This is a genomic window from Porphyrobacter sp. CACIAM 03H1 (assembly GCF_002215495.1).
Lineage (GTDB): Bacteria > Pseudomonadota > Alphaproteobacteria > Sphingomonadales > Sphingomonadaceae > Erythrobacter.
In genome coordinates this window covers 388012-440818 of sequence record NZ_CP021378.1, presented here as the reverse complement: position 1 = coordinate 440818, position 52807 = coordinate 388012, and the positions used below count along the sequence as shown (strand labels likewise).

63 protein-coding genes (2 of these 63 running past the window's edge) are annotated in these 52807 nt (G+C 68.2%); 30 read left to right on the top strand and 33 right to left on the bottom strand.

Going from position 1 to position 52807, the window contains the following annotated elements; translation table 11 throughout:
- Positions 1 to 223 carry the 3' end of a 30S ribosomal protein S9 gene (gene rpsI, locus CBR61_RS02180; protein ID WP_088912896.1) on the top strand. The gene continues 293 nt to the left of window position 1, outside the view, so only the last 223 of its 516 coding nucleotides appear in the window; its start codon lies off the left edge, out of view; the stop codon is at positions 221 to 223.
- An 84-nt stretch (positions 224 to 307) separates the two neighbouring features.
- Here rpsI and CBR61_RS02175 read toward each other — a convergent pair whose 3' ends face one another.
- From CBR61_RS02175 to CBR61_RS02165, 3 genes are all read right to left on the bottom strand, one after another.
- On the bottom strand, positions 308 to 505 hold the full coding sequence (locus CBR61_RS02175; protein WP_233996813.1) for a hypothetical protein: 198 nt from the start codon (positions 503 to 505) through the stop codon (positions 308 to 310).
- A 163-nt stretch (positions 506 to 668) separates the two neighbouring features.
- On the bottom strand, positions 669 to 1436 hold the full coding sequence (locus CBR61_RS02170) for a metallophosphoesterase family protein (RefSeq protein WP_088912895.1): 768 nt from the start codon (positions 1434 to 1436) through the stop codon (positions 669 to 671).
- Positions 1437 to 1443: 7 nt separating this feature from the next.
- Positions 1444 to 1758 carry a hypothetical protein gene (locus CBR61_RS02165; protein ID WP_233996812.1) on the bottom strand — a complete coding sequence of 105 codons (315 nt, stop codon included), beginning with the start codon at positions 1756 to 1758 and terminating at the stop codon, positions 1444 to 1446.
- A 186-nt stretch (positions 1759 to 1944) separates the two neighbouring features.
- Here CBR61_RS02165 and CBR61_RS02160 point away from each other — a divergent pair, with 186 nt between their 5' ends.
- Entirely contained in the window at positions 1945 to 2268 is a 324-nt protein-coding gene (locus tag CBR61_RS02160) for a UrcA family protein (RefSeq protein WP_157696469.1), read from the top strand.
- A 151-nt stretch (positions 2269 to 2419) separates the two neighbouring features.
- On the opposite strand, the gene CBR61_RS02155 is transcribed toward CBR61_RS02160, so the two are convergent.
- The 3 genes from CBR61_RS02155 to fumC form a co-directional block, all read right to left on the bottom strand.
- A complete protein-coding gene (locus CBR61_RS02155) occupies positions 2420 to 3175 on the bottom strand; it encodes a LytR/AlgR family response regulator transcription factor (RefSeq protein ID WP_088912892.1) in 756 nt (251 codons plus the stop codon).
- The gene (locus CBR61_RS02150) at positions 3168 to 4454 is read right to left on the bottom strand and encodes a sensor histidine kinase (RefSeq protein WP_088912891.1); all 1287 of its coding nucleotides are present in this window, start codon (positions 4452 to 4454) and stop codon (positions 3168 to 3170) included. The genes CBR61_RS02155 and CBR61_RS02150 overlap by 8 nt, the downstream gene beginning before the upstream one ends.
- A gap of 119 nt (positions 4455 to 4573) precedes the next feature.
- Positions 4574 to 5980 carry a class II fumarate hydratase gene (gene fumC / locus CBR61_RS02145; RefSeq protein WP_088912890.1) on the bottom strand — a complete coding sequence of 469 codons (1407 nt, stop codon included), beginning with the start codon at positions 5978 to 5980 and terminating at the stop codon, positions 4574 to 4576.
- 223 nt (positions 5981 to 6203) lie between these two features.
- Between fumC and CBR61_RS02140 the strand changes: the two genes are divergently transcribed.
- From CBR61_RS02140 to CBR61_RS02120, 5 genes are read left to right on the top strand one after another with little or no spacing between them, the layout of a single operon-like run.
- Complete coding sequence (locus tag CBR61_RS02140) at positions 6204 to 6797, top strand: protein-L-isoaspartate O-methyltransferase (protein WP_324616824.1); 594 nt, start codon at positions 6204 to 6206, stop codon at positions 6795 to 6797.
- Positions 6794 to 8269, top strand: coding sequence for a TolC family outer membrane protein (locus CBR61_RS02135; protein WP_088912889.1), 1476 nt, complete (start codon positions 6794 to 6796; stop codon positions 8267 to 8269). Before CBR61_RS02140 ends, CBR61_RS02135 begins: the two co-directional genes overlap by 4 nt.
- A gap of 50 nt (positions 8270 to 8319) precedes the next feature.
- Positions 8320 to 8808 (top strand): DUF2497 domain-containing protein, encoded by a 489-nt coding sequence (locus CBR61_RS02130; protein WP_088912888.1) that lies wholly within the window; start codon positions 8320 to 8322, stop codon positions 8806 to 8808.
- 40 nt (positions 8809 to 8848) lie between these two features.
- Positions 8849 to 11005 carry an alpha/beta hydrolase family protein gene (locus CBR61_RS02125; protein WP_088912887.1) on the top strand — a complete coding sequence of 719 codons (2157 nt, stop codon included), beginning with the start codon at positions 8849 to 8851 and terminating at the stop codon, positions 11003 to 11005.
- On the top strand, positions 11002 to 11415 hold the full coding sequence (locus CBR61_RS02120; RefSeq protein ID WP_088912886.1) for a (2Fe-2S) ferredoxin domain-containing protein: 414 nt from the start codon (positions 11002 to 11004) through the stop codon (positions 11413 to 11415). Before CBR61_RS02125 ends, CBR61_RS02120 begins: the two co-directional genes overlap by 4 nt.
- Here the strand turns inward: CBR61_RS02120 and CBR61_RS02115 are convergent.
- Positions 11412 to 11723 carry a hypothetical protein gene (locus tag CBR61_RS02115; protein ID WP_088912885.1) on the bottom strand — a complete coding sequence of 104 codons (312 nt, stop codon included), beginning with the start codon at positions 11721 to 11723 and terminating at the stop codon, positions 11412 to 11414. The genes CBR61_RS02120 and CBR61_RS02115 overlap by 4 nt on opposite strands.
- Positions 11724 to 11885: 162 nt before the next feature.
- On the opposite strand from CBR61_RS02115, the gene CBR61_RS02110 reads away from it, so the two are divergent.
- From CBR61_RS02110 to xth, 3 genes are read left to right on the top strand one after another with little or no spacing between them, the layout of a single operon-like run.
- Positions 11886 to 12317, top strand: a complete 432-nt coding sequence (locus CBR61_RS02110) for a CBS domain-containing protein (protein WP_088912884.1) — start codon at positions 11886 to 11888, stop codon at positions 12315 to 12317.
- 38 nt (positions 12318 to 12355) lie between these two features.
- Entirely contained in the window at positions 12356 to 12688 is a 333-nt protein-coding gene (locus CBR61_RS02105; protein ID WP_088912883.1) for a HesB/IscA family protein, read from the top strand.
- Positions 12689 to 12726: 38 nt separating this feature from the next.
- Complete coding sequence (gene xth / locus CBR61_RS02100) at positions 12727 to 13521, top strand: exodeoxyribonuclease III (protein ID WP_088912882.1); 795 nt, start codon at positions 12727 to 12729, stop codon at positions 13519 to 13521.
- Positions 13522 to 13676: 155 nt separating this feature from the next.
- Here the strand turns inward: xth and CBR61_RS02095 are convergent, their stop codons facing one another.
- The 10 genes from CBR61_RS02095 to CBR61_RS02050 all read right to left on the bottom strand — a co-directional run bounded on the left by CBR61_RS02095 (position 13677) and on the right by CBR61_RS02050 (position 20274).
- Positions 13677 to 14324, bottom strand: a complete 648-nt coding sequence (locus CBR61_RS02095; RefSeq protein ID WP_088912881.1) for a cell wall hydrolase — start codon at positions 14322 to 14324, stop codon at positions 13677 to 13679.
- Between the two features lie 193 nt (positions 14325 to 14517).
- Complete coding sequence (locus CBR61_RS02090; protein WP_088912880.1) at positions 14518 to 14859, bottom strand: DUF1491 family protein; 342 nt, start codon at positions 14857 to 14859, stop codon at positions 14518 to 14520.
- A 2-nt stretch (positions 14860 to 14861) separates the two neighbouring features.
- A complete protein-coding gene (locus CBR61_RS02085) occupies positions 14862 to 15350 on the bottom strand; it encodes a PaaI family thioesterase (RefSeq protein WP_088912879.1) in 489 nt (162 codons plus the stop codon).
- An 18-nt stretch (positions 15351 to 15368) separates the two neighbouring features.
- A complete protein-coding gene (locus CBR61_RS02080) occupies positions 15369 to 15830 on the bottom strand; it encodes a PTS sugar transporter subunit IIA (protein WP_088912878.1) in 462 nt (153 codons plus the stop codon).
- A gap of 172 nt (positions 15831 to 16002) precedes the next feature.
- The gene (hpf, locus tag CBR61_RS02075) at positions 16003 to 16569 is read right to left on the bottom strand and encodes a ribosome hibernation-promoting factor, HPF/YfiA family (protein ID WP_088912877.1); all 567 of its coding nucleotides are present in this window, start codon (positions 16567 to 16569) and stop codon (positions 16003 to 16005) included.
- A 77-nt stretch (positions 16570 to 16646) separates the two neighbouring features.
- Positions 16647 to 17351 (bottom strand): DNA polymerase III subunit epsilon, encoded by a 705-nt coding sequence (gene dnaQ / locus CBR61_RS02070; RefSeq protein WP_088912876.1) that lies wholly within the window; start codon positions 17349 to 17351, stop codon positions 16647 to 16649.
- A 49-nt stretch (positions 17352 to 17400) separates the two neighbouring features.
- On the bottom strand, positions 17401 to 17985 hold the full coding sequence (gene coaE, locus CBR61_RS02065; protein WP_088912875.1) for a dephospho-CoA kinase: 585 nt from the start codon (positions 17983 to 17985) through the stop codon (positions 17401 to 17403).
- The gene (locus tag CBR61_RS02060; protein WP_088912874.1) at positions 17982 to 18842 is read right to left on the bottom strand and encodes a shikimate dehydrogenase family protein; all 861 of its coding nucleotides are present in this window, start codon (positions 18840 to 18842) and stop codon (positions 17982 to 17984) included. The genes coaE and CBR61_RS02060 overlap by 4 nt, the downstream gene beginning before the upstream one ends.
- Positions 18839 to 19432, bottom strand: a complete 594-nt coding sequence (locus CBR61_RS02055) for a Maf family nucleotide pyrophosphatase (RefSeq protein WP_088912873.1) — start codon at positions 19430 to 19432, stop codon at positions 18839 to 18841. Before CBR61_RS02055 ends, CBR61_RS02060 begins: the two co-directional genes overlap by 4 nt.
- Positions 19429 to 20274 carry a pyruvate, water dikinase regulatory protein gene (locus CBR61_RS02050; RefSeq protein WP_088912872.1) on the bottom strand — a complete coding sequence of 282 codons (846 nt, stop codon included), beginning with the start codon at positions 20272 to 20274 and terminating at the stop codon, positions 19429 to 19431. The genes CBR61_RS02055 and CBR61_RS02050 overlap by 4 nt, the downstream gene beginning before the upstream one ends.
- A 336-nt stretch (positions 20275 to 20610) precedes the next feature.
- On the opposite strand from CBR61_RS02050, the gene hemE reads away from it, so the two are divergent.
- From hemE to CBR61_RS02025, 5 genes are all read left to right on the top strand, one after another.
- Positions 20611 to 21627, top strand: coding sequence for a uroporphyrinogen decarboxylase (hemE, locus tag CBR61_RS02045; RefSeq protein ID WP_088912871.1), 1017 nt, complete (start codon positions 20611 to 20613; stop codon positions 21625 to 21627).
- A gap of 4 nt (positions 21628 to 21631) precedes the next feature.
- Positions 21632 to 22075, top strand: coding sequence for a CopD family protein (locus CBR61_RS02040; protein WP_088912870.1), 444 nt, complete (start codon positions 21632 to 21634; stop codon positions 22073 to 22075).
- A 202-nt stretch (positions 22076 to 22277) separates the two neighbouring features.
- Positions 22278 to 23543, top strand: coding sequence for a transcription termination factor Rho (gene rho, locus CBR61_RS02035; RefSeq protein WP_088912869.1), 1266 nt, complete (start codon positions 22278 to 22280; stop codon positions 23541 to 23543).
- A 67-nt stretch (positions 23544 to 23610) separates the two neighbouring features.
- On the top strand, positions 23611 to 24003 hold the full coding sequence (locus CBR61_RS02030) for a BLUF domain-containing protein (protein WP_157696468.1): 393 nt from the start codon (positions 23611 to 23613) through the stop codon (positions 24001 to 24003).
- 90 nt (positions 24004 to 24093) lie between these two features.
- On the top strand, positions 24094 to 24555 hold the full coding sequence (locus CBR61_RS02025; protein ID WP_088912867.1) for a BLUF domain-containing protein: 462 nt from the start codon (positions 24094 to 24096) through the stop codon (positions 24553 to 24555).
- Here CBR61_RS02025 and CBR61_RS02020 read toward each other — a convergent pair.
- On the bottom strand, positions 24503 to 24862 hold the full coding sequence (locus tag CBR61_RS02020; protein ID WP_088915402.1) for a nuclear transport factor 2 family protein: 360 nt from the start codon (positions 24860 to 24862) through the stop codon (positions 24503 to 24505). The genes CBR61_RS02025 and CBR61_RS02020 overlap by 53 nt on opposite strands.
- 44 nt (positions 24863 to 24906) lie before the next feature.
- Positions 24907 to 25605: a dienelactone hydrolase family protein gene (locus CBR61_RS02015; RefSeq protein ID WP_088912866.1), complete on the bottom strand. Its 699-nt coding sequence runs from the start codon at positions 25603 to 25605 to the stop codon at positions 24907 to 24909.
- A 100-nt stretch (positions 25606 to 25705) separates the two neighbouring features.
- Here CBR61_RS02015 and CBR61_RS02010 point away from each other — a divergent pair, with 100 nt between their 5' ends.
- The 6 genes from CBR61_RS02010 to CBR61_RS01985 all read left to right on the top strand — a co-directional run bounded on the left by CBR61_RS02010 (position 25706) and on the right by CBR61_RS01985 (position 31620).
- Positions 25706 to 25969, top strand: a complete 264-nt coding sequence (locus tag CBR61_RS02010; protein ID WP_088912865.1) for a DUF6489 family protein — start codon at positions 25706 to 25708, stop codon at positions 25967 to 25969.
- A gap of 4 nt (positions 25970 to 25973) precedes the next feature.
- Positions 25974 to 27260 (top strand): tRNA uridine-5-carboxymethylaminomethyl(34) synthesis GTPase MnmE, encoded by a 1287-nt coding sequence (gene mnmE / locus CBR61_RS02005; RefSeq protein ID WP_088912864.1) that lies wholly within the window; start codon positions 25974 to 25976, stop codon positions 27258 to 27260.
- Positions 27261 to 27352: 92 nt separating this feature from the next.
- Positions 27353 to 29203 (top strand): tRNA uridine-5-carboxymethylaminomethyl(34) synthesis enzyme MnmG, encoded by a 1851-nt coding sequence (gene mnmG / locus CBR61_RS02000; RefSeq protein ID WP_088912863.1) that lies wholly within the window; start codon positions 27353 to 27355, stop codon positions 29201 to 29203.
- Positions 29200 to 29826, top strand: a complete 627-nt coding sequence (gene rsmG, locus CBR61_RS01995) for a 16S rRNA (guanine(527)-N(7))-methyltransferase RsmG (RefSeq protein ID WP_088912862.1) — start codon at positions 29200 to 29202, stop codon at positions 29824 to 29826. Before mnmG ends, rsmG begins: the two co-directional genes overlap by 4 nt.
- 58 nt (positions 29827 to 29884) lie before the next feature.
- Positions 29885 to 30661: a ParA family protein gene (locus CBR61_RS01990; RefSeq protein ID WP_088912861.1), complete on the top strand. Its 777-nt coding sequence runs from the start codon at positions 29885 to 29887 to the stop codon at positions 30659 to 30661.
- The gene (locus CBR61_RS01985; RefSeq protein WP_088912860.1) at positions 30658 to 31620 is read left to right on the top strand and encodes a ParB/RepB/Spo0J family partition protein; all 963 of its coding nucleotides are present in this window, start codon (positions 30658 to 30660) and stop codon (positions 31618 to 31620) included. Before CBR61_RS01990 ends, CBR61_RS01985 begins: the two co-directional genes overlap by 4 nt.
- A gap of 93 nt (positions 31621 to 31713) precedes the next feature.
- Here the strand turns inward: CBR61_RS01985 and CBR61_RS01980 are convergent, their stop codons facing one another.
- Both CBR61_RS01980 and CBR61_RS01975 read right to left on the bottom strand, forming a co-directional pair.
- A complete protein-coding gene (locus CBR61_RS01980; RefSeq protein WP_157696467.1) occupies positions 31714 to 32574 on the bottom strand; it encodes a hypothetical protein in 861 nt (286 codons plus the stop codon).
- Between the two features lie 110 nt (positions 32575 to 32684).
- Positions 32685 to 33185, bottom strand: coding sequence for a GAF domain-containing protein (locus tag CBR61_RS01975; RefSeq protein ID WP_088912858.1), 501 nt, complete (start codon positions 33183 to 33185; stop codon positions 32685 to 32687).
- Positions 33186 to 33250: 65 nt separating this feature from the next.
- On the opposite strand from CBR61_RS01975, the gene CBR61_RS01970 reads away from it, so the two are divergent.
- Positions 33251 to 34726: a PQQ-dependent sugar dehydrogenase gene (locus tag CBR61_RS01970; RefSeq protein WP_088912857.1), complete on the top strand. Its 1476-nt coding sequence runs from the start codon at positions 33251 to 33253 to the stop codon at positions 34724 to 34726.
- On the opposite strand, the gene CBR61_RS01965 is transcribed toward CBR61_RS01970, so the two are convergent.
- Together CBR61_RS01965 and CBR61_RS01960 are read right to left on the bottom strand one after the other, a co-directional pair.
- The gene (locus CBR61_RS01965; RefSeq protein ID WP_088912856.1) at positions 34723 to 35544 is read right to left on the bottom strand and encodes a DUF815 domain-containing protein; all 822 of its coding nucleotides are present in this window, start codon (positions 35542 to 35544) and stop codon (positions 34723 to 34725) included. The two genes, CBR61_RS01970 and CBR61_RS01965, sit on opposite strands and share 4 nt — an antisense overlap.
- A 1-nt stretch (position 35545) precedes the next feature.
- Positions 35546 to 37288 (bottom strand): acyl-CoA dehydrogenase, encoded by a 1743-nt coding sequence (locus tag CBR61_RS01960; protein WP_088912855.1) that lies wholly within the window; start codon positions 37286 to 37288, stop codon positions 35546 to 35548.
- 73 nt (positions 37289 to 37361) lie between these two features.
- Here CBR61_RS01960 and CBR61_RS01955 point away from each other — a divergent pair, with 73 nt between their 5' ends.
- Positions 37362 to 38279, top strand: coding sequence for an L-threonylcarbamoyladenylate synthase (locus tag CBR61_RS01955; RefSeq protein ID WP_088912854.1), 918 nt, complete (start codon positions 37362 to 37364; stop codon positions 38277 to 38279).
- Here CBR61_RS01955 and CBR61_RS01950 read toward each other — a convergent pair.
- The 6 genes from CBR61_RS01950 to CBR61_RS01925 all read right to left on the bottom strand — a co-directional run bounded on the left by CBR61_RS01950 (position 38276) and on the right by CBR61_RS01925 (position 43803).
- Positions 38276 to 38611, bottom strand: coding sequence for a hypothetical protein (locus CBR61_RS01950; protein WP_324616823.1), 336 nt, complete (start codon positions 38609 to 38611; stop codon positions 38276 to 38278). The two genes, CBR61_RS01955 and CBR61_RS01950, sit on opposite strands and share 4 nt — an antisense overlap.
- A gap of 38 nt (positions 38612 to 38649) precedes the next feature.
- Complete coding sequence (locus CBR61_RS01945; protein WP_088912853.1) at positions 38650 to 39432, bottom strand: GIN domain-containing protein; 783 nt, start codon at positions 39430 to 39432, stop codon at positions 38650 to 38652.
- Positions 39433 to 39571: 139 nt separating this feature from the next.
- Positions 39572 to 40105 carry a CarD family transcriptional regulator gene (locus CBR61_RS01940; RefSeq protein WP_088912852.1) on the bottom strand — a complete coding sequence of 178 codons (534 nt, stop codon included), beginning with the start codon at positions 40103 to 40105 and terminating at the stop codon, positions 39572 to 39574.
- A 260-nt stretch (positions 40106 to 40365) separates the two neighbouring features.
- A complete protein-coding gene (fdxA, locus tag CBR61_RS01935) occupies positions 40366 to 40704 on the bottom strand; it encodes a ferredoxin FdxA (protein WP_088912851.1) in 339 nt (112 codons plus the stop codon).
- Between the two features lie 10 nt (positions 40705 to 40714).
- Positions 40715 to 41080 (bottom strand): S4 domain-containing protein, encoded by a 366-nt coding sequence (locus CBR61_RS01930; protein ID WP_088912850.1) that lies wholly within the window; start codon positions 41078 to 41080, stop codon positions 40715 to 40717.
- On the bottom strand, positions 41077 to 43803 hold the full coding sequence (locus CBR61_RS01925) for a helicase-related protein (protein ID WP_088912849.1): 2727 nt from the start codon (positions 43801 to 43803) through the stop codon (positions 41077 to 41079). The genes CBR61_RS01930 and CBR61_RS01925 overlap by 4 nt, the downstream gene beginning before the upstream one ends.
- 163 nt (positions 43804 to 43966) lie before the next feature.
- Between CBR61_RS01925 and CBR61_RS01920 the strand changes: the two genes are divergently transcribed.
- Genes CBR61_RS01920 through CBR61_RS01895 form a run of 6 tightly spaced genes read left to right on the top strand, consistent with a single transcriptional unit; the run spans position 43967 to position 49027 of the window.
- Entirely contained in the window at positions 43967 to 45781 is a 1815-nt protein-coding gene (locus tag CBR61_RS01920; protein ID WP_233996810.1) for a peptidoglycan DD-metalloendopeptidase family protein, read from the top strand.
- Between the two features lie 45 nt (positions 45782 to 45826).
- Positions 45827 to 46822, top strand: coding sequence for a porphobilinogen synthase (hemB, locus tag CBR61_RS01915; RefSeq protein WP_088912848.1), 996 nt, complete (start codon positions 45827 to 45829; stop codon positions 46820 to 46822).
- On the top strand, positions 46815 to 47366 hold the full coding sequence (locus tag CBR61_RS01910) for a GNAT family N-acetyltransferase (protein WP_088912847.1): 552 nt from the start codon (positions 46815 to 46817) through the stop codon (positions 47364 to 47366). Before hemB ends, CBR61_RS01910 begins: the two co-directional genes overlap by 8 nt.
- On the top strand, positions 47359 to 47910 hold the full coding sequence (locus tag CBR61_RS01905) for a GNAT family N-acetyltransferase (RefSeq protein WP_088915399.1): 552 nt from the start codon (positions 47359 to 47361) through the stop codon (positions 47908 to 47910). Before CBR61_RS01910 ends, CBR61_RS01905 begins: the two co-directional genes overlap by 8 nt.
- Positions 47907 to 48464: a GNAT family N-acetyltransferase gene (locus CBR61_RS01900; RefSeq protein WP_088915398.1), complete on the top strand. Its 558-nt coding sequence runs from the start codon at positions 47907 to 47909 to the stop codon at positions 48462 to 48464. Before CBR61_RS01905 ends, CBR61_RS01900 begins: the two co-directional genes overlap by 4 nt.
- Positions 48461 to 49027: a gamma carbonic anhydrase family protein gene (locus tag CBR61_RS01895; RefSeq protein ID WP_088912846.1), complete on the top strand. Its 567-nt coding sequence runs from the start codon at positions 48461 to 48463 to the stop codon at positions 49025 to 49027. Before CBR61_RS01900 ends, CBR61_RS01895 begins: the two co-directional genes overlap by 4 nt.
- On the opposite strand, the gene CBR61_RS01890 is transcribed toward CBR61_RS01895, so the two are convergent.
- On the bottom strand, positions 49024 to 49539 hold the full coding sequence (locus CBR61_RS01890) for a DUF1993 domain-containing protein (RefSeq protein ID WP_088912845.1): 516 nt from the start codon (positions 49537 to 49539) through the stop codon (positions 49024 to 49026). The genes CBR61_RS01895 and CBR61_RS01890 overlap by 4 nt on opposite strands.
- A 50-nt stretch (positions 49540 to 49589) precedes the next feature.
- Entirely contained in the window at positions 49590 to 51188 is a 1599-nt protein-coding gene (locus tag CBR61_RS01885; protein ID WP_088912844.1) for a cisplatin damage response ATP-dependent DNA ligase, read from the bottom strand.
- Positions 51189 to 51286: 98 nt separating this feature from the next.
- Here CBR61_RS01885 and CBR61_RS01880 point away from each other — a divergent pair, with 98 nt between their 5' ends.
- A complete protein-coding gene (locus tag CBR61_RS01880) occupies positions 51287 to 51604 on the top strand; it encodes a hypothetical protein (protein ID WP_088912843.1) in 318 nt (105 codons plus the stop codon).
- A 22-nt stretch (positions 51605 to 51626) separates the two neighbouring features.
- Here the strand turns inward: CBR61_RS01880 and CBR61_RS01875 are convergent, their stop codons facing one another.
- Together CBR61_RS01875 and clpA are read right to left on the bottom strand one after the other, a co-directional pair.
- Positions 51627 to 52634, bottom strand: coding sequence for a ligase-associated DNA damage response exonuclease (locus CBR61_RS01875; RefSeq protein WP_088912842.1), 1008 nt, complete (start codon positions 52632 to 52634; stop codon positions 51627 to 51629).
- 67 nt (positions 52635 to 52701) lie between these two features.
- A protein-coding gene (clpA, locus tag CBR61_RS01870) for an ATP-dependent Clp protease ATP-binding subunit ClpA (RefSeq protein ID WP_088912841.1) crosses the window boundary here: on the bottom strand, positions 52702 to 52807 show its final stretch. The gene runs 2252 nt beyond the window's last position; the window shows 106 of its 2358 coding nt (coding positions 2253-2358); its start codon lies off the right edge, out of view — the gene reads right to left on this strand; its stop codon occupies positions 52702 to 52704.

The following is a 52807-nucleotide window of genomic DNA, read 5'->3' as shown; positions in this document are numbered from 1 at the left end:
CACCGGTCAGTACGACGTCGTCTGCACCGTGCGCGGCGGCGGCCTGTCGGGTCAGGCGGGCGCCGTGAAGCACGGCATCGCCCAGGCGCTCAGCAAGTACGAGCCCGAGCTGCGCAGCGCGGTGAAGGCTGAGGGCTTCCTCACCCGCGACAGCCGCGTGGTCGAGCGCAAGAAGTACGGCAAGGCCAAGGCCCGCCGCAGCTTCCAGTTCTCGAAGCGCTAAGTTTCTCCGGTTCCGGTACCCGGAAACATCGAGGGCGGCCCCCGCAAGGGAGCCGCCCTTCTTGTTGGGCAACGCCGCAGGAGCTCAGCGTTGCAGGAGCAGCATCCCGAAGGAGAGACCGGTGCCCGAGAAGAACACAGGCCATGACCAGTAGAACCGGACATCGACCACATCGACGAGGCGGATTGCCAGCGGTCCCGCGCTGGTCCCCTGCGAGCCGATCACCAGCGCGACCGCGGCGGAAAGGATCGCGCCGAACGTCAGGGCCTTGATCAAGTCCATTGCCATGTCCCCACGATGATCGGCCGCCTGCGGGCGGCCGGCCGGTTGAACGGGGCGGGAGGAAAACCCCTGTCGGCACGCCTTCCCGGGTCCGCGCCCCGTGGCGATATCACCAACAAAACCTTAATCCCGGCGATAGAGAAAGGGTTAAGTCCCGCCCCCGTCAGGTTACCGGAAGCACCCCCGTCCCGGTCAGGCGTAGCGCGGTTTCGATCACCCCGCCGGGCGCACAGTCGATCACCCGCCAGCTCGCCGGAGCCTCGTGCCTGAGGCGGGTGGAGAGCGTCCCCGTGCCGATCATCCGCATCGCGTGCCCGCCGCTGGTGCGCAGCTGGTCGAAGGGGACATGCACATGGCCCGAGATCACCGCATCGGCCCCCGCCGCAGCGATCTGTGCGAAGGCGGCATCGCCGCCGATGGTGGGATTGCCGGGCTTGCCCTCGTCGCCGAGCAGCGGGTGGTGCGCGATGACGATGATCGTGCGCGGATCGCCGGCCGCCTTGAGCGCCGCGATCGCATCCACGGTCTGGCGCAGCGCGGCAGGCTTCACCACGCCGTCGGACCATGGAAAGCGCGTCTGCGCGCGCACCGTCGTGCGCAGCGGGACCAGCACGACATCGGGCGATTCGAACCCGCCGCTCACCGCCGCGCGCAGGGCCTCGAAGCGGCGGAACGGATCGGTGAAACGCTCCCACGGGTTGTAATAGGGCATGTCGTGATTGCCCGGTTCGAGCACCACCGGCACTCCGAGCGAGGCGAACCATTCGCGCGCGGCGGCATATTCGGAATGCTTGGCGCGCTGCGTCAGGTCGCCGGTGCAGACGATCGCATCGGGGCGCTCGGCCGCGATCGCCGCGACCACGCTGTCGAGCGCGGCGCGGTCCTCGACGCCGAAGTGGACATCGCTGATGTGGAACAGGCGGGTCGGCATGGGGCCCCTATACCCGCCCGGTCAGGATAAGCCACGCCGCGGCGCCGTTGACGGCGGTGTAGACCCCGTAGGCCCAGGCATAGCCCGGCCAGCCTTGGGTGGAGAGCAGCAGCGCGAAGAACAGCACCGCAAACTCGCTGATCAGCGCGGCGCGGCGGCCGAGCGTCTGGCTTGCGCTCGGCAGGCGGGCGAACATCGGGTGCCCGCGCTCGAACACCGCACGGTTGATGGCGAAGTTGGCGATTCCGAGCAGGAAGATGATCGCGGTGGCGAGCCCCATGGGCGCAGTATGGCGCTGCGCCGGTCGATTGGAAACCGCCATTTGTCGCCCCTTTCGCGCCATTGGTCCTGACGCCCCCCCACCGGTCGAAGCGCAGCCGCGGGTTGATCGAAGGCCGGATGCGGGGGCTGGGGCAGGGGCGTATCAGGGGTTTCAGCAGGGCGCTTGGCTCCCCCCCGGATCGGACCCCCGCCGATCCCAAGACCCTGCGAGATGGAGGATAACGTGATGAAAACCCTTGCGAAGAATGTCACCCTCGGGCTGGCCGCGCTCGGCCTGGCAGGCACCGCCGTCAGCCCCGCCTTTGCCGGCGAGGTCCAGCGCATGACGATTGCGGTCCCGACCGCGGACCTCGACCTCGGCACCGCCGCAGGCCAGCGCACGCTCGACAACCGCGTCGCCAAGGCGGTGCGCACGGTGTGCCGGACAACCAGCCTTGCCACTGGCTCGCGCGTCATGACTCAGGATGCGAAGGCGTGCCTCGCCAAGGCGCGCTCCGACGCCGCGCGGCAGGTCGCCACCCTGATCTCGAACGAGCAACGCGGCGGCTGAACCGCGCGCTTCTTCCCTGCGCCAACCTCGCGGCGCAGGCGTTACGGCCCGAACCCTTCCAGTCCCTGGGGTTCGGGCCGTTTTTTCGTGCGGTCAACCCGGGTGGCACAGACCGCCAGAGAACCGGGACTTCGCCGCGCGCGAGCGCGGATCAACGGCCCGCCATCGCCTTGACGCGGGCAAGGTAGGTGCGGCCGATGCGCAGAGCCTCGCCGTTCACCAGCTCCGCCGACCACACGCCGAGGCCGTCGTGGCGCAGGCCGCGGATGTGGTCGCGGCGCAGGATCGTCGAGCGGTGGATGCGGATGAACTGTTCGGGATCGAGCCGTTCTTCCAGCCCCGCGATGGTCTGGAGCAGCAGGTAGGAGCGCCCCGCTTCCGGCCCTCCGACATGAAGGCGCACATAGTCGCGCTCGGCGTCGATCTGGTGGACTTCGCTCACCGCGATGCGCAGCAGCTCCGAGCGATGCGGGACCCACAATTCGTCGAGATAGCGGCTTGCCTTGTTGCGACGCTGGCCACGGCGGGCAACGGCCCGCTCGATCGCGCGCTCGAGCCGGTCGGCCGAGACCGGCTTCAGCACGTAATCGACGGCTTCCAGATCGAAGGCCTCGACCGCGAAATGGTCATGCGCGGTGACGAAGATCACCACCGGGGACTGCGGCTGTTCGGCGAAGTGGCGCGCGACGCCGAGGCCGTCGAGTTCGGGCATGGTCATGTCGAGCAGCACCAGATCGGGCTGGAGCTTCTCGGCCAGCCGCAGCGCGGCGGCGCCGTCGCTGGCGGTGCCGACCACGCGCACGGCGGGGATCTCGGCACAGATCACCTGCACGCGCTCTACGGCCAGCGGCTCGTCGTCGACGATCAGGGTGCGCAGTTCGGAAGTTTCGGTGTGGGTGTCAGTCATGGCGGCTCGTCTGCTGGCTCAGGGGTCGCGACAAGGGGATGCGGATCTCGGTGCAATAGCCCCCCGGGACGGGGGCCGAGGAAAAGCCGATGTCGGGGCCGAAGCGCGCCTCCAGCCGGTCGCGGACATTGGCAAGGCCGATGCCGAAGCCGTGGGTGGTGCCCTGCGGCACGCCCGGACCATCGTCACCGACGGTGATCACCAGCCTATCGAATTCCTCGCGCGCCGCCAACGTGATCGTCACCGGGCGCGAGACGGGGGAGACGGCATATTTGACCGAGTTCTCCACCAGCGGTTGCAGGATCATGCCCGGCACGCGCGCCTCCTCGAGATCGGCCGGCAGGTCGAAGACGCAGACCAGCCGCGTGGGAAAGCGCACCGCCTCGATATCGAGATAAAGCTTCTGGAGGTCGAACTCGTCGCGCAAGGACACGTCGGCGGTCGGCTCGGTGGCGAGCGAGTGGCGGTAGAAACGGCTGATCGTCTGGATCATCTTCTCGGCCGTCGCGGCCTTGCCCGTCATCACCAGGGCCGAAAGCGAATTCAGGGTGTTGAACAGGAAATGGGGGTTCACCTGATAGCGCAGCGAGCGCAGCTCGGCGGCCTTGGCGGCGGAGCGGAACTGTTCCTCGCGCCGCTGCGCCGCGCGCGCCTGCACCCCGGCGAGCAGGGCGAAGTAGGTCGAGGCCCAGGCGAGCAGCAGGAAGTAGCGTCCGAGCGCGATGTCGAGCAGCTTGCGCCAGAAATCGGAATAGGTCTCGGCCTCCTCGATCAGCACGCTCTGCGAATCGACCACCTCGCCGTCGGCAGGCGCCGGCTGACCGGCACCCGGCTGGGCGGGTGCAGGGCGGCGCACCGGCACGTCGATCAGCAGGTTGCCGCTCTCGTCACGCCGGAGGTTGAGGTTGTAACGCTCGGCATAGGCTTGGCGCTGGGCGAACTCGGTCTCCTTGAAGACGAGGTAATTGACCTGCCCGATGGCGAGCGCGATCGGCACGGCGAGCGCGATCGCGGCGGAAATCTTGAGCCACAGCGGGCGGTTGTCGAACAGCCGCAGCAGCAGCCAGAGCACCAGTGTCAGCAGCACGCCGATCGCCGTCACCAGCAGGCGCCGCCAGCCGAGCTCGAACTGCATGCCCAGATCCATAACCAGGCTGCGCACCGTGGTGAGGACGTAATAGGTCGCCCACAGCACCACCATCGAGAACAGCACGGTGCGGAACGACACGGTGGCGGCGGGCTCGCCGTGGGCGTCTTCGCTTGTCAGGGTCGTCGTCATTATGCCGGACAGCGATAACGCCCCGCCGCAGCAATGGCTACCGGGCGGGGCGCACGTCGTCGGGCGGTAACGGGCCTTGGTCGAATGCTGAACGGATATTCAGGCTCGACGGGCGGCGCTTAATCCCGCGGGCGGATCATGTCCGAGGGCACGACCCAGGCCGCGAACTGCTCCTCGGTGAGCAGGCCCAGTTCAAGCGCGGCGGCCTTGAGCGTGGTGCCCTCGGCGTGTGCCTTCTTGGCGATCTTGGCGGCGTTGTCGTACCCGATGTGCGGGTTCAGCGCGGTCACCAGCATCAGGCTTTCGTTCAGAAGCTGGGTGATGCGGGTGGTGTTGGCCTCGATGCCCACGACGCAATTGTCGGTGAAGGCGTGGGAGGCATCGCCGATCAGCTTCATCGACTGCAGCACGTTGTAGATGATCACCGGCTTGAACACGTTGAGCTCGAGATGCCCGTGCGATCCGGCGACCGTCACCGCCACGTGGTTGCCCATCACCTGCGCGCAGACCATGGTCATCGCCTCGCACTGGGTCGGGTTGACCTTGCCGGGCATGATCGAGGAGCCCGGCTCGTTGGCGGGCAGCGACAGCTCGCCGAGGCCGCTCCGGGGGCCGGAGCCGAGCAGGCGGATGTCGTTGGCGATCTTCATCAGGCTGACGGCGAGCACGTTCAGCGCGCCCGAAATCTCCACCATCGCATCATGCGCGGCGAGCGCCTCGAACTTGTTGGGTGCGGTCACGAAGGCATGGCCCGTCTCGGCGGCGACTTCCGCCGCGAAGGCGACATCGAACCCGACCTTGGCGTTGATCCCCGTACCCACGGCGGTTCCGCCCTGTGCCAGTTCGAGCACGCGGGGCAGCGCGGCCTCGACGCGCTTGATCCCGTAGGCGACCTGCGCGGCATAGCCCGAGAACTCCTGCCCCAGCGTCATCGGGGTCGCATCCTGAAGGTGGGTGCGGCCGATCTTGACGATGTTGGCGAATTCCTTGGCCTTGGCATCCAGCGCGCCGTGGAGCTTCTTCAGGGCGGGCAGCAGGTTGTCGAGCGCCTCGACCGCCGCGGCGATGTGCATGGCGGTCGGGAAGGTGTCGTTCGACGACTGGCCCATGTTGCAGTGGTCGTTGGGGTGGACGGGGCTCTTGCCGCCCTTCTTGCCGGTGAGGATCTCGTTCGCGCGGCTCGCGATCACCTCGTTGGCGTTCATGTTCGACTGGGTGCCGCTACCGGTCTGCCACACCACCAGCGGGAACTGGTCGGCGAGCGTCCCGTCGATCACCTCGCGCGCGGCCTTGACGATCGCCTCGCCGATCCCGGCATCGAGCACGCCCAGCTTCATGTTGGCCTTTGCCGCCGCAAGCTTCTGCACGCCCAGCGCGCGGACCAGCGCCGGGGGCATCTTCTCGCCGCCGATCGGGAAGTTGACGATGCTGCGCTGCGTCTGCGCGCCCCAGTGCATATCGGCCGGAACCGCCACCTCGCCCAGCGAATCGGTCTCGATCCGCACGTCACCGCCATTCGTCGCCATGTCACTCATCGAAGCCATCCCTCTCTAAGTCGAATTCAGCCCCACAGGGTTTGGCGCTCCCCTAAGCACCGGCGCGCGGTTTGGTCAAAGGCGTAAAATCGCGGCGGCTCCGGTCGCGCGCGGTCCCCAAAGGCCTTGGAACCGGTGCCCCACGCGTTTAAGGAGAGGGTTGACGGACTGTATTGCGTTCCTAATACAGTATCACCAAGAGAACATGACCACCATGACGACGACCCTTCCCGACACCCATGTCGCCCGCCGCGCGATGATCGACAGCCAGCTGCGCACCAGCGGCGTCAACGAGGAATACGTGCTGGCCCGGATGCTCGCCGTGCCGCGCGAGGACTTCCTGCCCGCCGACAAGGCCGCAGTGGCCTATATCGACCGCGCCGTGTCGCTCGGCGCCCAGGGCCACCTCGCCGCGCCGCTGTTCTACGGCAAACTGCTGGCCGAGGCCGCCCCGTCCCCGGATTCGCGGGTTCTCGTGGTGAGCGGCGGCACCGGCTATCTTGCCGCCCTGCTGCGCCCGCTGGTTGCCGAACTGACCGAGATCGACGCCGCCGAGGCCGTTGCTTGCACCGGGTCGGGCTCCTATTCGCTGATCGTCATCGACGGGGCGATCGAACGCCTGCCCGATGGCCTCGCCGCGCAGCTCGCCGAGGGCGGCGACATCGTCACCGGCCTGCTCCTGCGCCAGGTCACCCGCCTCGCGAGCGGGCGTAAGATCGGCGGCACGGTCAACCTCCAACCGGTCGAGGATCTCGGCATCCCCGTTCTCCACGCCTTCGACGCGCCGAAGGGCTGGACCTTCGCGTGAGCTTCAACACCGCCTCGTTGCGGCTGGCCGGCACGGCGAGCCTGCTCGCGCTGCTGGCGCCGGCCGCGCCCGCCGCGGCCGACAACCTGCGCGAGGCACTTGTGGGTGCCTACAACACCAACCCCACGCTCGAGGCCGCGCGCGCCAACCAGCGCGCCACGGACGAGAACGTGCCGATCAACCGCGCACAGGGTCTTCCCTCGCTCGCAGTGCAGGCCACCCATATCGAGTTCATCCAGCAATCGGCCAACGCCTTCACCGCGCCCGAGCGCAACCTTGGCGTCAACGTGCAGATGCTGGTGCCGGTCTACTCGGGCGGGGCGGTGCGCAACGCCATCGCCGCCGCCAAGGAGCGGGTCGAAGCGGGGCAGGCTGACCTGCGCAACACCGAAAGCACGCTCTTCGCACAAGTCGTCGCCGCATACATGGACGTGCTGCGCACCGAGGCGCTGGTGGCGCTCGCGACCAACAACGTGGCGGTGCTGCGCACCAATCTCGAGGCAACCAGCGACCGCTTCCAGATCGGCGACCTGACCATCACCGATGTCGCCCAGTCGCGCTCGCGCCTCGCAGTGGCGGAGGGCGACCTGCAATCCGCGCAGGCGAACCTGATCGCCGCGCGCGAGACCTATATCCGCCTCGTGGGCCAGGCTCCGGGCGAACTCGATGCGCCGCCGCCGCTGCCCGGACTTCCGGCGACCGTGGGCGAGGCGATCGTCAGCGCGCTGGAGAACAATCCCAATCTCGATGCCGCGAAGCAGCGCGCCGAGGCGGCCGGGTTCGACACCAAGGTCGCAGGCGCGGGGCGGCTGCCGACCGTGGGCGTCTTCGTCAACGGCGATTACAGCGACTTCTACGGCACGCTGGGCGGCCCGATCTCGGCCAATTTCGCCCAGAGCGAGAAGACCGCCAACGCCGGCGTGCGCGTCACCATCCCGCTGTTCCAGGGCGGCCTTCCTGCCGCCCGCCAGCGGCAGGCCGGCGCACGCGAGAGCGCCGCGCTCGAGGACGTGATCGCCGCCGAGCGCCAGATCATCGCCGAGACCCGTTCGACCTGGTCGAACTGGCAGGCCGCCAATGCCGTGATCAAGAGCGCGCAGGCCGCCGTCGAGGCTGCCGAGCTCAGCCTCGAGGGCCTGCGCGCCGAGAACTCGATCGGCAACCGCCAGGTGCTCGACGTGCTCAATGGCGAGCAGGAACTGCTCAACGCCCGCGCCCAGCTGGTGACCGCGCGGCGCAATGCCTATGTCGCCGGTTTCAACCTGCTGGCGCTGATGGGTCGGGCCGAAGCGCGCGATCTCAACCTCGATACCGGCGGTCCGCTCTACGATCCGCAGGTCAATGCCGACCGGGTCAGCAGCAAGATGTGGGACTGGGACCGCGATCCCGAACCTGAACCGAAATCGACCCGGACCGTTGACATTCCCCCGCCGGACGCAATGATCGGCCCGCAATTGCTCCCCGGAGAGTGAATCCGGTCCCGATTCGGGACAACGCCGGGGTTTAGGGTACGAGGCAGGGAATGGCGCAGGACGGCGAAGCTTCGGTCGAGGAAATCCTCGAATCGATCAAGAAGGTGATCGCGCGCGACAACCGCGCCGGCGCGCTCGAGGCGCGGCGTCGGCGGATGCTCGTGTCCGAGGACCACGACACCCCGCCCGCTCCGCTCGCCCGCACCCACACGGTGCGCGATTCCGAGGAGGTGCTCGACCTCGCCGATCTCGAGGTGACCGAGGAACCCTCCGCCGTGCCGCTCCCCGCGACCGAGGAAACTCCGCTGATCGCCGCCCAGGTGCGCGACGCGATGCAGGAGAACCTTGCCGCACTCGCCATGCTGGCCGAGCCTCCGGCCCGCCCGCAGATCGTGCGCCAGGGCGAGACCTCGCTCGAGGGCCTGACCCGCGAGCTGCTACGCCCGATGCTGGCCGAATGGCTGGAGGCGAACCTGCCGGCGATGGTGGAACAGCTGGTGCAGGCCGAAATCGCCCGGATCGTCGGCAAGCGCCGCTAAGGTCTGGCAATGGCGGGGCGGGGGGAGTAACCCCGCCGCCATGCGTATTCTTCCCGCTTCCGGCGCCGTGATCGCCGCCGCCCTCATCGCCGCCGCTCCGCTGTCGGCGCAAGCCCTCTCCGCCATTCCCGGCGTGACAGCCGCGCCGATGAGCGCCGAGGATCTCGTCACCCTGCCGCGACTTGGCGCGCCAGCGGTCAACGCCGCGGGGACGCTGGCGGTCTATACCGTCACCATCACCGACCCGGAGACGCTGAAGCGCAGCCCGGCCCATTACCTGATCGACCTCGCCAGGCCCGGCGCGGCGCCGGTGCCGCTCGCGATCGCGATCCGTGCCTCGGGCCTTGCCTTCGGCGCGGACGGTGCGCTCTATTTCCTCAGCAGCGAGCACCCCGTCGGCGCGGGCGCGGCCGCGCGCGGGCGGGTGTGGCGCGTCACGCTCGGCAAGGACGGCGCCGCCGGTGCACCGCAACTGGTCGCCGGTTTCCCCGATGCCGACATAGCCGGGTTCAAACTCGCCTCGACCGGCGATGCCATCGCCGTGTGGGGCGAAGTCCCGCGCGAATGCCGGACCTTCGGCTGCGCCAATGCCAAGGCACGCTATCTCCCCGGCCCCGGCAGCGGTCGGCTCTATGACGGTTCGGACGGCTTCGTGCGCCACTGGGACCGCTGGGCCACCCCGGGGCTCCACAACCGCATCTTCGTTTTCGGCCTCGTGGACGGCAGGGTGGTGGGCGACGGCGTGCCGGTCGACGGCGATGACCCCGCCACCGGCCTCGTCGCCGACACCCCGACGATGCCCTTCGGCGGCGCCGAGGAGATCGCCTTCTCGCCCGATGCCGAGCAGCTCTACTTCACCGCGCGCAAGGCCGACGGCGCGGAGCCGGGATCGACGAATCTCGACATCTATGTCTCGGACCTGCTCGGCGCACCCCCGCGCAATCTGACGGCCGACAACACTGCGACCGACACCACCCCGGCAATCTCGCCCGATGGGCGCTATCTCGCCTGGCTGGCGATGGATCGGCCGACCTACGAAGCCGACCAGCTCTCGATCCGGCTGATGGACTTCCACACCGGCGAAACCCGCAACCTGACGAAGGACACCGACCTCTCCTTCGGCAGCCTCGCCTGGGCGCCCGACGGCAAGCACCTGATCGCCACCGCGCAGAAGGTGCTCGACACCCCCGCCTTCCGCATCGACATCGCCACGGGCAAGGTCACCGAACTCAACCTGATGGCGGGGAACGAGGCGCATATCGCCAATCTGGTGCCGCTGCCGAAGGGTGGGGCGCTGTTCACCCGCGATTCGCTCGGCGCGCCGGCGGAGCTGTTCCTCTCGGACGGCATGGGGCAGGCCCGTCCGCTCACCGACATCGCCACCACCCGCATGGGCCAGATGGCCAACATCGTCACCCGCCGCTTCAGCTTCACCGGCGCGAACGGGGACACGGTGTGGGGCCAAATCACGCGCCTTGCCGACCAGACCGGGCCGATCCCGGCGATCCTCTACATCCACGGCGGGCCGCAGGGGAGCTTCAACGACGCCTGGTCGAACCGCTGGAACCCCCGCGTCACCGCCTCGCAGGGCTACGCCGTGATCTCGGTCGATTTCCACGGCAGCACCGGATACGGGCAGGCTTTCACCGACGCGATCAACAAGGACTGGGGCGGGGGGCCGCTCGAGGATCTCCAGAAGGGCCTCGAGGCCGCGCTCGCGCTCGACACCCAGATCGACGGCAGCCGCGCCTGCGCGATGGGGGCGAGCTACGGCGGCTACATGGTCAACTGGATCGCCGGCGACTGGCCCGACCGCTTCAAGTGCATCGTCCAGCACGACGGCATCTTCGACATGCGCTCCATGTATTATTCGACCGAGGAACTGTGGTTCCCGCGCTGGGATTTCGGCGGCTCGTATGAAGAGGCGCGCGAGACCTACGAGAAGTGGAACCCGGCGAACCACGTCGGCAAGTGGAAGACGCCGATGCTGGTCGTCACCGGCCAGCAGGATTTCCGCGTGCCCTACACGCAGGGGCTGATGAGCTTCACCGCCCTGCAGGAGCGCGGCATCCCCTCGCAATTGCTGGTTTTTCCCGACGAGAACCACTGGGTGCTGGGCGCGAAGAACTCGCTGCAATGGCACAACACGGTGTTCGCCTGGCTCGATCGCTGGTTGAAGCGGGACGGCAGCAAATGAGCCGGCAGGAACTCGAATCCGCACGCCATTCGCTCGCCAAGCATTTTGGCGATCCGGCGCAGGGCACGCAGATCACCCGCCACATCATGCTCTGCGCCCTCTCGGAAAAGCAGAAGTGCTGTTCGAGGAAGGAGGGCGAGGAGGCGTGGAGCTACCTCAAGGGGCGGCTCAAGGAACTGGGGCTGGTCGGCCCGCAGCGCGGCGCGGAGAGCAAGCGCGGGGCCGGCGGCGGGGTGCAGCGCACCAAGGCCGATTGTCTCCAGATCTGCGCCGCAGGGCCGGTCGCGGTCGTGTGGCCTGACGGGATTTGGTACCACTCGTGCAGCCCGAAGGTGCTCGAACGGATCATCCAGGAACACCTGATCGGGGGCGTGCCGGTGGAGGATTACCGGCTCATGCCGAAGGATTAGTCCTCCTTCGGGCTCCAGAACTCGTCGCGGCCCGGCATCTGGTTGTCGACCGATTCATCATGGCCGGTGCCGTTGGAGAGGAACACCAGCCCCATCAGGCCGCCGCCCAGCAGCATCGTCAGGCTGATGCCCAGCGCCACCGCGATGTAGAAATGGACCGAGATCGCCCCGTTGAAGGCGAACAGCAGGCCCATCGCGATACCTACGGTCAGCACCGTCGCGGCGAGCAGCCATTTCATGATCTGGCGATAGCGCGCCCAGGCATGGGCGGCGTTCACGGGATCCTCGAGCGGGGATTTGCGGGTCATGCCTCCCGACATGGCGCGCGCGTGGCCGCAATGCAACGCGCGAAAGCCGCAAGGGACGCTGCATGCGGCGCACGCCCCTGCTGAAACGCATGATGCGACGGGCAGATTCGCCTTTCCGCCGCAAACGTGTCACCTTCACGGGTGGAGAGTGAGGGAGTCGTCATGAACATTGCCCAGATCATCGCCCGCCGCACCGCATCCGACATCATCGCCTGCGATTGCCACACCCCGGTATCCGAGGTCGTGCAGACCCTCGCCACCCGCCGCATCGGCGCCCTGCCGGTGATGCGCGATGGCCGGGTGGTCGGCATCGTTTCCGAACGCGACGTGATCTACCGCCTCGCGGATCGGGGCAAGGAATGCCTCGACGTGCCGGTGGAGGAGATCATGACCTCGCCCGCGGTGACGGTCGAGCCTTCGACCACCATCGACGAGGCGCTGGGCATGATGACCCGCCGCCGGTTCCGCCACTTCCCGGTGCTCGACAATGGCGCGCTGGTCGCCTTCATCTCGATCGGCGATCTCGTGAAGCACAAGATGGACGAGGTGCAGCACGAGGCCGAGGCGCTGCGGAACTACATCCAGGCGGTGTGACCCTTGAGTCGGGGCGGCGCGCGCCCTAAATTGCAGGCATGACCGCCGAATCCCTGATCCTCACCCCCGCCGCCGCCAGGCGGGTCGCCCTGATCGCACAGAAGCAGTCGCGCCCCGCGATCCTGCGCCTTGCAGTCGAGGGCGGGGGCTGTTCGGGCTTCCAGTACAAGTTCGACCTCGCCGAGGCGCCGGAAGCCGACGACAGCGTCTCGGAGACCGACGGAGTGAGGCTGGTGGTCGATCCGGTCAGCCTCGATCTCATCGCCGGGAGCACGGTGGATTTCGTGGAATCGCTGGGCGGCGCGGCCTTCAAGGTCGAGAATCCGCAGGCCGCCGCAGGCTGCGGCTGCGGGGCGAGCTTCGGGATTTAGGTTAGACCCGCGCGCGCCTTTCGGGCATCAGGGCGGCCATGAAAATCGCCACCTACAACATCAACGGCATCAAGGCGCGCCTGCCGCGCCTTCTCGAGTGGCTCGAGGAAACCCGCCCGGCGGTCGCCTGCCTGCAGGAGATCAAGTCGCAGGACGAGGGCTTCCCCGCGGCCGAGATCGAGGCGCTGGGCTATGCGGTCCTCACCCACGGACAGAAGGCCTTCAACGGGGTGGCGATCCTTGCCGATGCCCGCGCGGGCTACACGCTGACCGAGGTGAAACGCGGGCTTGGCATTCCCGGCCCCAACGAGGGGGACGAGGAACAGGCTCGCTATCTCGAGGCCGATGTGTCGGGCATCCGCATCGCCTGCCTCTACCTGCCCAATGGCAACCCCCATCCCGGGCCGAAGTTCACCTACAAGCTGGCGTGGATGGCGAGGCTGCGGGAGCGGATGGCCGAACTCTGGGCGGCGGAGATTCCGGCGGTGGTGCTCGGGGATTTCAACGTCATCCCGCATGACGACGACGTGTGGTCGGTCAAGGCGATGGCAAGCGACGCGCTGATGCAGCCCGAAAGCCGCGCCGCCTATGCGCGGCTGCTGGCGGACGGGTGGGTCGATGCGATCCGCACCCACAACCCGCGCGGGGGGGTGTGGACCTACTGGGACTATCAGGCGGGCGCCTGGCAGCGCGATCACGGCTTCAGGATCGACCACATCCTGCTCTCGCCCGAATGCGCCGACCGGCTCGAGGCCTGCGGCGTCGACAAGAGCTATCGCGGCCGCGAGAAGGCGAGCGACCACACGCCGGTCTGGGTGCGCCTGACGGCTTGAACAGCAATCCCGTTCGCCCTGAGCCTGTCGAACGGCTGTACTTCACTTTGTCCGGCGGTGCCGAAGAAGTGCAGTGGTAGACGCTTCGCGTCAGCTTCGCTTCCGACAGGCTCAGCACGAACGGAAATGAGAGGGGGGCGATGCCCTCCCGACACTCAGCGATAGAAGATATGCGTGTCGATCTGGGCGAGGCGGGTCTTGGTGCGGCTCCAGCCCGGCTTCACGTAGCGGGCGTGGAAGAACACGGCGCCTTCCGCCCCGGACTCCCACAGGCCCCGATGCGCGATCTGCGCGACCGCAACGGCGCGCTCCCAGGCGGGCGAGCCTTCGCGCACGGCCGGCATCCGGCTCCCGCGCATGAAGGAGAACTGTCCGGGCTGGGCGACGACCCCGCAATAGGAGCGCGGGAAGCGACCGTCCTCGGTGCGGTTGATGATGACCTGCGCCACCGCCAGCTGGCCCGCCAGCGGCTCGCCGCGCGCCTCGAAATAGACCGCGCCCGCGAGGCAGCGCATCTCGCTGTCCATCGGGGCGTCGGTGTCGATCATGCCGACCAGCTCGTGAAGCGATCCGGCTTCGGTGAGGACAGGGGTCTCGGCGGGCGCTTCGGAGGGCAGCGGCTGCACCACTTCCTCGGAGACGAAGACGACCGGCTCGGGGACCAGCTCGGGGGCCTCTGCGGGAGCGACAGGCGCTCCGGTGACGGCCTCGGCGAGGGCGGCGGCATTGCGGCCGCCCGGGAACAACGTGGTTGCGACAGCCACAGCGGCGATCGCGACGAAGGTGGTGGTCTTGCGACGCATCAATACTACAAATCGGGCGGTGAGCGCGCACAGGCGCAGGCGGGAACCTGATCCGGACCGTTACGGGATAGGGGGGTTCGAAGAAGCCTGCCGGCCGCTCCCCGTCTGCGTGCTGGTCGATACGGCCGGATTGCCGTCCTGCCAGCCTGCGCGAGGAATTGGAGCGGGCCTCTGGCGGCACCTGCCGTTTACGTCAACGCAATTCGTCGAGCCCTGCGACGAACCGTTCCGCATCCGCGATATCAACCTCAATCAGCCACATATCGCTGTCCTGCTGGCGGCGGCGGGCCAGATATTCGGAGAATTCCTGCGGATTCTCAGGGTTCTCCCGCTTTGCAGCAAGAAACTTGCGCGACCCGTCGATCTGCGGCATTCTTTCGTAAAGCACCGCGCCCGCGCCGCGATAGAGGGTTACCAGGAGGATCGTCCCCGCGTCCCGCTCGCCCTTGGCCAGCACCGTGGCGAAGCCGCCCTGCGCCTCGGCGAGGCGGAGAATCGCGCTCGCCTCGAGGTGCGCGGGCAGGCGGTCCTGCACCTTTAGAGCCCCGACGGTCCGCCCGCCGCATAGCCCGGCAGGCTCGACAGGGCGATGCGGCTGCGCATGAAGGTGCCGGTGCCGCGCCCGATCTCCTCGCCCTCCTCGTCCACCAGCCGCGCCTCGGCGACGAAGACCCGCCGCCGCCCGCTCACCCAGCGGCCCTCTGCGGTGACGGTGCCGGCGCGCACCGGCTTGGTGAAGTGGAGGTTGAAGCTGGTGGTCAGCAGGAAGCGGTCGGTCGCCAGCGTGTTGGCGGCATAGAAGGCCGCATCGTCGAGCATCTTGAAATAGATCGTCCCGTGCGCCGCGCCGGCCGCGTGGTAATCCTCGGGGGTGACGGTGAAGGTCAGCTGCGAGCGGCCCTCGCACGGGATATGCAGCCGGCTCGCGAACTTGGCGTTGACCGGCGCCGAGGCATAGAGCCGCTCCAGAGCCCGGTAATGCTGCTCGGCACCGCTTGCCGGAGGAAGTCCGTCACCGGGGGCCATCGTCACGCGTCGGTAGGATCAGGCCGCGTCGCGCAGGAACTGGTTGGTCAGCAGCGCATAGGCCGCCTCGGTATCGGGCGCGTCGGCGAGCATCTGGAGCATCGTCTCGTCGCGCGTCAGGCGCGAGATCGCGGCAAGCGCGTGGAGATGCGTCGCCCCGGCGTTCTCGGGCGAGACCAGCCCGCACACCAGCGTAACGGGCCGGGCATCGGCGGCGGCGAAATCGATCGGCGTCTCGAGCCGGATCAGCGCCATCGAGGGACGGCGGACATCCTTCGAGCGGCAGTGCGGAATCGCCACCCCGCGCCCGAAGCCCGTGCTCCCCAGCGCCTCGCGCGCCTCGAGGTTCTCGAGCACCTCGCTCTCGTCCAGCCCGTAGGCGTGGGCGAGCAGCTGCGCCGTGCGCGCCAGCACCTTCGGCTTGGAATCGAGCCGGGCGAAGGCGATCGCCTGAGGTGAAAGAGCGAGGTTGACGTCCATTGTCCCAACAATCCCGGATGAAAACGCGCCCCCCAAGGCACGGTGGCGAATATCCGGACCGGTCGTGCTCCCCAAGGGCACCGCCGGGCCGGGGCGGAGCCCCTCCTGCTACCGCCGCCTGGGCCTTTGCGAAGAGAGGCCTCGCCGTAACGGCAGGCGGCTCCTTGCGGCCCTATCTCGGCTCGACCCAACCGATCGAGCCATCGGCGCGCCTGTAGACCATATTATGCCGTCCGGTGCCAGCGTTTTTGAAGAACAGCGCCCCGGTGTTCCTGAGGTCGAGCATCATCACCGCATCGGCAACGCTGGCGGTGGGGATGTCGACGCGGGTTTCGGCGATCACCAGCGGGGCATCGGCGACCACTTCCTCCTCCTCGTCCTCCTCGACGGCGAGGATGGTGTACGCGGCCTCTTCCTCGCCGCGGGCGTGATCGGCCTGTTCGTGGCGGTCGGTGAGGCGGCGCTTGTAGCGGCGGAGCTGCTTGTCGATCTTCTCCACGGCATTGTCGAACGCGACATGGGCATCATGCGCAGTGCCTTGCGCCTTGAGGATCAGGCCCTGCATCACGTGGGTGACGATGTCGCAGGTGAAGGCCCCGGCGGGCGCCTTGCCGAAGGTCACGTGGCTGGAAAGCGCCCGGTCGAAATACTTGTCGACGATCGCGCCGAGCCGGTCCGAGGCGTGCTCCTGCAACGCGCTGCCGGTGTCCATCTGGTGGCCGGAAATCCGAATATCCATGAAGCGTGTTCCTCCCGTCAGTGATGAGGATCCCAGTGTGGTGGTGTGACGGTGCGACCGTTGCGTTGATGCGGGCTTCAACTGGCCCAGATCGCATCCGTGATCCCGGCAATGAATGCGCGGTGTCGTTCCAGCTCCTCCGGGCTGGCAACATGGGGGCGGGGTTCGCGCCGGGGCCGGTCCGCGGACGGACGGTGCCAGGGCACGTTGGTGACGCTTGTCGCGACAAGGGTAGGGACGGCGTCCCCGGGGGCAAGGCCGAGGCCGATCTGCCGCCCGCCGGTCAGCTCGACATAGACCTGCGCGAGGAGTTCGGCATCGAGCAGCGCGCCGTGCTTGACCCGATGCGAGCGGTCGATCCCGTAGCGGGTGCACAGCGCATCGAGGCTGAGCTTGGCGCCGGGGTGCTTCCTGCGCGCAATGGCAACGGTGTCGACCATCCGCTCCATGCTGATCGCCGCGCGGCCCGCCAGTTCCAGTTCGTTGTTGAGGAAGCCGAAGTCGAACCCGGCATTGTGCGCCACCAGCGGGGCATCGCCGAGGAATTCGAGCAGTTCGTCCGCCAGTTCTGCGAAGCGCGGCTTGGTGGCGAGGAAGGCGGCGCTGAGGCCGTGGACCCGCTCGGCCTCCACCGGCATATCGCGATCGGGGTTGAAATAGGCGTGGAAGGTGCGGCCGGTCTCGACCCGGTCGATCATCTCGATGCAGCCGATTTCCACCATGCGGTCCCCGGTCTTGGGGTCGAGCCCGGTGGTTTCGGTGTCGAAGATGACCTCACGCATTTGCAGGACTATCCTCCCATCCCGGGCGACTTGCAAGCGCTCGCTGCAATCAAAGTGTCGCAATCAGCGCGGCGACCTGGGCGCGGGTTTCCGCGAGGCTGGTGCCGGTGTCGATGACGTGATCGGCCCTTTCGCGCTTCTCGGAATCGTGGAGTTGGAGGCCGAAGATATGCTCGAATTTCTGCTCGGTCATGCCCGGGCGGGCGAGCACCCGGGCGCGCTGGACCGCCTCGGGGGCGGAGACGACCACGACCAGGTCGACCGACTCGTGACCGCCGCGCTCGAACAGCAGCGGGATGTCGAACACCACCGCGCGCTTGTCGGCGTGCTGTTCGAGGAAGGCGGCGCGCTTCGCGGCAACGGCCGGGTGGACGATCGCTTCGAGCCGCTGGAGCGCGGCCTTGTCGGCAAAGACCTGATGCCCCAGCCGGTCGCGGTCGACGCCCTCGGGTCCGGTCGATCCGGGGAAGGCCGCCTCGATCGCAGGGACGAGCTCGCCGCCCGGCCCCTGCATCGCGTGCACCTCGGCATCGGCATCGAACACCGGGATGCCGGCCTCGGCGAACATGGCGGCGACGGTCGACTTGCCCATGCCGATGCTTCCGGTGAGGCCGATGATCTTGGGGCGGGTCATGTGGTGAGCAACTCGCGCAGTTCGGCATCATACTCCCGCGGGGCGGGCTGGCCGAAGAACCTCTCGAAAGCGACCGCCGCCTGCCCGATCAGCATGGAGAGGCCGTCGATGGTGCGGTGGCCCCGCGCACGGGCGCCGTGCAGGAACGGCGTGTCGAGCGGGGCCGTGACGATGTCGTAGGCTATGCTCCCCGGCGGGGCATGGCTCCAGTCGAAGGGCAGGGGCGGCTGTCCGGCCATGCCAAGGCTCGAGGCGTTGACGACGAGATCGAGGCAGCCCTCGCGGTCGTCGAAGGCAAAGTCGGTCGGGTCGGCAAAATGGGCGAGGGGGGGCGTGTGGTGCTCGCCCCCGGGTGCCAGTTCGTCGAGCAGGGCGCGGGCCTTGGCCGGATCGCGCCCGGCGACCACCAGCGTGAAGCCGTGCCCCGCCAGCGCGGCGATGATCGCGCGGGCCGCGCCGCCGGTGCCGATGATGCGGGCCATGCGGAAATAGTGGGTTTGCGCCAGGTCGCCCGCCAGCGGCTCGAGAAAGCCCGCCGCGTCGGTATTGGTGCCGGTCATCGCGATGTCGTTGCCATGTCGTACCACGGTGTTCACCGCCACGATGGAGTCCGCAGGGGGGTCGATGCGGTCGAGGAGCGGCATGATCGCCTGCTTGTGCGGCATGGTGACATTGCACCCGCGCCAGTCGAGGTCTTCCCGCCGGGCACCGAGGTAAGCGGGGAGCTGGTCGGGGGTGACGTGGCAGGCACGGTATGCGGCGTCGATCCCTAGTTTTGCGAGCCAGAAATTGTGGATTTTCGGGGACTTGGACTGGGTGATGGGATCGCCGATCACCTCGGCATAGGGCTTGGTCACGCGAGTAACACCCCCTCCTCGCGCAGGGCGCCGAGCAGGGGCAGCAGCGGCATCCCCGGCACGGTGAACTGGTCGCCGTCAATGCTCTCGAACAGCTGCACCCCCGGCCCCTCGATCCGGAAGGCTCCTACGGTGTGGCCGATGGCTGGCCATTCAAGTCCCAGATAATGTTCGATGAATTCCTCGGACAGCGTGCGGACATGAAGGCGCGCGAGGCTGGCATGGCTCCACAGGCACCCTTCGCCCTGGACCAACGCGGCGGCGGAGTGGAGCTCCATCACCTTGCCGGAGAAGAACCGCAGGTGCTCCCCCGCCTCCTCACGGCTGAGCGGCTTGTCGAACCGCCGACCGGCGCAGACCACAAGGGAATCCGACCCGATAACAAGGGCTTGCGGGTGCAGCTCCGCCACTGCTGCGGCCTTGGCCACGCTGAGCGCCTCGGCCACTTCGGCAGGCGAGGCACCCGCCAGGCCAGCCTCCACCGCCCGCTCGTCGATATCGGCCGGCACGCTCTCGTAGCCCACCCCGGCGGCATCGAGCATTGCCCGGCGCGAGGCGGATTTGCTCGCGAGAATCAGCGGCTTGGTCATATCGGCTTGCCCTCGCCACCCTCGCCTGCCGGCCGCCGGTCGCGTTCCTGCGCCAGCCGGATGATCGCCGCCGCGGTCTCCTCGATTGAGCGGCGGGTGACGTCGATCACCGGCCAACCATTGTCCCCGAACATCCGCCGCGCGAAATGCAGCTCGGCCTTGACCTTGTCATTGTCGACATAGGCGGTCTCGGTTGCTTCATTCAGCGATAACAACCGGTTGCGCCGGATCTGGATAAGCCGTTCGGGCGAAGTCGTCAGCCCCACCACCAGAGGATGCCTGAGGCCGAACAAGGCCTTGGGCGGAGGGCTCTCGACCACCAGCGGGATGTTCGCCACCTTGTAACCGCGGTTCGCGAGATAGATCGAGGTCGGCGTCTTGGACGAGCGCGACACCCCGACCAGCACGATATCGGCCTGCTCCCACTCCTCGTGGGCGAGACCGTCGTCATGGGCGATGGTGTACTGGATAGCATCGACCCGCCTGAAATAGGTCTCGTCCATCATGTGCTGGCGCCCGGGCCGGCCATGCGCCTCCTGCCCCAATTGCGCCTCGAGCGCGGCCGTCACCTGGTCGAGCACCGGCACGGCGGGCAGACCGAGATGGCGGCAATGCTCCTCGAGCCGCTTTCTCGTTTCGGGGTTGACCAGCGTGTAGAGCACCAGCCCCGGATGCGCGGCGAGATCGGGCACGATCCGGTCGAGGTGCTGGAGCGAGCGCACCATCGGCCAGAAATGGCGGTTCACCGTGGGATTGTCGAACTGCGCAAGCGCCGCCTTGGCGATCATCTCCAGCGTCTCGCCGGTCGAATCCGATACAAGATGCAGGTTCAATCGGTTCATGATTCGCCGCTGGCTTGCGCCGCTGCCGGCGCCTGTGGACAGATCGACGCATAAACCACGGGAGGGGCTGGCGGACAAGCGGGGGAGGGATTTTCCTGCCCGCTCCCGGCCTTTTCGCGCGGCGATTTGCGCACACGGGACAAGATTTGTCGACAGGCTGGGAAGAGTGGGGATAAAGCTCGCTTGACGTCCAATCCGTGCGGATTCGATGGGGGCTGAATCCATTGGGGCATTTCGGGCATAACCGGGCAGAGGCCGGTAATTCCCGCTTTCCACAGGGCCAACAGACTCCATCATTCCTTTTATAAATTGAATTGATTTGCTCTAAGGAACCCTATGCCCGGTCCGCTTCTCGATACGCTCAAAGGTGTCCGCCAGCCTGTCGCCCCCGTGTGGCTCATGCGTCAGGCGGGGCGCTATCTTCCCGAATATCGCGAGCTGCGGGCGGAGAAGGGCGGGTTCCTCGAGCTGGTCTACGACAGCGAAGCCGCGGCCGAGATCACGGTGCAGCCGATCCGGCGCTTCGGGTTCGACGGGGCGATACTGTTCTCCGACATCCTGATCGTGCCGCACGCGATGGGGCAGGGGCTGACCTTCGCCGCCGGTGAAGGTCCGCACCTCTCGCCGACGCTGCTCGAGGTCGGGCTGGATTCCTTCACTCCCGCCTTCGAACGGTTCGAGCCGGTCTACGAGACCGTGCGCCTGACCCGCAAGCAGATCGGGCCCGCCGTCACCATGCTCGGCTTTGCGGGGAGCCCCTGGACGGTCGCGACCTACATGATCGCGGGGGAAGGGTCCAAGGACCAAGGCCCGGCGCGCCTCCTCGCCTATCGCGATCCGGCGCATCTCCAGGCGATCATCGATGCGATCGTGGACGTGTCGGTGACCTATCTGCGCGGCCAGATCGATGCAGGCGCGGAAGCGGTGCAGTTGTTCGACAGCTGGGCCGGAAGCCTCGCCCCCGACCAGTTCGAGAAGTGGGTGATCGCGCCCAACGCGGCGATCACGGCGAAGCTCAAGGAAAGCCATCCGGATACGCCTGTGATCGGCTTTCCCAAAGGCGCGGGTGCGAAGCTGCCCGCCTATGCGCGCGAGACCGGGGTGGACGCCGTGGGCCTCGACGAGACGCTCGATCCCGCCTGGGCACATGCCAGCCTTCCTGCCGGGATGCCGGTGCAGGGCAATCTCGATCCGCTGCTGGTCGAGGCCGGCGGCCCGGCGCTGCCCGAACGGGTGCGCACGATCATCGCCGCCTTCGAGGATCGCCCCCATGTCTTCAATCTCGGCCACGGGATCGGGCAGTTCACGCCGATCCAGCATGTCGAGGATCTTCTCGCCGCTCTGAGGGGCTGACGCGATGCAGGAACTACTCTCCTCGATTTACCTGTTCCTCAAGTCGGGGCACGTGCTCTTCATGGTGTTCTGGCTGGCGGGCCTGTTCATGCTGCCGCGCCAATGCATCTACATGCTCGACCACGCGCCGGGCTCCCCGGGCGAGGCGAAGTGGGCGACGCGGATGGGCAAGCTGCGCAGCATCATCCTGACGCCGAGCCTCATCATCGTCTGGGTGCTGGGGCTGAGCATGGCCTGGTCGGGCGGCTGGTTCAGCGAAGGCTGGCTCGACGCCAAGCTGACGCTGGTGCTGGCGATGACCGGCTATCACGGCTGGCTCGTGGCGCAGACGAAGAAGATGGCGCGGGGCGAGCGGCCGCTGTCGGAAAAGCAGCTCCGCATGATCGGCGAGGTGCCCGGCCTGCTGCTGGTGCTGATCGTGGTGCTGGTCTACCTCAAGCCCTTCTGAGCCCGCCACCGCGGCGCAATCGCCGATTGACCTCGGGGGCGCGCGCTCCTATTTCCCGATCACCTATCCGGTAACCGGAGCGTCAATCCGCTCCGCCAAGGTCTGCTTTCTCCAAGCCCAGCCCCTTTCCAGTCCGGGGCGCCGCCTTCCACCGGCGGTACTGACCAGCCGGCCACCCCAAGACTTTCGGAATACAGACAAAATGCATTTGAAGGACCTCAAGCGAAAGACCCCGGCCGAACTGGTCGCGATGGCGGAAGAACTCGGAGTCGAGGGCGCCTCGACCATGCGCCGGCAGGATCTGCTCTTCTCGATCCTGCGCGAGCTCGCCGAAGACGAGGAATACGAAGAGAAGATCATGGGCATCGGCACCATCGAGGTGCTGCAGGACGGCTTCGGCTTCCTGCGCTCGCCCGAGGCGAACTACCTCGCCGGGCCGGACGACATCTACGTCTCGCCCAACCAGGTCCGCCGCTGGGGCCTGCGCACCGGAGACACGGTGGAAGGCGAAATCCGCGCGCCGCGCGATGGCGAGCGTTACTTCGCGCTCACCAGCCTCGCCAAGGTCAACTTCGACGATCCCGATGCGGTCCGCCTGCGCACGAATTTCGACAACCTGACCCCGCTCTATCCGGACCAGAAGCTCAATCTCGACACGCTCGACCCGACCGTGAAGGACAAGAGCGCGCGGGTGATCGACATCATCGCGCCGCAGGGCAAGGGCCAGCGCGCGCTGATCGTCGCGCCGCCCCGCACGGGTAAGACGGTGCTCCTCCAGAACATCGCCAAGGCGATCACCGACAATCACCCCGAGGTGTTCCTGATCGTCCTGCTGGTCGATGAACGTCCCGAGGAAGTCACCGACATGCAGCGCAGCGTGAAGGGCGAGGTCATCTCCTCGACCTTCGACGAGCCCGCCAACCGCCACGTGCAGGTCGCCGAGATGGTGATCGAGAAGGCCAAGCGCCTCGTCGAGCACAAGCACGACGTCGTCATCCTGCTCGACTCGATCACCCGCCTCGGCCGCGCCTACAACACGGTGGTGCCGTCCTCGGGCAAGGTGCTGACCGGCGGTGTCGACGCCAACGCCCTCCAGCGGCCCAAGCGGTTCTTCGGCGCGGCGCGCAACATCGAGGAAGGTGGCAGCCTCTCGATCATCGCCACCGCGCTGATCGACACCGGCAGCCGCATGGACGAAGTCATCTTCGAAGAGTTCAAGGGCACCGGCAACTCGGAAATCGTGCTCGACCGCAAGGTTTCCGACAAGCGCATCTTCCCGGCGCTCGATGTCGGCAAGTCCGGCACCCGTAAGGAGGAGCTGCTGGTCCAGAAGGACAACCTCTCCAAGATGTGGGTCCTGCGCCGCATCCTGATGCAGATGGGCACCGTAGATGCGATGGAATTCCTGCTCGACAAGATGAAGGATTCCAAGACCAACGAGGACTTCTTCGCTACGATGAATCAATAGCTTGTCCGCTGCCCGGGCCAAGGGGTCGGCCCGGCGGACGGATCTTCAGGGACGGGGAAAGACGTTCGTGCTCAGCCAGTATCTCTATATCAGCACCGCGCCGACCCTGCCGCGCGAGGAAGTCGACGCGATCCTCGCCGCGAGCGCGCGCAACAACCCGGCGCGGGGCATCACCGGGCTGCTGCTGTTCAACGGGCGCAACTTCCTCCAGCTGCTCGAGGGCGAGGACAGCGAGGTTGCGGCGCTGATGGAGACGATCACCGCCGATCCGCGGCACAGCGGCGTCTCGGTGCTCGACCGGCGCGGGATCGGGGAGCGCGCCTGCCCGGACTGGGCGATGAAGCGGGTGATGATCGCCGAGAGCATCGATGCCCGGCGCGACATGCTCGAGCGCGATTTGCCCGAAGGGCTCGACCCCGAGGTGCGCAAGATGATCGTCAATTTCGCGGTACTGAACTAGCCCCTTAGGGGTAATCCCGTAGGTCGCGACAATCCGCTGGCAGTCGCTATGAGATAGACGCCGATCCCGAACATCACGGGAGATCGCGTCATGCGGCGCATCATCTACACCAGCATCGCGGCGCCCGACCTCGATCGAGCTGCGATGTTCCACCTGCTGCATCACGCCCGGAGTGCCAATCAGGCGCGCGGTCTCACCGGCGTACTGCTGCGTGCGGACCGGAGGCTGCTTCAGGTGCTCGAAGGGCCGACATGGAAGCTGCTTGCGGTGTTCGAAAGCATCCGTCGGGACGTGCGCCACAGCAATGTCGCGGTGATCGAGGAACGCTCGATCGCCGAGCCGACCTTTCCCGGCTGGCCGATGCGATATTTCGACGATCGGAAAATCGGGGATGCCAGGGCCTTCTTCGAAGCGCGGGGCGAGGGCGCGGTGTCGGCAGAGGTGGAGGAGGTGGTGCGCGACTTCTTCGTCGAGGCCTTCGCCGCCAGCGCCGCGCAAGTCATCCCTTCGCGGCCGCGAGCTGTGCGCCCATCATCTCCCAGACCTTGTTGATGGCCTTCAGGGGCCTGACCATCACCTTGAAATCGCTGATCGTTCCATTTTCGTTGAAGCGGATGATGTCGACCCCGTTGATGCTGATCCCGTCGAGCTCGGTGACGAATTCGAGCATCATCTCGTCCCCGTCGACGAGCTCGCGGACATAGCGGAAGGCGTCGTTCCCCAGCACGTGACTGGCGGCGACAAGATAGGCCATCACCACCGGTTTCCCGGCCTGCGGCGTGTGGACAACGGGGGAATGGAACACCGCATCATCGGCAAGCAGATCGGCGAGGACGGCGGGATCGCTCCCGCCCTCCATATAGGCGTGCCAGCGGGCGAGGCCCTGGTGCGCTGCCCCGCCGCTCACCCGAGGTGTTCCGCGAAGAAGGCGGCGGTGCGGCTGTCGGCGAGGTTCGCGGCCTCTTCGTTGCGGCGCTTGCCGTGTTCGGTGGCGAAGCCGTGGTCGAGGCCCTCGTAATCGTGCAGGGTCACCTTGGGGTGATCGTCGAGGCCCGCGTGCATCGCCTCTTGTGTTTCACGTGGAACAAAGCCGTCGGCCGTGGGGATGTGGAGCATCAGCGGGTGGGCGATGGCGTGCTTCTCGTGCAGCAGTCCGTCGATCCCGACGCCGTAATAGCCCACGCTCGCATCGATGTCGGTGCGTGCCGCGGTCATGTAAGCGAGCCGCCCGCCGAGGCAGTATCCGACGCAGCCGACCTTCGCGACGCCGAGCGTGCGGCGGATGTGGTGGATGGTCGCCTCGATGTCGCGGATGCCCGCGTCCTGGTCGAACTCCCCGAACAGGCCAAGCGCGCGCTGGAATTCGGGTTCGACGTCCGGATCGAGCTCAATCACCGGCTCGAGACGCCAGAACAGGTCGGGCGCCACAGCGAGGTAGCCTTCGGCGGCAAGCTTGTCGCACTTCTGGCGGATGCCGGGGTTCACCCCGAAGATCTCCTGGATGACGATGATCGCGCCCCGCGGCGTGCCTTCTGGCCGCGCGACATAGGCGCCGAAGCTGGCGTCCCCTTCGAGGGTCGGGATGGTTTCGTTGAGGCTCATGGGGTCTCTCTCCTGCAGGGTGTCCAGAAGGTCTATCTCTTGCCTTGCGCGCGTGCCAAGCCCAAATGAAGGACGCACGACGAGAGGAGGGCGATGCCCTATGAAGATCACCATCGAAATCGACTGCACCCCGGAAGAGGCGCGCAGCTTCATGGGCCTGCCCGATGTGAGCCCGGCCAACAACGTCTATGTCGAGAACCTCGCCAAGGCGATGCAGGGCGTCTCCAACCCCGACCAGCTCCAGCAATATGCCAGCGCGCTGGCACCAATGGGGCAGGTGGGGCTGAAGCTGTTCCAGAGCTTCGTCGAAAGCGGGATGAAGGCCGCCTCGGGTTCCTCGGGATCGAAAACCTCCTCCGACTGACACCGTGAGCGACGCGCCGACGATCTTCGCGCTTTCGAGCGGCGCGCCGCCGGCGGGCGTGGGGGTGATCCGCGTCTCCGGTTCCCAGGCGCGGACGGCGCTGGAGGTGCTTGCCGGGCGGGTGCCAACGCCGCGCCGCGCCTCTCTCGCCCGTTTGCGTGATGCCGAGGGTGCGCCGCTCGACGAGGCGCTGGTGCTGTGGTTTCCCGGTCAGGCGACCGCGACCGGCGAGGATCTGGCCGAGTTCCACTGCCACGGGGGCCGCGCCGTCATTGCAGCGGTGGAGCGGGCGCTCGCTTCGCTTCGCGGGGTGCGTCGTGCGGAGCCGGGGGAGTTCACCCGGCGCGCCTTCGCCAATGGCCGGATCGATCTCGCCGAGGCAGAGGGATTGGGCGATCTGCTTTCCGCCGAGACCGAGCTTCAGCGCGCGGCCGCACTGGCCAATGCGGGCGGGGCGCTCTCACGGCAGGTCGAAAGCTGGCGCGAGAAGGTGCTCGGGCTTTCGGCCGAGGTCGAGGGCGTTCTCGATTTCTCCGACGAGGAGGATGCCGCCGATCTTCCCGAATGTTTCACGTGGAACATTGCCGCGCTGGCCGGGGAGCTGGCCGCATGGCTCGCCCGCCCGCGTTCCGAGCGGTTGGGGGAGGGCTACCGCGTGGTGCTCGCCGGGCCTCCCAATGCCGGCAAGTCCACGTTGTTCAATGCTCTGGTCGAGAGCGAGGCGGCGATCACCTCGCCCATCGCCGGCACCACGCGCGACGTGATCGAGCGGAGCGTGGCGATCGAAGGGGTGCCCTTCACCTTCGTCGACACGGCGGGTCTGCGCGACGGGGCCGAGGCGGACGCGATCGAAGCCATCGGCATCGCCCGCGCCGAGGCGGAGCTGGCGCGTGCCGACACTGTCCTGTGGCTCGGACCGGAAGGTGTAGGACCGGAAGGCGCGTGGGAGATCGCGGCGCAGTCCGACCGCGAAGACCTTCCCCCAAAACTGGCTGCGCGCTTCACGCTGTCGGCGAGGACCGGCGAGGGCGTGGCGGCGCTCAAAACTGAATTGGTGGAAGCGGCACGGGATGCCTTACCGAAGTCCGGTGAGGCGGCCTTGAACGCCCGCCAACACGCGCGTCTCGCCGAGGCTGCCGAGGCGCTGCAAGCGGCGGGGCGCCTTGCGGACCCCTTGCTCGTCGCCGAGGAACTGCGCCGCGCCCGCCTCGCATTCGACCGCCTTATCGGGCGGGCGACGACCGAGGACATGCTCGACACGCTGTTCGGACGTTTCTGCATCGGCAAGTGAGCCCGCAGTCCAATGTTTCACGTGAAACATTGCGGGCACCCGCTCACCAAATCCGCTTTGACGATCCGCGCCCCGCGCCCTATCTGCGCCCCATGCAAAGCTTCGACGTCCTTGTCATCGGCGGCGGTCACGCCGGGGTGGAGGCTGCCTGCGCGGCAGCCCGGATGGGCGCGCGCACGGCGCTGGTGAGCTTCGATCTTTCGGCCATCGGAGCGATGAGCTGCAACCCGGCGATCGGGGGCCTCGGCAAGGGGCACCTGGTGCGCGAGGTCGACGCTCTCGACGGCGTGATCGGACGTGCTGCGGACGCAGGCGCGATCCATTACCGGATGCTCAATCGCTCCAAGGGCAGCGCCGTCTGGGGCCCGCGAGTTCAGGCTGACCGGGTGCGCTTCAAGGCGGCGGTGCAGGCGGCGGTGGCGGCGCAGGCGGGGCTGACGCTGGTACAGGGAGAGGCTGCTGCGCTGGTGCTGAAGGGCGGGGCGGTGGCCGGGCTCGAACTGGCCGAAGGCACCGTGCTCGAGGCACCGCGCGTGGTTCTGTGCACCGGAACCTTCCTGGGCGGAATCCTTTTCCGCGGCGAGGAGCGGTTTGAGGGAGGGCGCATTGGCGAGAACGCCGCGCACCGTCTGGCGCAGCAGCTGCGCGGTGCCGACCTGCCGATGGCGCGGCTCAAGACGGGAACGCCCCCGCGGCTCGACGGGCGGACCATCGACTGGGCCGTGCTCGAGGAGCAGCCCTCGGATGGCGAGGCATGGACAATGTCCCCGCTCACGCCGGCCCGCGTCAACCCGCAGGTGTTCTGCGCCATCACCCGCACCACGCAGGCAGGGCACGACGCGATCCGCGCCAACCTCCACCGCTCGCCGCTGTTCTCGGGCGCGATTGCGGCGGCGGGGCCACGCTATTGCCCCTCCATCGAGGACAAGATCCACCGCTTCGGGGACCGCGAGGGGCATCAGGTGTTCCTCGAGCCCGAGGGGCTGGACACGCATCTCGTCTATCCCAACGGGATCAGCACCTCCCTGCCGGTTGATGTGCAGGAGGAGGTGGTCCGCACCATGCCGGGCTGTGGCAGGGCGGTGATCGTGCAGCCGGGCTATGCGGTCGAGTACGACCACATCGATCCCCGCGCGCTCACGCCCGACTTGCAGGTCCGCGCGATCCCCGGGCTCTATTGTGCAGGTCAAATCAACGGGACGACCGGTTACGAGGAAGCGGCGGCGCAGGGTCTTGTCGCTGGGCTCGAGGCAGCCGCCGCCGCGCTTGGCAAGCAGGCACCCCGGCTCGACCGGGCGAATTCCTACATCGCGGTGATGGTCGACGATTTGACCTTGCAGGGCGTTACCGAGCCCTACCGGATGCTCACGGCGCGGGCCGAATATCGACTCCGGCTGCGCGCCAACAATGCGGCGACGCGGCTCACGGGCCTCGGGATTGAGGCGGGCTGCATAGGCGCGGAGCGCGGGGCGTGGTGGGAGCGGCGCGAGGATTTGCGAGCAATGTTTCACGTGAAACATTCGGAGAAGGTCCATTCTCGCGAGCTGGCCGATCGCGGTTTGCCTGTGCGCCGCGATCACGGCGAAAAGACCCTCGCCGAGTGGCTGCGCTACGATGGCGTGACGCTTGAAGCACTTGCCCCATGGCTGGGCGATGCGACTGCGCTCGATCCGCTGCTCGCCGAGGAAATGGCGGAGGATGCCGCCTATGCACCCTATCTTGCTCGGCAGGATGCCGAACTGCGCGATCTGCGGGCGAGCGAGGCGCTGCCGCTTCCGGCGGATTTTCCTTATGGCGAGGTACCGGGCCTCTCGAACGAGATGGTCGAACGCCTTACCCGCGCGGCGGCCGGCACGCTGGCGGCGGCAGGCCGGGTTCCCGGTGTGACGCCGGCGGCGCTCTCTGCCTTGCTCGTCCATGCCCGGCGCAGGCTCGCTGCATGATCACCAACGAAGCCGAGGCCCGCGCCTATGTGGCGGGGCTGACCGACGCGGCGGGTATGGCGCGGCTCGAAGCCTTCGCTGCGCTCGTGCTGGACGAGAACCTGCGGCAGAACCTCATTGCCAAGGCGACAGAGCCGCAGCTGTGGCAGCGTCATATTGCAGACTCGGCGCAGCTACTGGAGAATGTTTCACGTGAAACATTGGGTGCCAATGGGGGCGGACCGTGGCTCGATCTCGGGAGCGGGCCGGGCTTCCCCGGTCTGGTGATTGCAGCCCTGTGCCCGAATATGCCGGTAGTCTTGGTCGAATCCCGCGCGCGCCGGGTCCAGTTCCTCAACCGCGCCATCGCCGCGCTCGATCTGCGGAAGTGCCGGGTGGAAGGCCAGCGTCTCGAGCACGTGGCTCCCTTCGAGGCCCGCGCCATTTCGGCACGCGCCTTTGCTCCACTCACCAGACTTCTAGACCTATCCGCACCCTTCTCCACAAGGCGGACCGTCTACGTGTTGCCCAAGGGGCGCTCGGCGGCGCAGGAGTTGGACACATTGAAGCCTTCGATTCGGGCAATGTTTCACGTGAAACATTCCTTGACCGATCCCGAGGCCGGGATCATCGTGAAGGCCTGACACGCGAAACACGCGCCAGTTCACCCTGAATTGGCGTGCGGGAAGGACGGGACACGCCATGCTGACCATCGCGATCGCCAACCAGAAGGGCGGGGTGGGCAAGACCACCACCGCGATCAACATCGCCACGGCCATGGCGGCGACGGGGTGGCGCACGCTGCTGATCGACCTCGATCCGCAGGGCAATGCCTCGACCGGCCTGGGGGTGCATTCCTCGTCACGCGACGTTTCAAGCTATGATCTGCTGGTCGACGAGGTTCCGCTTGCCAGCGCGATCCTGCCGACCGCGATCCCCCGCCTCGACATCGTTCCCGCGACGGTCGATCTGTCCGGTGCGGAGGTCGAGCTTGTGGCGGTCGAAGGGCGCACCCACCGGCTCGACAAGGCGCTGTCCTCACATACGGGCCATGATATCTGCTTCATCGATTGCCCGCCCTCGCTCGGCCTGCTGACGCTGAACGCGCTTTGCGCCGCCGATACGCTGCTGGTGCCGCTGCAATGCGAGTTCTTCGCGCTCGAGGGGCTTTCGCAGCTGCTCCAGACGGTCGATCAGGTGCAGCAGCGGTTCAATCCCGATCTGGGCATCATCGGCGTGGCGTTGACCATGTATGACCGCCGCAACCGGCTGACAGACCAGGTGTCGGACGATGTGCGCGACTGCCTCGGCAATCTCGTTTTCGAGACGGTCATCCCGCGCAACGTCCGCCTCTCCGAGGCACCGAGCCACGGGCTCCCGGCGCTGATCTACGATCAGCACTGCACCGGCAGCCGCGCCTACATGTCGCTGGCGCGCGAGCTGATCGGGCGATTTCCCGCAGAAAGACAGGCCGCATGACTGAAGATACCGCGCAAACCGCTGAAATCGCTGCCAATCTCCGTGCGTCTGCGGACAAGCCGCGGCGGCTGGGCAAGGGGCTAGGGGCGCTTCTCGGGGAAACGCGGCGCGAGGAGCCACTGGTGCGCCGCGAGGATGCTCCGGCCGAGGCACCTGCCGCAGGTTCCTCGCCGCTGCGGATGCTGGCGATCGCGAGCATCAAGCCGCTGCCGGGCAACCCCCGCAAGCATTTCGACGAGGCTGCGCTCGACGAACTCGCCGCCTCGATCGCGACGCGGGGCGTAATCCAGCCGATCATCGTCCGCCCGCACCCCGGCGGGGAGGGCTTCCAGCTCGTCGCCGGCGAACGCCGCTGGCGCGCGGCGCAGAAGGCCCGGCTGCACGAGATTCCGGCGCTGGTGCGCAACCTGTCCGAGCGCGAGGTGATTGCCCTCGCTCTGATCGAGAATCTCCAGCGCGAGGACCTCAACCCGGTCGAGGAAGCGCGCGCCTATCACCGCCTCTCGGAAGACGAGGGCATGATCCAGGTCGACATCGCCAAGATGGTCGAAAAGTCGCGCAGCCATGTCGCCAACATGATGCGGCTGGTGACGCTGCCCGATCCGGTGCTCGACCTGATCCAGGAGGGCAAGCTGTCGATCGGCCACGCCCGCGCGCTGATCGGGCGGGACGATGCGCTGCACCTCGCCGAGCTTGCCGTGGCCGAGGGGCTTTCGGTGCGCGACATCGAGACGCTCACCAAGAAGCCCCGCGCGCGGCTGGAGCCTGCCCAGCCTGGCTATCAATCCTCTGAAAACGCGGATATTCTCGCGGTCCAGCAGCATCTCGAGGAGTTCCTCGGGCTGAGTGTGCGGATCAAGCCCGAGGTCGATCCGCGCAAGGGGACGATCACGATCCGCTATACCACGCTCGATCAGCTCGATCTGGTCTGCCAGCGCCTCACCGGTGGCGAGATCTGAGCGGGGCCAGCGCCCCCGACCGGCATGAAAAAGCCCCGCGGGTCGCCTGACTCCGCGGGGCTTTTGCTTTGTCCCCCAGGGGACAGAAATGGGTTAGCGGTTCTTGATCATCTTGGGCGAGGGGCGCGGCCCGGGGATGACACGCGAGGCACCGGGCACGGTGTAGGTCTCGTAACGCTCGGTCTCGCGCACCACGACCTGCTGCTGCACCTCGCTGCGCACCGGCACCAGCACCATCTGCGGCGGCGGGGCGTAGCTGTAGCCGTAGGAATAGGCCGGATAGGCATAGGACTGCGCGTAGGCCGGATATGGGGCCGGGTAGGCGATCTCGCGGCTGGCGATGCGCGGGCCAGGCGTACCGTATTGCGATAGATAGGCGTCGAGCGCGGCCTCGCAGTCGTAGCGGTCCTCGTCGTCGTCGCCGTCGAACAGGCTGCCGAGGAGGCCGCCGATCAACCCCCCACCGCCGACACCCAGCACGGTGCCGAGCACGCGGTCGCCGACCCCGGCAATCTCGTAACCGGCAAAGCCCCCGGCGATCGCGCCAAGCAGGCCGCCGATGATCGCGCCGGTGCTGTCCTTGTCCTGCCCCCGGGTGCGGCGGCGGCATTCGTCGATCCACTGCTGGCGCTCGAAGACGACCGGCGCAGGGCCATAGGCCGCCGGTGCGGCATAGCCGTGCGGCGCGTAGCCCTGATGCATCGGCGCGGCCGGCATCGGGCGCGGTGCATCGATGCGGCGGGTGCGGGTGATGGTCTCGACGCCGTTGACGTTGGTCACGGTCTCCGTCTGCTGCATCGCCGGCGCGCTGCGCATGTCTGCCGGGAGGGTGCGGACCTCGGCCTCGGCCATCGGCGCGAGCGGCGGCAGGTCGGCGTAGTTCTGCGCCTGCGCCGCTGCCGGAAGGGCGAAGGCGAGAGCGGCGAGCGGGAGGGTCGACGAAAGCTTGGGCATGAACAAATCCCCCTTGGTCAGCCCGGACGGCTGATGGTTAGCAAAGGCTTACCACCGCACGCGCCTGCCGCCCAAGCGGCGGAGTCGGCGCTGTCCCGTTTCGGGAAGGATCAGACCCGCTCGGCGAGCAGCGCCGCGAGCGCCTCGATGCCTGCGGCATCCTCGGCGGTGAAGCGGGAGGGGGACGGGCTGTCGAGATCGATCACCGCCACCACCGCGCCGTCGCGCAGAACGGGGACGACCAGCTCGCTCGCGCTGGCGGCATCGCAGGCGATGTGGCCGGGGAAGGCGTGGACATCGGCGACAAGCTGCGTCGCGCCCTGCTGCGCTGCCGCTCCGCACACCCCGCGCCCGAAGGGGATGCGGATGCAGGCGGGCCGCCCGACGAAGGGACCCAGCACGAGTTCATCGGTCCCGCCGCCCTTGGCCGGGGCGACGCGGTAGAACCCCGCCCAGTTGAGATCGGGCAGGAACTCCCACAGGAGCGCGGCGACATTGGCCATGTTGGCGACGCCGTCCGGCTCGTCCGCCGTAAGCGCCTCGGCGGCGGCGAGGAGCTCGCGATAGAGGGCTTCCGTGTCGAGCGGCGCGGCGGGCTTGAAATCGTACATGGGGGTGTTTGTCTTTCGTCGCTTGGGAGGTTGCCGCCGGCGCGGGCGGGCTTTATCCCCGCCACATGGCCATTTTCCGCAAAATCGCAATCGCTCTCGTCGTTGTTGTCGTGATCGTCGGGATCGCGCTGTTTCTCCTGACCCGCGGCGACACTGCCGAACTTTCGGTCGAGGAGGTCACCGGCACCGATCCCGTGCTGCAGGAGGGGGAGGCGCAGACCTTCCCCACCGTGCAGATCGCCGAGCCGGTAGGCTGGCAGGCAGGTGAGGCGCCGACCCCGGCCGAAGGGCTCGAGGTGATGCGCTTTGCCGAAGGGCTGGAGCATCCGCGGACGCTGTTTGCGCTGCCCAATGGCGACATCCTCGTCGCCCTGACCCGCGCGCCCAAGGTCGACAATGGCGGCGGCGGGATCATGGACGCGATCAAGGGCTGGATCGCCGACAAACTGCTGAGCAAGGCCGGTGCCACCGGCGAATCGCCCAATCAAATCGTGCTGCTGCGCGATGCCGATGGCAACGGCAGCGCCGAGACGCGGCAGGTGATCCTCGAAGGCCTCGATTCGCCCTCTGGCATGGCATGGAAGGACGGGACGCTGTTCGTCGCCAACCACAACGCCGTGCTGGCCTATCCCTATGCGCTTGGCAGCACCAATGTGACCGGCAGCCCGCGCAAGCTGATGGACCTCGCGCCCGGCGGCGGCCACTGGATGCGCAACCTCGAGCTCTCGCCCGATGGCGAGCGGCTCTATGTCGCGGTCGGCTCCGTCAGCAATATCGGCGAGAGTGGCATGGACATCGAGCAGGGCCGGGCGATGATCTGGGAATATGACCTCGCCAAGGGCCGCCCGCGCCAGTTCGGCGCCGGCCTGCGCAATCCCAACGGGATGGATTTCAGCCCATGGTCGGGCGAGCTCTGGACCACCGTGAACGAGCGCGACATGCTCGGGTCGGACCTCGTGCCCGATTACCTCACCAACGTGCCGGTCGGCGCGCAGTACGGCTGGCCCTGGGTCTACTACAAGAACAACCGCGATCGCCGCGTCGATGCGCCGATGCCGCGCTTCCTGATGGAATATGTCCGCAAGCCCGAATTCGCGCTCGGCCCGCACGTGGCGGCGCTGGGGCTGGTGTTCTCGAGGGAGGGCGACCGGATGGGCGAGAACTTCGCGGGCGGGGCCTTCATCGCGCGGCACGGCTCGTGGAACAGGAAGCCGCCCTCGGGCTACGACGTGGTGTTCGTCGACTTCGACGCGCGCGGCAATCCGGTCGGCAAGCCCAAGCCGGTGCTCACCGGCTTCCTCAAGGCGGACGGCACCACCCGCGGGCGGCCGACCTGGGTCGAATGGGCTGGTGATGGTTCGTTGCTCGTCTCGGACGATACCGCAGGGATCATCTGGCGCGTGCGCTCGCCCACCGCTGCGCCGGCCGCGCCGATCGCGCGGCTGGAGGGCGCTTCGCTCCCGCCCCGCGCACTGCGCGATCCGCGGGCCGACTTCGAGGCCGATTACCTGCGCAAGCAGGCCGGGCAGAAGGTCAACTAGAGCCGGAGCCCCGCCCGGCCGGCCAATTCGGTCGCGAATTGCAGCGCGGTGCGGCCCGACCGGTTGCCGCGCTGGATCGCGAAGGCCATCGCCTCCTCCGGATCGAAGCCGAGGCCGAGCGGGGCAAGGTAGCCCGCGAGGATCGCGAGATAGGTGTCCTTGTCCGCCGGGTGGAAGCCCAGCGTCAGTCCGAAACGGTCGGCCAGCGCCAGCGCATCGTCACGCTCGTCGCGTTCGTGGAGCGCGCCCGAGGTGTCCTCCCGCTCGACGATGGCGCGGCGGTTGGCGGTCACCGCAAGGCGGATCTGCGCCGGACGCGGGTCGACCCCGCCGTCGAGCAGGCTCCTGAGAGCCAGCATCTCCGCCCGCCCGTCGGCGCCGAAACCGAGATCGTCGATGAACAGCAGGAACGCGCGATCCACGCCCGCCAGTTCGGCGATCAGCGCGGGGATGGTCGGCAGGCTGCCCGGGGCAAGCTGGACGAGGGCGAGGGCTCGTGGGCTCTCCCGCTGCACGTCGGCCACACAAGCGCGCACCAGCGCCGACTTGCCCATGCCCCGCGCGCCCCACAGCAGCACGTCATGCGCCGCCGCGCCCGAAGCGAGGCGGGCGCAATTGTTGCGCAGCGCAACTTTCTGGGCGTCGATCCCGTGCAGGGCATCGAGGGGCAGGGCATCGGGCTCCGGCACCGCCTGCGCCCGCGTGCCGCCCCAGACATAGGCGGGATGGGCGAGCCAGTCGGTCGGCGGCGGAGGCGGCGGGGCGAGCCGCTCGAGCGCGGCGGCGATCCGGTCCAGCGCGTCGCCCCCCTCGGCCATGTCAGCCGACCAGCGCCTCTGCGGGGAGCGCGTAGAGCAGGTCGGCCCCCGCCACCGCGCCGGCCTTGAGACCCGCAGCCTCGGGCACGATCCGGTCGAGGAAGAAGCGCACCGTCACCGGCTTGGTCGCCGCGAGTTCGGGAGCCGCGCCGGCCTTGACCGCCGCCGCCTGCTTCGTCAGCTGCCACCCGGCCATGCACACCGCCGCCATCGTGCAGAAGGGCACGCTGCCGGCCAGACGATCATCGAGGCTGGCATCGTCGCGCATCCAGCGCGCGACATTGCCGCAGTCCCGCGCGAGGGCGGAGAGCGCGAATTCATCGGTAGTCTCGCGGGCGATGGTGTCGAACAGCGCGACCATCGCCTCACCGCCCTCGAGCCCGAGCTTACGGGTCACGAGATCGGCGGCCTGGATGCCGTTGGTGCCCTCGTAGATCGGGGCGATGCGCGAATCCCGCCAGTGCTGGGCCGCGCCGGTCTCCTCGACGAAGCCCATGCCGCCGTGGATCTGGATCCCGAGCCCGGAGACCTCGACGCCGACATCGGTGCCCCAGGCCTTGATCAGCGGAACCACGATCTCGCCGCGCGCCCGCGCCGGCTCGTCACCAAGGTTGCCGCGGTCGACCTGCCCGGCGCAATAGTAGAGCAGCGCGCGCACGCCCTCGGTCAGGGCCTTCATGCGCAGGATCATGCGGCGCACGTCGGGGTGCTCGATGATCGCCACCGGGGTCTTGTCGGGCGAGCCGGCGCGGGCCGACTGAACCCGGTCGCGGGCATAGGCGAGCGCCTGCTGGGTGGCCCGCTCGGCGATCTGTGCCCCCTGGTTGCCGACGTTGATGCGCGCGTTGTTCATCATCGTGAACATCGCGGCGAGCCCCTTGTTGGGCTGGCCGACGAGCTCGCCGATGCATTCGCCGTTGTCGCCGTAGCTCATCACGCAGGTCGGCGAGGCGTTGATGCCAAGCTTGTGTTCGAGGGAGACGCAGCGAAGGTCGTTCTTCGGGCCGAGCGAGCCGTCGGCGTTCACGTGATACTTGGGCACCACGAAGAGGCTGATCCCGCGCGAACCCTCGGGCGCGCCGGGGAGGCGGGCCAGCACGAGGTGGATGATGTTCTCGGCCAGCTCGTGCTCGCCCCACGTGATGTAGATCTTCTGGCCGGTGATCCGGTACTTGCCCGCGTGCTCGCCGGTCTCGACCGGCTCGGCCGTGCTGCGCAGCGCGCCGACATCGCTCCCTGCGGCGGGTTCGGTGAGGTTCATCGTGCCCGACCACGCGCCGCTCACCAGCTTGGGCAGATACATGGCCTGCTGGGCGGGCGAGCCGTGATGCTCCAGCGCCTCGATCGCGCCGACCGAGAGCATGGGGAGCAGTGTGAAGGCCATGTTCGCCGCGCCGAGGTTCTCCAGCACGTTGCAGGCAAGGGTGAAGGGCAGGCCCTGCCCGCCGTGCGCGACCGGCGAGGCGATGGCGTTCCAGCCTTGCTCGACATAGGCCTTGTAGGCGGCGTCGAACCCGTCGGGCAGGCGGACGACGCCGTTCTCGAGCTTCGCGCCTTCGAGATCGCCGACGCGGTTGAGGGGTGCGAATTCGCCCGCCGCGAACTGGCCGACGCCTTCGACGATCGCCTCGACCAGATCGGGCTCGGCATGGGCGAAGCGTTCGCTTTGCGCCAGCTCCTCGATCCCGGCGTTGACGCGGATGGCAAGCAGCTGGTCGGCGGTCGGCGGGGTAAACGGGGTCACTTGGGGGGCGTCCTTAAGGTGGGAAATTGCGCCCGGCCTTGGCAGGGCGGGCAAACGAATATAGCGCCCGGGCATGAGCGGCAAGAACGTTACGGAAGTGGTGCCTGCAGGGCCCGAGGGGATCGCGAAAGCGGCGCGAATCCTCGAATCGGGCGGGCTCGTGGCCGTGCCGACCGAGACGGTCTACGGCCTCGCGGCGCGCGCCGACAGCGACGAGGCGGTAGCGCGGATCTATGCCGCCAAGGGCCGCCCGGACTTCAACCCGCTGATCGTGCATGTGACCGGTCTGGCGCAGGCGGAGGCCTATGCCGAATTCTCGTCCGAGGCACGCGCGCTGGCACAGGCGTATTGGCCCGGGCCGCTTACGCTCGTCCTGCCGCGCCGCACGGATGCCGCGCTGGCCGAAGCCGTGACGGCGGGCCTGCCGACCATCGCCCTGCGCGCGCCGGCCCACCCGGCGATGCGCGCCCTGCTCGGGGCGGTGGATTTCCCGCTTGCAGCGCCGTCGGCCAACCGCAGCGGCTTCATCAGCCCGACTTGTGCAGACCACGTCCTCGCCTCGCTCGATGGAAGGATCGACATGGTGCTGGATGGCGGGGCGACCATGGCCGGCTTGGAATCGACCATCGTCGCGGTGCGCGCCGATGGGAGCGTGGAGGAACTGCGCCCCGGCCCGCTCCAGATCGCCTCGCGGGCGGCGGGCGGGGCAATCGAGGCGCCGGGCCAGCTCGCCAGCCACTACGCGCCCGGCAAGCCGGTGCGTCTCGGCGTCACGCTGGCTGACAAGGACGAGTTCATGATCGGCTTCGGGCCGGTGGTGGGTGATGTCACGCTGTCAGCGCACGGTGATCTCGATGAAGCCGCCGCGCGGCTCTACGCCTGCCTTCACGAAGCCGCCCGCGCGCACCATCCCAGAATTGCGGTGGCGCCTGTACCCGAGGAGGGGGTGGGCCGCGCGATCAACGACCGGCTGCGGCGGGCCGCCGCCTAGCGGTCGTCCGGCTCGACCGGGACGCCGGGCATGATCGCCTTCATTTCGGCGCGGATCGCCTGGGCGGCTTCGCAGGCCGTGTCGTCGCCATCGCCGCAGCGTTGCATCGCCTTGTCGTAATCGCGTTCGAGCTTGCCGAGGCGCTCCTCGCGCTTGCGGATTTCGCGGCCGCGCTTCTCGTCGGCCTCGGACTGGCTTTCCGTCGCGAGATCGACGCCCCTGCTGGCCGCCTTGACCGGCAGGGTCACGGCGGTGACCGCCGCCTTGGCGAGACAGCCCTGCAGGGCGAGGGCGGCAAGTGCGAGAGCCGAGAGCTTGAGAGTGCGCATCATGCGCTTCTAATCGCCCGATGCTTGCCCTCAGGCAACCGCTATTCTGCGGGTTTTGCCGCAGGTGCCGGGATCGCCGCGCTCGCCCCGCCGCCGCCGCCCGGCGCGCAGTTGAGCGTGCCCGAGCCCATCGCCTGGACGGTGCACTTGGCGGTGCCGGTCACGTTGATGTCGCCCGCCCCTGCGATATTGGCTTCCACGGTGCCGTCCGAGGCGAAGGCGACATCGCCCGCGCCGCCGATGGTCACCTCGGCGGTGTCGGCCTTGAGGCCCGCCATTTCGACATCGCCGCTGCCGCCGATCAGCACCTCGAGCGACCTGACCGTGCCGGCCCCGCGCACCGTGCCGCTGCCGCCGATGTTGATGCCGAGCTTCTGCGCCGCGATGGTCCCGAATTCGACCAGCCCGCTGCCACCGATGTTGATGTCGGCCTCGCTGGCGAGGGTCGGGAGCTTCACGGTCCCCGCGCCGCCGATGATCACTTCCTTGGGCGGGGGCATGGTGATGCGGATGGTGGCGTTGCTCTCGCCGTTCCAGCCATTCTCGCGGGTGATGCCGATGATCTCGCTGTCGCGAACGAAGCGCAGGCTTTCGGTGTCCGCGCCCTCGACCGCGATCGCGAAGGTGTCGCCCTCGGTGACGATCACGGTGTCGCCCGAGGCAAGGAAGACCTTCGAGGGCGGTGCGCCGGCGATTTTGATCTCGGAGAGCGGCACGCCCTTCTGGCCGTTGATCTCGATCTCGGCGCCGTCGCAGGCCGCGAGCGCGAGGCCGCCGGTGACGAGCGCGGCGGAGGCGAGGTGCCGGGGCAGGGCGTGGGTCATGCTGTGTCTCTCCCGATGGCCATATGGCGTATTGCAGATGTAATACACCGTGCCGCCACGTGCAAGAGCGTGCCTCGCACCAGCAAAAAGGGCCGCCCGCGAGGGCAGCCCTTGATGTCAGTTTGCGGCAGGAGAAGCCTCAGGCTTCTTCGGCGTTGTCGTAGTATTGGGGGGCGTGCTCGCGCAGCACGTCGAGGATCTTGCCGAGCGCGGTCTGCTCGTCGGTTTCCTCCATCGCCGCCAGTTCGCGGGCGAGGCGCGAGGACGCCGCTTCGAAGATCTGGCGCTCCGAATAGGACTGTTCCGGCTGGTCTTCGGGACGGAACAGGTCGCGGGTCACCTCGGCGATCGACACGAGGTCGCCCGAGTTGATCTTGGCTTCGTATTCCTGCGCGCGGCGCGACCACATGGTGCGCTTCACCTTGGGCTTGCCCTTGAGGGTTTCCATCGCCTGCTTGAGGGTCTTGTCGGAAGACAGCTTGCGCATCCCGATGGCTTCGACCTTGTTGACCGGCACGCGAAGCGTCATGCGCTCCTTCTCGAACCGCAGCACGTAGAGTTCGAGCTGCATCCCGGCGATCTCCTCCTTCTGGAGTTCGACTACCCGGCCCACGCCGTGCTTGGGATAGACAACATAATCGCCGACGGTGAATGCGTTCGCGGTGCTTGCCATGCAAGTTCCTTTCTGTGGGCCGACCCGACAACGGGAGAGGGACGATCTGCCCGGCGGCGCGACCTTGCCCCTCGCGGGGCGAGCGCCGGGTGTGGATCATCCGGAGGGGGTTTGCTAGTGTCGGGCCTTCCTGGTTTCAACGCCTGCGCGGGCCTGGCCACGCGCGGTTGCGGCATCATATAACACGTCTGCAACAAAATTGCGAGTCGGCGATTTTGCGCAGGTCTGCAAAGCTATGCAGGCCGGCAGAAAGGGCAGGCTCAGTCGCCGTCGCCCGGCACGTCGCTGAAGTATTTCTCGAACTTGTCCTTTTCGCCCTTGTGCGCGTCGGCATCCTCGGGCGGAGCCTTCTGGCTCGTGATGTTCGGCCACACGGCCGAAAACTTCGTGTTGAGTTCGAGCCACTTCTCCAGACCGTCCTCGGTGTCGGGGAGAATCGCCTCGGCAGGGCATTCCGGTTCGCACACGCCGCAATCGATGCATTCGCTGGGATTGATCACCAGCATGTTCTCGCCTTCGTAGAAGCAGTCGACCGGGCACACTTCCACGCAGTCGGTGTACTTGCACTTGATGCAGTCTTCGGTGACGACGTAAGTCATTGCGGCTCTTTCACGAGAAGTCTTCGGGATCGTCGGGCGGGCGTGATGCCCCGGAAGGCGACGCTGCTATGGTGATTTGCGCTTTAGGGTCAAGTCCGTCTTCGTCAACCTCACGATAATGCGAACGCGCCGCGGCGGGCGAACCGCGCCGTTCGGGCAGGGCGAGAAGCTCGATGACCCGCACGGTGCCGCCCAGCGCGATCGTCAGCACATCGCCGGTGCGGACCTGCTCCGACGGGCGCAGGACGTGCTGCCGGTTGCGCCGCAGGGCGCGGCTCTCGATCAGGGCCAGCGCCGCCGAGCGGGTGCGGGCGAAGCGCAGGTAGACCAGCAGGCGGTCGATCCTGAGCGATTCTCCCGCGCTGCCGGGGCTCATCCCTTGAGCAGGTCCGCCAGCTTGTCGAAGGCCCCGCCAGCCCGCGCAGGGCCGGTGTCGGGCTTGGGCAGGGGCGGGCGGTTGCCCTTGGGCGGCTTGCCGCCGGGCTTCGGCCCGCGCCGCTCGCCCTGCGGCTTGGTCTGAGTTTGACCCTCCGCGGGGCGGGGGGCCTTGCGTCCGGGCTTGTGATGCTGGGGTCGCTCGGCCCTGCGGGCTTGGCGTTCCTCGGGACGGCGCGGACGCCAGTACCAGCGGTCGGGCGCGGGGGCACCGTGCGCGCCTTCGGGCAGGGCCCGCGCTCGCTCGACGCGAAAGCCGGCACTGCCCAGCAGGCGGCGGGCGTTGTCGGCCTCGAGCCCGACGGACACGGCGAGCGCCAGATCGACCCGGAACGGGCGATTGCGCTCCTTCGGGTGCGCCGCGACCACCGCCGCCCGTGCCTCGAAGGCCGCGCGGAAGATCTTCTCGGCGAGGTCGACGCGGATCGCCTGTGACCCGGCATAGCGGTATCCGGCAGGCAGGCGGCCCTTGGCCCAGCTCCCCTCCGCCAGCACCGGCAGCATCGCCTCCTGCACCGCGCGGGTGTCCAGCCCCAGTGAGTGCAGCAGCCGGCGCGGAGCGGGCTTCAAGAGCGGCGCATCGAAGATGTCGAGCGCGCCGAAGGTGATGCCCAGCTTCCTCAAGTAGGGCCGCATCTCCTTGGGCAGGTTCTCGAGCCCCGCTTCCTCGCGGCTGATGACGCCGCGCGCCTCGATCAGGGTTATCACCAGCGCGCGGGCCTGCGATCCGGCCGCGGGGTCGCGCGCGGCCTCGGCGAGCTTGCGCAGCGGTTCGAGCGGCTCGAGCTGCTTCTCCAGCCATGCGGAAAGCCCCGCCTCAAGCGAGGCCTTCGCCGCATCGGGAAGAAGCGCCACGTCGTGGGTCAGCGTCAGGCGCGGTGTGCCGAAGTGGCCCGAGCCGGGGTGACCGGGGAAGGCAATCTCGGCCAAGGCGCGCCCCTGCCAACGGATCGCGCCGCCGCTGATCTCCAGTTCGGCGATGCCTTGCGAGAGCAGCCAATCGGCACGGCGCTCCAGCAGCGCGGGCAGAGCCTTCTCGCCCGCTGCCAGCAGCATCCGGCGATCGGCGACACCAGCGTTCGGATCGACATGGAAACGGAAGCCCTCGAGGCGGCCGATGCTCTCGCCCTCGACCGTCAGGTGGCCGTCTGGTTCAAGCGTGACGGGCAGCGCAGTCGCGTCCTGGCCCAGCGATTTCATCAAGAGTGTCGTCCTCCGGTTGACGAACCTTTCGGTGAGCCGCGCGTGCAGCGCATCCGAAAGCTTCGCCTCGACCGCGCGTGCCCGCGCCGCCATTTCGTCCCGCGCCAGCACCCAGTCGGGCCGCTGGCAGATATATGCCCAGCTGCGAATCGCCGCGATCCGCCCTTGCAGCGTGTCGATGTCGCCCTGCATCCGGTCAAGCTCGGCGATGCGCGCGGCGACGAAATCCGCGCCGAGGTAACCGCCGCGCAGGTCGTCCCACAGCCGCGCGACGAAGCGGGCGTGGGGCTCAACCCCGAGGTTGCGGAAATCGGGGAGCGAGCAGGTCTCCCAGAAGCGCCGCACCGAGCCTGCCCCACGCACCGTGTCGGCAATGGGGTCCGAAGCCAGTCTCTTCAGCACGGCAAGATCGATGGCTTCGGGAGCGGCTTTCAGCACTCCGTTATCCGGTCGCGCCTCGAGATCGGCGATCAGCCGCTCGAGCGAATCGCACCGCGGATCGGCCTCGCGCCAGAAGAGATGGGTGAGGGGCGCGAACTTGTGCTCCTCGATGGCGTAGACCTCCTCGTCGGTGAAGGCGAGCGGCTCGCCGTCGCCCTTGCCCGTGCCCGAGAGCGTGCCGAAGGTCCCGTCGCGCTGGTGCCGTCCCGCGCGCCCGGCGATCTGTGCCATTTCCGACGGCGTGAGGCGGCGCTTCCTGCGGCCGTCGAACTTGCTCAGCGCGGCGAAGGCGACGTGGTCCAGATCGAGGTTGAGGCCCATCCCGATCGCGTCGGTGGCGACGATGTAGTCGACCTCGCCCGACTGGAACATCGCGACCTGCTTGTTGCGCGTCTCGGGCGAGAGCGCGCCCATCACCACCGCCGCGCCGCCGCGGAAGCGCCGAAGGGCCTCGGCCATCGCGTAGACCTGCTCGACCGAGAAGGCGACGACGGCGCTGCGCTTGGGCAGGCGCGAGAGCTTGCAGATGCCGGCATGGGAAAGGGTCGAGAAGCGCGGGCGGCTGGTGATTTCGGCCTTGGGGACCAGCGCCCTGACCATCGGTTCGAGCGTTGCGCTGCCGAGGATCATCGTCTCCTCGCGCCCGCGGGCGTGGAGCAGGCGGTCGGTGAAGATGTGTCCGCGTTCGGGGTCCGCGCCCAGCTGCGCCTCGTCGAGCGCGACGAAGGCGACCTCGCCCATGGTGCGCGGCATGGCTTCGGCGGTGCAGAGGAAATAGCGCGCGTCCGGCGGCTCGATCCGCTCCTCGCCGGTGATCAGCGCGACCTGCTTGTGCCCCTTGATCGCCCGCACACGGTCATAGACCTCGCGTGCGAGCAGGCGAAGCGGGAAGCCCATCATCCCGCTCGAATGGCCGCACATCCGTTCGATCGCGAGGTGGGTCTTGCCGGTGTTGGTCGGCCCGAGCACGGCGCGCACGCGGCGCTCGTCGCCGGGGCGGGAAGGTGGGGTCAGGGTCACGACGCGGGGGTTCTGTCAGGCTTGCCGCCGGGGGGCAAGGCCATGGGTAAGGGTGGCACCCCGCTACGCACATCACCTTATCGTGTGTGGGGCGCGGCTGGTCGCTGGTTAAGGCGGGATTTACTTTGTTCTGGCAGAAAAATGCGACAAAGGTCGGTCCGGAATGGAGCGGACCGCACAGCCCCGCGAGGGCACCGCTTCCGGGGCAAAGATGTTGGATCACGCGCGACGACTGAACGACGGAGGCGATCCGGACGAGGCATCGCCGGGCGGCGAGGCGCCTGACGGTTCGCGCGCGCTTGCGGTCGTGCCGCCCGCGCCGCCTCCGGTGGATCCGGAAACCGCCCGCGAGCTTGCCGCCTATTTCCGCAATGCCCGGGCGCTCGCCGAACCGACCAAGGCGCAGCGTCTGCGCGGTAGGCTGCTGCTGGGGGCGTCCGGTTTTGGCGCGCGCTACGAGGAATGGCGTCTTGCCGCCTCCCTGTGGTTCGAGCGGCTCGACCTCGCCCCTGATCTGGCCGAGGACATCGGCAGCCGACGCTGGTTGCGCGGCCTCGGCACGATGGTCGGGCTGGGCGCGGTGGCGCTCGCCTGCTGGCCCGATCTCACCCCGCTCGAAGCGCGGCCCGCCCTGCCGCAATCGGACGCGGTCGAGAGCGAGCTGCGCAGCCAGATGATCCTGCCGCTGGCGCTGGGCGCCGACAGCGGGCGACGCATGGGGCCGACCCAGGCAGTGATCCCGCTCAAGAGCGCGCCCGAGCGGCCGCAGATCCAGATGCTCGTCACCCTCGCCCCGGGCGACAGCTTCGCCTCGATGCTGCGCCGTGCGGGCGTGGCGGCGGGCGATATCGATCGCGCCGCCGCGCTGGTCGGGCAAGCGGTGGCAGTGGGCGACATCCAGCCCGGCACGCAGATGGACCTCGTGCTCGGTCGCCGCCCCGCGCCGGGCGAGCCGCGCCCGCTCGACAGCCTCGCTTTCCGTGCGCGCTTTGATCTGGAACTCGAACTGACCCGCCCGGGCGTCGGCGAGGTGTCGGCGGACGGCACGCCGGTCATCCCTTCCGGGCCGCTGGCGCTGAAGCGCAACGTGATCCGCGTCGACGAGACCCCGCTGCGCGTGCGCGGGACAGTCGGCAGCAGCCTCTACCGCTCGATGCGCCAGGCCGGTGTTCCGGCGAGCGCGGTGCAGGAATACCTCAAGGCGCTCGACGCCCAGATCGACATGGACCGCGAGGTGCGTTCCTCGGACGAGTTCGACATCATCATCGCCTATCGCCGCGCCGCAACGGGCGAGCGGCAGGCGGGCCAGCTACTCTATGCCGGCGTCGACCGCGACGGCAAGCCGCGCACGCAGCTGATGCGCTGGGGCGGCGAGGGCCGCTTTTACGAGGCCTCGGGCGTGGGCGAGCAGCGCCGTGGCCTTCTCGCGCCGGTGCCGGGGGCGGTCACCTCGAACTTCGGAATGCGGCGCCACCCGATCCTCGGCTACATGCGGATGCACGCCGGGGTCGACTTCAAGGCGCAATACGGCACCCCGATCGTCGCCGTCAGCGATGGCCGCGTGTCGAGCGCGGGCCGCTCGGGCGGCTGCGGCATCCAGGTGCGGCTGGAGCACGGTGGTGGCCTCTCGACGCGCTATTGCCACATGAGCCGTATGGCGGTGAACGCCGGGATGTCGGTGCGACGCGGGCAGGTGATCGGCTATGTCGGCTCCACCGGCCTCTCGACCGGACCGCACCTCCACTACGAGATGTATCGCGGTGGGCGGGTAATCAATCCGGCCACCGTCCAGTTCGTCAGCCGCGCGCTGCTTTCGGGCACCGAGCTGATCGATTTCCGCCGCCAGCTCATCCGGCTCAAGGAGATCGAGGTCGGCGCCGCGCTCAAGGACCTCGCGCCCGAACCCGACGAGGTGAAGGAGCCGGTGCGCGAGATCGAGAAGATCGCCGGTCCGACCCCGGCTGCACGCAAACTGTAACGAGCACTTGTCGTCCAGCCGCGATTGGGCGTAATCCTCGCGGCCATGACCGGACATTTCCCCAACACCCGCCTGCGCCGCACCCGCGCCCACGGCTGGAGCCGTGCGCTGCACCGCGAGACCACCGTCACGCCGGCGGACCTGATCTGGCCGCTGTTCGTGACCTCGGGCAAGGGCGTCGAGGAGCCGGTGGCGACGCTGCCGGGCGTCTCGCGCTGGTCGGTCGACGGGATCGTGGCCCGCGCCAAGGAGGCGGTGGCGCTCGGCATCCCGGTCATCGCGCTGTTCCCCAACACCCCGCGCGAGCTGCGCACCGATGACGGGGCCGAGGCGCACAATCCGGACAACCTGATGTGCCAGGCGATCCGCGCGATCAAGGACGCCTGCGGCAACGACATCGGGGTGCTGACCGACGTCGCGCTCGATCCCTACACCTCGCACGGGCAGGACGGGCTGGTGGACGAGACCGGCTATGTCGTGAACGATGCGACCGTCGCGGTGCTGGTCGACCAGGCGGTGAACCAGGCCAATGCGGGGGCGGACATCATCGCGCCCTCCGACATGATGGACGGCCGCATTCATGCGATCCGCATGGCGCTCGAAATGAACGGGCACCCCAATGTCCAGATCATGAGCTACGCCGCCAAGTATGCGAGCGCCTTCTACGGCCCGTTCCGCGACGCGGTCGGCTCGGGCGGGCTGCTCAAGGGCGACAAGAAGGCCTACCAGATGGACCCCGCCAATGCCGACGAGGCGCTGCGCGAAGTGGCGATGGACATCGCGGAAGGGGCGGACAGCGTGATGGTGAAGCCGGGGCTCGCCTATCTCGACATCATCTACAGGGTGAAGCAGCGCTTCGACGTGCCGGTCTTCGCCTACCAGGTCTCCGGCGAATACGCGATGATCGAGGCCGCGCAGGCCGCCGGCATCGGGGACCGCGACGCGCTGGTGATGGAGAAGCTGATCGCCTTCAAGCGCGCAGGGTGCAGCGGGGTGCTGACCTACCACGCCGCCCACGTCGCCCGCCTGCTGAATGGCTGAGGACACGCTGGAGACCGAACGCCTGATCCTGCGTCCGCCGGTGGCGGAGGATCTCCCGTGGGTACTGGCGCACATGAACACCGCGAGCGTGATGCGCCATCTCGCCGGTGTGCGCTCTCCCGAAGCCGTGGCGGAAAGCCTCGCCGACGATATCGACGCCTTTCACGGAGGCGGGCACCGGCGCTGGACGGTGTGGCTGCACGACGGCGCGACGCGGGTCGGGCGTGTCGGCCTGTTCCACCTTCGCTCGCCCGCCGCTCCGCAGGTCCTGCAGGGCCAGCGCGAGATCGGCTGGACCTTCGCCGAGGCCCATTGGGGGCGCGGTTATGCGACGGAGGCGGCACGGGCGGTGATCGATCATGCCTTCACCGCGCTGGCGCTGCGGGTGCTGTGGTCGCAGACGAGCGACTCCAACGCCGCCTCGACCCGGATGATGCGGCGGCTCGGCTTCACGTTCCGGCCAGAGCTCGGCTATGTCGATCCGGACTACCCGCCCGAGGATAATCCCACCACCGTCTGGTCGATGGATGCCCCCTGTGCCTGAGTTCCGTCACGACACCGCTCGCCTGACCTTGCGCGACTGGCGCGAGGCTGACTGGCCAGAGTTCTGGCGTGTGACCAACACGGCCGCCGTCATGCGCTGGCTCGGCGGGGTGCAGGACGAGGCCGGACGCGCGGCGGCGCAGGCGCGGGTCGAGGGCTACCGCGCCGACCACGGCCACACGTTCTGGGTCGTCGAACGCCGCGAGGATGGCGCGCTGCTCGGCTTCTGCGGATTGAAGCGGTCCAACCAGGCGGGCGGCCCGCAGGGGATGATGGAAGTGGGCTGGCGGCTGCGCGAGGATGCCTGGGGGCAGGGCTACGCGAAGGAGGCCGCCGCTGCCGCGCTCGACCTCGCCTTCCACCGCTTCGGCGCGGACGAGGTGATCGCGCTCACCGTGCAGAACAACGCGGCGAGCTGGGGCCTGATGATCCGCCTCGGAATGCAGCGGCGCGAGGACCTCGACTTCGACAGCCCGGATTTCGATCCCGCCAACCCGCGCATCATCGCCTATGCCATTGCGCGCGAGACATGGGAGGCGGCGTGACGGCTCCCGTTCTGACGACCGACCGGCTGATCCTGCGGCAGATCGGCGAGGACGACCTCGATCCGCACATGACGCTGCTCAACACCCCTGCGGTGATGCGCTGGCTCGGCGGCGTGCAGCCGCGCGCGGTGATCGCCGCCAAGCATGCCGCCTCGCGCGCGGGGTTCGCTGCCGAGGGCTTCGGCTTCATGATCATGGAGGAGCGCGCCACCGGCGAGTTCGTCGGCCATTGCGGGCTGCGCCGGATCATCCATCCGCTCGCCCCCAACCCCGGCGACCACGAGATCGGCTGGCTGGTGCGCGAGGACCGCTGGCGCCGCGGCTATGCCTTCGAGGCGATGCGCGCGGTGATGGACTGGGGTTTCGCGGTGCATCGCGCGCCGCATATCGTCGCCATGACCTGTCATGCGAACGAGGGAAGCTGGCGGCTGATGGAGAAGCTGGGTATGCGCCGGCGCGACGACCTCGCCTTCCACAACCCCGCCGATCCGCCCGAAGAAAACCCGACCATCCAATACGCGATCTCCCGCGCAGAATGGGAATCCCTGCCATGACCACACGCCCCGGCGTTAACATCGTGCCGATCCACGGCAAGACCCCGCAGATCCACGAGACCGCCTTCATCGCCCCCGGCTGCACGATCATCGGCGACGTCGTGATCGGGGCAGGCTCCTCGATCTGGTACAATTGCGTGCTGCGCGCCGACGTCTTCAGCATCCGCATCGGCGAGCGCACCAATGTCCAGGACGGAAGCGTCCTCCACTGTGACCCGCCGCGCCCCGGCGACCCCGACGGCTGCCCGCTGGTGATCGGCGACGATGTGCTGATCGGCCATATGGCGATGGTGCACGGCTGCACGATCCACGACCGCGGCTTCGTCGGCCTCGGCGCGATCGTCATGAACAAGGCAGTGATCGGCTCTGACGCGATGCTGGCGGCGGGCGCGATGCTCACCGAGCGCAAGGTTATGGGCGAGCGCGAGCTGTGGGCCGGGCGGCCCGCGGTGAAGATGAAGGAACTGAACGACGCCGCCATCGCCGGAATGCGCGTGGGCGTGATGCACTATGCCGAGAACGCCAAGGCGCACGCAGCCGCTGTGGCGGCTGCGCTCGGCTAACCCGCGACGGGCTGCTTCAGATACTTCATCATGTAGCCGACATAATCGGCCTTCCCGACAGCGAGCCCTTCTGCACGCAGGATCGCGTAGGCGGCCATGACATGGAAATAGAGCTGGGGGATCGCCCAGTCCCGGCAATATTCGTGCGCCTGCATCCTGAAGCCCATGCCGTTGGGCAGGTCGAACTCCACGACGTCGGCGCTCGCGGGCCAGGTCGCCGGATCTGTTTCCGCAACCAGCGCCTGGACAGCCGCGATGCGGGTGTGGGCTTCGGCGAAACTGGCGATCTCGCTGTCGTCCGCGGCAAGCTCCGACGCTCCGAGCCGCTTCAGGGCGGTTACCACCTGATCGATGGCGAATCGGATCTGGGTGTGCAGCGGGAACATGTCTTCGGCGAGCCGCGCCTGAGGCAGCGCTTCGCCCTTCTCGTGGCCTTCGGCCTTGGTGACGAGGTGATCGAGTGTGCCGAGCATGTTGGCACAGGTGGCAAGGGCTGCGGTGGCGTAAGACATGGTTCTCTCCGGTTGCGATTTGCAACTTGTCATGCGCCGCGCGGCTCCCGTCAATCCTTTATCAGCGCCCTCAGCCCCTCGACCCAGTCTGCCTCGTGCGCGGGCTTGTCCCAGCGGATGCGGTGGATGCGGGGGAAGCGCATCGCGAGGCCGCTTTTGTGGCGCTTGCTGGCGTGCACCGAATCGAAGGCGACCTCGAACACCAGCTTGCGCTCCACCTCGCGCACCGGTCCGAACTTGCTCAGAGTGTTCTGCCGCACGAAACGGTCGAGCTTCTTCAGCTCCTCGTCGGTGAAGCCCGAATAGGCCTTGCCGACGGGGAGCAGCTCCGCCCCCGCATCGGGATCGCCCGCCCAGCAGCCGAAGGTGTAGTCCGAATAGAAGCTCGACCGCTTGCCGCTGCCGCGCTGGGCATACATCAGCACGCAGTCGATCAGCAGCGGATCACGCTTCCACTTGTACCACAGGGCGACCTTGCGGCCCGCCACGTAGGGGCTGGTGCGGTGCTTGAGCATCAGCCCCTCGATCGCCTCGTCGCGCGCGGTGTCGCGGATCGCGGCGAGGGCGGCGAAGTCCTCGGCCTCGACCAGCTGCGAGAGATCGAAATGGCTGGCGGGCAGGCGCGGCATGAGCGCCTCCAAAGTCGCGCGGCGCGACTCCCACGGGGCCTCGCGCCAGTCGCGGCCTTCGAGGATCAGCACGTCGTAGAGCCGCACGAAGGCCGGGTATTCCTTGAGCATCGCCTTGGAGACGGTCTTGCGCCCGAGCCTTTGCTGGAGCGCGTTGAAACTCGCCGCGCCGCCCGCTTCGCCGCCCTGTGCGGAGCCGCGCACCAGCAATTCGCCATCCAGTACCGCGTCCATCGGCAGGACATCGAGCAGTTCGGGGAATGTCGTCGATATGTCGTCGCCCGAGCGCGAATAGACCCGCGTCTCTCCGCCCGCCCGGACCAGCTGCACCCGGATACCGTCCCATTTCCACTCGGCGGCATAGTCCGCGAGGTCCACCTCCCCGTCCTCGAGCGGGTGGGCGAGCATGAAGGGGCGGAAGCGCGGCACGCCGGCGAGATCGGGGGCAGGGCCGCCGTCTGCGGCCCATGCGAAAAGTTCGGCATAGGGCGGGGCGAGGGCGTGCCAGTATTCCTCGACCTCCTCCACCGGGACATCGAAGGCGAGCGCAAAGGCGGTCTTGGCGAGGCGCGCGGAGACGCCCACCCGCATCCCGCCGGTGGCGAGCTTGATGAGGGCGTAGCGGCCCTTGGCATCGAGCCTATCCAGCAACCCGGGCAATTCGCGCGGCGCGCTGGCGCGGGTGAGGGCGGACAGGCGCTTGACCACCTCGGCGAGCGACAGGTCGGGCTGCGGGAGCGGGTCCTCCGGCTCGGGCCAGAGCAGGCTTGCGGTCTCGGCCGTGTCGCCGACGAAATCGCGGGAGAGCGTCCACAGCACCGGATCGACCCGCTCCATCATCAGATTGCGCACCGTCGAGGACTTCACTGCCGGAAAGTCGAGCCCGTCGGTAAGCGCCGCGAGCGCCCAGCCGCGGTCGGGATCGGCGTTTTCGCGCAGATAGGCGGCGATCAGCGCGAGCTTGCGGTTGCGGCTGGTGGTGTAGACCAGCGCGTCCAGCAGGGCGGCGAATTCCTCCATCAGCTGTGCCCAACCGGTTCATTGCGCCGACATACGGATGCGCTAGATAGCGTGACCGACGCGCCTTTGCCTTGCGTCTTCAACAAGGAACCGCCTGCATGACGTTCTCGCCTCTCGCTGCCCTCGGTCTTTCCCTCGCCGCCGTTGCGGCGCCCGCCGCCGCGCTCGCCCAGGACCCGGCGCCGACCGCCCCCGCGCCGGCCGCGCTGTTCTCGATCGACACCCCCATCGAGGCGCTGGTTGCCGACGAGCGCGCCAAGGCCGTGCTCGTGAAGCACCTGCCCGGCATCGACCAGCACCCCGCCTACGACCAGTTCAAGGCGCTGAGCCTCAAGACCCTCGCGCCTTTCTCGCAGGGGATGATCACCGACGAGATGCTCGCCAAGATCGCTGCCGATCTGGCCACCATCAAGTAAGCCGTTTGCGAGGGCGAGGGTGCTAGTCATCCTCGTCCTCGTAGCCCACCAGCGCCAGCGCGCGGGCGCGGCGCTCGGATAGCTCGCACCAGCGCAGCAGCGCCTCCTCGCGGCCGTGGGTGATCCAGGTCTCCTGCGGGTTCACTTCCGCGATGGTGCGGGTGAGTTCGCCCCAGTCGGCATGGTCCGAAATGACCAGCGGCAGCTCGACCCCGCGCTGGCGGGCGCGCTGGCGTACGCGCATCCATCCACTCGCCATCGCGGTGACGGGTTCGGGCAGGCGGCGGCTCCAGCGGTCGTTGAGCGCCGAGGGTGGGGCCATGACGATGCTGCCGCGCATCGCCTCCTTCGAGGGTGCATCACTCACCAGCCGCAGGTCGCCCAGTGCCACGCCGTGCTCCTCGTAGAGATTGCACATCGCCTCCATCGCGCCGTGGAGCCAGATCGTGTCGCTGTGGCCCGCCGCCCGCAGCTCCGCGATCACCCGCTGTGCCTTGCCGAGCGCATAGGCGCCGACAAGGATGCAGCTGTCCGGGTTCTCGGCGCGCGCCGCGAGCAGCTTGCCGATCTCCTCGCCGATGGGCGGGTGGGTGAAGACGGGCAGACCGAAGGTCGCCTCGGTGATGAAGATGTCGCAGGGGGTGACTTCGAAGGGCGCGCAGGTCGGATCGCGAGCGCGCTTGTAATCGCCGGTGATGGTGACCCGCTCGCCGGCGTGCTCGAGCAGGATCTGCGCGCTGCCGAGCACGTGGCCGGCGGGAACGAAGGTCGCCGAGACACCGCCGCCGAGGCGGACCGTCTCGCCATATCCGACCGGCACCGCGCCTTGCGAAGTCGCGTAGCGCAACTTCATGATCGCCAGCGTTGCGGGGGTAGCGATGGTCTCCCCGTGCCCGCCACGGGCGTGATCGGCATGGCCATGCGTGACCAGCGCGCGCGGCACAGGCCGCGAGGGATCGACCCAGATGTCGGCGGGGACGACATGGATGCCCCACGGCTCGGGCCTGATCCAGGAGAAGGGGGAGCTCATCGTGGTCTAAACAGAAAGGGCGCGGAAGAGGTTCCTCTCCCGCGCCCCGAATGTTGTACGGCCGGCTTCAGCCCTCGTCGGTCTCGGCGGCGGGGTTCTTGGCAGCGGGTTTCTTCTTTGCCGCCGCCTTCTTGACCGGCTTCACCTTGGGCGGGGCCGGAGTCATCTCGAAG

Bases quoted from the DNA above. Each gene is read 5' to 3' on its own strand.
- hpf (WP_088912877.1), bottom strand. From the start codon at position 16,569: ATGGATATTCGGATTTCCGGCCACCAGATGGACACCGGCAGCGCGTTG.
- fumC (WP_088912890.1), bottom strand. From the start codon at position 5,980: ATGGCGACGAATGGCGGTGACGTGCGGATCGAGACCGATTCGCTGGGC.
- CBR61_RS01880 (WP_088912843.1), top strand. From the start codon at position 51,287: ATGACGTTCTCGCCTCTCGCTGCCCTCGGTCTTTCCCTCGCCGCCGTT.
- CBR61_RS02040 (WP_088912870.1), top strand. From the start codon at position 21,632: ATGCAGGAACTACTCTCCTCGATTTACCTGTTCCTCAAGTCGGGGCAC.
- CBR61_RS01945 (WP_088912853.1), bottom strand. From the start codon at position 39,432: ATGACCCACGCCCTGCCCCGGCACCTCGCCTCCGCCGCGCTCGTCACC.
- CBR61_RS02120 (WP_088912886.1), top strand. From the start codon at position 11,002: ATGAGCCGGCAGGAACTCGAATCCGCACGCCATTCGCTCGCCAAGCAT.
- CBR61_RS01975 (WP_088912858.1), bottom strand. From the start codon at position 33,185: ATGTACGATTTCAAGCCCGCCGCGCCGCTCGACACGGAAGCCCTCTAT.
- mnmG (WP_088912863.1), top strand. From the start codon at position 27,353: ATGCAAAGCTTCGACGTCCTTGTCATCGGCGGCGGTCACGCCGGGGTG.
- fdxA (WP_088912851.1), bottom strand. From the start codon at position 40,704: ATGACTTACGTCGTCACCGAAGACTGCATCAAGTGCAAGTACACCGAC.
- CBR61_RS01920 (WP_233996810.1), top strand. From the start codon at position 43,967: ATGGAGCGGACCGCACAGCCCCGCGAGGGCACCGCTTCCGGGGCAAAG.
- CBR61_RS02150 (WP_088912891.1), bottom strand. From the start codon at position 4,454: ATGACGACGACCCTGACAAGCGAAGACGCCCACGGCGAGCCCGCCGCC.
- CBR61_RS02165 (WP_233996812.1), bottom strand. From the start codon at position 1,758: ATGGCGGTTTCCAATCGACCGGCGCAGCGCCATACTGCGCCCATGGGG.
- xth (WP_088912882.1), top strand. From the start codon at position 12,727: ATGAAAATCGCCACCTACAACATCAACGGCATCAAGGCGCGCCTGCCG.
- CBR61_RS02170 (WP_088912895.1), bottom strand. From the start codon at position 1,436: ATGCCGACCCGCCTGTTCCACATCAGCGATGTCCACTTCGGCGTCGAG.
- CBR61_RS02020 (WP_088915402.1), bottom strand. From the start codon at position 24,862: ATGGAGGGCGGGAGCGATCCCGCCGTCCTCGCCGATCTGCTTGCCGAT.
- CBR61_RS02155 (WP_088912892.1), bottom strand. From the start codon at position 3,175: ATGACTGACACCCACACCGAAACTTCCGAACTGCGCACCCTGATCGTC.
- CBR61_RS02055 (WP_088912873.1), bottom strand. From the start codon at position 19,432: ATGACCAAGCCGCTGATTCTCGCGAGCAAATCCGCCTCGCGCCGGGCA.
- CBR61_RS02025 (WP_088912867.1), top strand. From the start codon at position 24,094: ATGCGGCGCATCATCTACACCAGCATCGCGGCGCCCGACCTCGATCGA.
- CBR61_RS01875 (WP_088912842.1), bottom strand. From the start codon at position 52,634: ATGAGCTCCCCCTTCTCCTGGATCAGGCCCGAGCCGTGGGGCATCCAT.
- CBR61_RS02015 (WP_088912866.1), bottom strand. From the start codon at position 25,605: ATGAGCCTCAACGAAACCATCCCGACCCTCGAAGGGGACGCCAGCTTC.
- CBR61_RS01895 (WP_088912846.1), top strand. From the start codon at position 48,461: ATGACCACACGCCCCGGCGTTAACATCGTGCCGATCCACGGCAAGACC.
- CBR61_RS02085 (WP_088912879.1), bottom strand. From the start codon at position 15,350: ATGGCCCCCGGTGACGGACTTCCTCCGGCAAGCGGTGCCGAGCAGCAT.
- CBR61_RS02115 (WP_088912885.1), bottom strand. From the start codon at position 11,723: ATGACCCGCAAATCCCCGCTCGAGGATCCCGTGAACGCCGCCCATGCC.
- CBR61_RS02095 (WP_088912881.1), bottom strand. From the start codon at position 14,324: ATGCGTCGCAAGACCACCACCTTCGTCGCGATCGCCGCTGTGGCTGTC.
- CBR61_RS01890 (WP_088912845.1), bottom strand. From the start codon at position 49,539: ATGTCTTACGCCACCGCAGCCCTTGCCACCTGTGCCAACATGCTCGGC.
- coaE (WP_088912875.1), bottom strand. From the start codon at position 17,985: ATGACCCGCCCCAAGATCATCGGCCTCACCGGAAGCATCGGCATGGGC.
- hemB (WP_088912848.1), top strand. From the start codon at position 45,827: ATGACCGGACATTTCCCCAACACCCGCCTGCGCCGCACCCGCGCCCAC.
- dnaQ (WP_088912876.1), bottom strand. From the start codon at position 17,351: ATGCGTGAGGTCATCTTCGACACCGAAACCACCGGGCTCGACCCCAAG.
- rho (WP_088912869.1), top strand. From the start codon at position 22,278: ATGCATTTGAAGGACCTCAAGCGAAAGACCCCGGCCGAACTGGTCGCG.
- CBR61_RS01980 (WP_157696467.1), bottom strand. From the start codon at position 32,574: ATGCCCAAGCTTTCGTCGACCCTCCCGCTCGCCGCTCTCGCCTTCGCC.
- hemE (WP_088912871.1), top strand. From the start codon at position 20,611: ATGCCCGGTCCGCTTCTCGATACGCTCAAAGGTGTCCGCCAGCCTGTC.
- CBR61_RS02080 (WP_088912878.1), bottom strand. From the start codon at position 15,830: ATGGACGTCAACCTCGCTCTTTCACCTCAGGCGATCGCCTTCGCCCGG.
- CBR61_RS01985 (WP_088912860.1), top strand. From the start codon at position 30,658: ATGACTGAAGATACCGCGCAAACCGCTGAAATCGCTGCCAATCTCCGT.
- CBR61_RS01910 (WP_088912847.1), top strand. From the start codon at position 46,815: ATGGCTGAGGACACGCTGGAGACCGAACGCCTGATCCTGCGTCCGCCG.
- CBR61_RS02125 (WP_088912887.1), top strand. From the start codon at position 8,849: ATGCGTATTCTTCCCGCTTCCGGCGCCGTGATCGCCGCCGCCCTCATC.
- CBR61_RS01950 (WP_324616823.1), bottom strand. From the start codon at position 38,611: ATGATGCGCACTCTCAAGCTCTCGGCTCTCGCACTTGCCGCCCTCGCC.
- CBR61_RS02105 (WP_088912883.1), top strand. From the start codon at position 12,356: ATGACCGCCGAATCCCTGATCCTCACCCCCGCCGCCGCCAGGCGGGTC.
- CBR61_RS02160 (WP_157696469.1), top strand. From the start codon at position 1,945: ATGAAAACCCTTGCGAAGAATGTCACCCTCGGGCTGGCCGCGCTCGGC.
- CBR61_RS02050 (WP_088912872.1), bottom strand. From the start codon at position 20,274: ATGAACCGATTGAACCTGCATCTTGTATCGGATTCGACCGGCGAGACG.
- CBR61_RS01940 (WP_088912852.1), bottom strand. From the start codon at position 40,105: ATGGCAAGCACCGCGAACGCATTCACCGTCGGCGATTATGTTGTCTAT.
- CBR61_RS02110 (WP_088912884.1), top strand. From the start codon at position 11,886: ATGAACATTGCCCAGATCATCGCCCGCCGCACCGCATCCGACATCATC.
- CBR61_RS01930 (WP_088912850.1), bottom strand. From the start codon at position 41,080: ATGAGCCCCGGCAGCGCGGGAGAATCGCTCAGGATCGACCGCCTGCTG.
- CBR61_RS02175 (WP_233996813.1), bottom strand. From the start codon at position 505: ATGGACTTGATCAAGGCCCTGACGTTCGGCGCGATCCTTTCCGCCGCG.
- CBR61_RS02130 (WP_088912888.1), top strand. From the start codon at position 8,320: ATGGCGCAGGACGGCGAAGCTTCGGTCGAGGAAATCCTCGAATCGATC.
- CBR61_RS01965 (WP_088912856.1), bottom strand. From the start codon at position 35,544: ATGGCCGAGGGGGGCGACGCGCTGGACCGGATCGCCGCCGCGCTCGAG.
- rsmG (WP_088912862.1), top strand. From the start codon at position 29,200: ATGATCACCAACGAAGCCGAGGCCCGCGCCTATGTGGCGGGGCTGACC.
- CBR61_RS01885 (WP_088912844.1), bottom strand. From the start codon at position 51,188: ATGGAGGAATTCGCCGCCCTGCTGGACGCGCTGGTCTACACCACCAGC.
- CBR61_RS02010 (WP_088912865.1), top strand. From the start codon at position 25,706: ATGAAGATCACCATCGAAATCGACTGCACCCCGGAAGAGGCGCGCAGC.
- CBR61_RS01970 (WP_088912857.1), top strand. From the start codon at position 33,251: ATGGCCATTTTCCGCAAAATCGCAATCGCTCTCGTCGTTGTTGTCGTG.
- CBR61_RS02140 (WP_324616824.1), top strand. From the start codon at position 6,204: ATGACGACGACCCTTCCCGACACCCATGTCGCCCGCCGCGCGATGATC.
- CBR61_RS01955 (WP_088912854.1), top strand. From the start codon at position 37,362: ATGAGCGGCAAGAACGTTACGGAAGTGGTGCCTGCAGGGCCCGAGGGG.
- CBR61_RS01990 (WP_088912861.1), top strand. From the start codon at position 29,885: ATGCTGACCATCGCGATCGCCAACCAGAAGGGCGGGGTGGGCAAGACC.